The sequence below is a fragment of the Pseudoxanthomonas koreensis genome (assembly GCF_041890415.1).
Classification (GTDB): domain Bacteria; phylum Pseudomonadota; class Gammaproteobacteria; order Xanthomonadales; family Xanthomonadaceae; genus Pseudoxanthomonas; species Pseudoxanthomonas koreensis_A.
The window spans coordinates 1964046-2019423 of record NZ_CP169056.1; the positions used below are offsets into that span (position 1 = coordinate 1964046).

General features: G+C 69.0%; 55 protein-coding genes, 1 pseudogene and 1 riboswitch (2 of these 57 only partly in view). Of the genes and pseudogenes, 28 read left to right on the forward strand and 28 right to left on the reverse strand.

Features of this window, described 5'->3' with window-relative positions; all coding sequences use genetic code 11:
* Positions 1-556 carry the 3' portion of an RIP metalloprotease RseP gene (gene rseP / locus ACEJ41_RS09030; RefSeq protein WP_374011949.1) on the forward strand. It extends 803 nt beyond the left edge of the window, so only the last 556 of its 1359 coding nucleotides appear in the window; its start codon lies beyond the left edge, outside the window; it ends in the stop codon at positions 554-556.
* Positions 557-618: 62 nt separating this feature from the next.
* On the forward strand, positions 619-3039 hold the full coding sequence (bamA, locus tag ACEJ41_RS09035; RefSeq protein ID WP_374011950.1) for an outer membrane protein assembly factor BamA: 2421 nt from the start codon (positions 619-621) through the stop codon (positions 3037-3039).
* A gap of 121 nt (positions 3040-3160) precedes the next feature.
* On the opposite strand, the gene truD is transcribed toward bamA, so the two are convergent.
* The 4 genes from truD to ACEJ41_RS09055 form a co-directional block, all read right to left on the reverse strand.
* On the reverse strand, positions 3161-4210 hold the full coding sequence (truD, locus tag ACEJ41_RS09040) for a tRNA pseudouridine(13) synthase TruD (protein ID WP_374011951.1): 1050 nt from the start codon (positions 4208-4210) through the stop codon (positions 3161-3163).
* On the reverse strand, positions 4207-4698 hold the full coding sequence (gene ispF / locus ACEJ41_RS09045) for a 2-C-methyl-D-erythritol 2,4-cyclodiphosphate synthase (RefSeq protein WP_374011952.1): 492 nt from the start codon (positions 4696-4698) through the stop codon (positions 4207-4209). The genes truD and ispF overlap by 4 nt, the downstream gene beginning before the upstream one ends.
* A gap of 149 nt (positions 4699-4847) precedes the next feature.
* Positions 4848-7052, reverse strand: coding sequence for a bifunctional 23S rRNA (guanine(2069)-N(7))-methyltransferase RlmK/23S rRNA (guanine(2445)-N(2))-methyltransferase RlmL (gene rlmKL / locus ACEJ41_RS09050; RefSeq protein ID WP_374011953.1), 2205 nt, complete (start codon positions 7050-7052; stop codon positions 4848-4850).
* Entirely contained in the window at positions 7049-7600 is a 552-nt protein-coding gene (locus tag ACEJ41_RS09055) for a hypothetical protein (protein ID WP_374011954.1), read from the reverse strand. Before ACEJ41_RS09055 ends, rlmKL begins: the two co-directional genes overlap by 4 nt.
* 98 nt (positions 7601-7698) lie before the next feature.
* Between ACEJ41_RS09055 and ACEJ41_RS09060 the strand changes: the two genes are divergently transcribed.
* The 3 genes from ACEJ41_RS09060 to ACEJ41_RS09070 all read left to right on the forward strand — a co-directional run bounded on the left by ACEJ41_RS09060 (position 7699) and on the right by ACEJ41_RS09070 (position 9785).
* Positions 7699-8265, forward strand: coding sequence for an N-acetylmuramoyl-L-alanine amidase (locus ACEJ41_RS09060; protein WP_374011955.1), 567 nt, complete (start codon positions 7699-7701; stop codon positions 8263-8265).
* A gap of 81 nt (positions 8266-8346) precedes the next feature.
* Positions 8347-9255 (forward strand): acyl-CoA thioesterase II, encoded by a 909-nt coding sequence (tesB, locus tag ACEJ41_RS09065; RefSeq protein ID WP_374011956.1) that lies wholly within the window; start codon positions 8347-8349, stop codon positions 9253-9255.
* A gap of 2 nt (positions 9256-9257) precedes the next feature.
* A complete protein-coding gene (locus tag ACEJ41_RS09070; protein ID WP_374011957.1) occupies positions 9258-9785 on the forward strand; it encodes a hypothetical protein in 528 nt (175 codons plus the stop codon).
* 15 nt (positions 9786-9800) lie between these two features.
* Here ACEJ41_RS09070 and ACEJ41_RS09075 read toward each other — a convergent pair whose 3' ends face one another.
* Positions 9801-10406 carry a hypothetical protein gene (locus ACEJ41_RS09075; protein WP_374011958.1) on the reverse strand — a complete coding sequence of 202 codons (606 nt, stop codon included), beginning with the start codon at positions 10404-10406 and terminating at the stop codon, positions 9801-9803.
* 127 nt (positions 10407-10533) lie between these two features.
* On the opposite strand from ACEJ41_RS09075, the gene ACEJ41_RS09080 reads away from it, so the two are divergent.
* The 8 genes from ACEJ41_RS09080 to ACEJ41_RS09115 all read left to right on the forward strand — a co-directional run bounded on the left by ACEJ41_RS09080 (position 10534) and on the right by ACEJ41_RS09115 (position 15270).
* Complete coding sequence (locus ACEJ41_RS09080) at positions 10534-11346, forward strand: arginyltransferase (protein ID WP_374011959.1); 813 nt, start codon at positions 10534-10536, stop codon at positions 11344-11346.
* A gap of 110 nt (positions 11347-11456) precedes the next feature.
* Entirely contained in the window at positions 11457-12338 is an 882-nt protein-coding gene (locus tag ACEJ41_RS09085) for an SPFH domain-containing protein (protein ID WP_374011960.1), read from the forward strand.
* Positions 12339-12347: 9 nt separating this feature from the next.
* On the forward strand, positions 12348-12632 hold the full coding sequence (locus tag ACEJ41_RS09090) for a hypothetical protein (RefSeq protein WP_374011961.1): 285 nt from the start codon (positions 12348-12350) through the stop codon (positions 12630-12632).
* On the forward strand, positions 12629-12808 hold the full coding sequence (locus tag ACEJ41_RS09095; RefSeq protein ID WP_374011962.1) for an Arc family DNA binding domain-containing protein: 180 nt from the start codon (positions 12629-12631) through the stop codon (positions 12806-12808). The genes ACEJ41_RS09090 and ACEJ41_RS09095 overlap by 4 nt, the downstream gene beginning before the upstream one ends.
* Complete coding sequence (locus ACEJ41_RS09100) at positions 12805-12984, forward strand: DUF4177 domain-containing protein (protein ID WP_374011963.1); 180 nt, start codon at positions 12805-12807, stop codon at positions 12982-12984. Before ACEJ41_RS09095 ends, ACEJ41_RS09100 begins: the two co-directional genes overlap by 4 nt.
* 10 nt (positions 12985-12994) lie before the next feature.
* Entirely contained in the window at positions 12995-13849 is an 855-nt protein-coding gene (locus tag ACEJ41_RS09105; protein ID WP_374011964.1) for a type II CAAX prenyl endopeptidase Rce1 family protein, read from the forward strand.
* On the forward strand, positions 13846-14442 hold the full coding sequence (locus ACEJ41_RS09110; protein ID WP_374011965.1) for a hypothetical protein: 597 nt from the start codon (positions 13846-13848) through the stop codon (positions 14440-14442). The genes ACEJ41_RS09105 and ACEJ41_RS09110 overlap by 4 nt, the downstream gene beginning before the upstream one ends.
* 9 nt (positions 14443-14451) lie before the next feature.
* On the forward strand, positions 14452-15270 hold the full coding sequence (locus tag ACEJ41_RS09115) for a M15 family metallopeptidase (RefSeq protein ID WP_374011966.1): 819 nt from the start codon (positions 14452-14454) through the stop codon (positions 15268-15270).
* A gap of 21 nt (positions 15271-15291) precedes the next feature.
* On the opposite strand, the gene ACEJ41_RS09120 is transcribed toward ACEJ41_RS09115, so the two are convergent.
* The 5 genes from ACEJ41_RS09120 to ACEJ41_RS09140 all read right to left on the reverse strand — a co-directional run bounded on the left by ACEJ41_RS09120 (position 15292) and on the right by ACEJ41_RS09140 (position 20260).
* The gene (locus ACEJ41_RS09120; protein WP_374011967.1) at positions 15292-15966 is read right to left on the reverse strand and encodes a DNA-3-methyladenine glycosylase; all 675 of its coding nucleotides are present in this window, start codon (positions 15964-15966) and stop codon (positions 15292-15294) included.
* A 4-nt stretch (positions 15967-15970) separates the two neighbouring features.
* Positions 15971-16339 (reverse strand): DUF423 domain-containing protein, encoded by a 369-nt coding sequence (locus ACEJ41_RS09125; RefSeq protein WP_374011968.1) that lies wholly within the window; start codon positions 16337-16339, stop codon positions 15971-15973.
* Positions 16340-17102: 763 nt separating this feature from the next.
* Positions 17103-18257, reverse strand: coding sequence for a polyketide cyclase (locus ACEJ41_RS09130; RefSeq protein WP_374011969.1), 1155 nt, complete (start codon positions 18255-18257; stop codon positions 17103-17105).
* A 162-nt stretch (positions 18258-18419) separates the two neighbouring features.
* A complete protein-coding gene (locus tag ACEJ41_RS09135) occupies positions 18420-19061 on the reverse strand; it encodes a response regulator (protein WP_374011970.1) in 642 nt (213 codons plus the stop codon).
* Positions 19058-20260, reverse strand: coding sequence for a sensor histidine kinase (locus ACEJ41_RS09140; RefSeq protein WP_374011971.1), 1203 nt, complete (start codon positions 20258-20260; stop codon positions 19058-19060). The genes ACEJ41_RS09135 and ACEJ41_RS09140 overlap by 4 nt, the downstream gene beginning before the upstream one ends.
* 128 nt (positions 20261-20388) lie before the next feature.
* Between ACEJ41_RS09140 and ACEJ41_RS09145 the strand changes: the two genes are divergently transcribed.
* The 6 genes from ACEJ41_RS09145 to ACEJ41_RS09170 all read left to right on the forward strand — a co-directional run bounded on the left by ACEJ41_RS09145 (position 20389) and on the right by ACEJ41_RS09170 (position 25885).
* Positions 20389-20985 (forward strand): GNAT family N-acetyltransferase, encoded by a 597-nt coding sequence (locus ACEJ41_RS09145; RefSeq protein ID WP_374011972.1) that lies wholly within the window; start codon positions 20389-20391, stop codon positions 20983-20985.
* Position 20986: 1 nt separating this feature from the next.
* Positions 20987-21757 (forward strand): septum site-determining protein MinC, encoded by a 771-nt coding sequence (gene minC, locus ACEJ41_RS09150; protein WP_374011973.1) that lies wholly within the window; start codon positions 20987-20989, stop codon positions 21755-21757.
* Positions 21758-21817: 60 nt separating this feature from the next.
* Complete coding sequence (gene minD / locus ACEJ41_RS09155; RefSeq protein WP_374011974.1) at positions 21818-22627, forward strand: septum site-determining protein MinD; 810 nt, start codon at positions 21818-21820, stop codon at positions 22625-22627.
* A gap of 3 nt (positions 22628-22630) precedes the next feature.
* Positions 22631-22885: a cell division topological specificity factor MinE gene (minE, locus tag ACEJ41_RS09160; protein WP_374011975.1), complete on the forward strand. Its 255-nt coding sequence runs from the start codon at positions 22631-22633 to the stop codon at positions 22883-22885.
* A 147-nt stretch (positions 22886-23032) separates the two neighbouring features.
* Positions 23033-23509, forward strand: a complete 477-nt coding sequence (locus ACEJ41_RS09165) for a hypothetical protein (RefSeq protein ID WP_374011976.1) — start codon at positions 23033-23035, stop codon at positions 23507-23509.
* 327 nt (positions 23510-23836) lie between these two features.
* Entirely contained in the window at positions 23837-25885 is a 2049-nt protein-coding gene (locus ACEJ41_RS09170) for a M2 family metallopeptidase (RefSeq protein ID WP_374011977.1), read from the forward strand.
* A 35-nt stretch (positions 25886-25920) separates the two neighbouring features.
* Here ACEJ41_RS09170 and ACEJ41_RS09175 read toward each other — a convergent pair whose 3' ends face one another.
* Together ACEJ41_RS09175 and ACEJ41_RS09180 are read right to left on the reverse strand one after the other, a co-directional pair.
* Complete coding sequence (locus ACEJ41_RS09175; RefSeq protein WP_374011978.1) at positions 25921-26328, reverse strand: hypothetical protein; 408 nt, start codon at positions 26326-26328, stop codon at positions 25921-25923.
* A 36-nt stretch (positions 26329-26364) separates the two neighbouring features.
* Positions 26365-27603, reverse strand: a complete 1239-nt coding sequence (locus tag ACEJ41_RS09180; RefSeq protein ID WP_374011979.1) for a multidrug effflux MFS transporter — start codon at positions 27601-27603, stop codon at positions 26365-26367.
* 360 nt (positions 27604-27963) lie between these two features.
* Positions 27964-28084, forward strand: a riboswitch (glycine riboswitch).
* A 48-nt stretch (positions 28085-28132) separates the two neighbouring features.
* Between ACEJ41_RS09180 and gcvP the strand changes: the two genes are divergently transcribed.
* Positions 28133-31048, forward strand: coding sequence for an aminomethyl-transferring glycine dehydrogenase (gcvP, locus tag ACEJ41_RS09185; RefSeq protein WP_374011980.1), 2916 nt, complete (start codon positions 28133-28135; stop codon positions 31046-31048).
* Positions 31049-31124: 76 nt separating this feature from the next.
* Here gcvP and ACEJ41_RS09190 read toward each other — a convergent pair whose 3' ends face one another.
* Positions 31125-31379, reverse strand: a complete 255-nt coding sequence (locus tag ACEJ41_RS09190) for a hypothetical protein (protein WP_374011981.1) — start codon at positions 31377-31379, stop codon at positions 31125-31127.
* A 276-nt stretch (positions 31380-31655) separates the two neighbouring features.
* Between ACEJ41_RS09190 and ACEJ41_RS09195 the strand changes: the two genes are divergently transcribed.
* From ACEJ41_RS09195 to ACEJ41_RS09215, 5 genes are all read left to right on the forward strand, one after another.
* Positions 31656-32417: a spermine synthase gene (locus ACEJ41_RS09195; RefSeq protein ID WP_374011982.1), complete on the forward strand. Its 762-nt coding sequence runs from the start codon at positions 31656-31658 to the stop codon at positions 32415-32417.
* 234 nt (positions 32418-32651) lie between these two features.
* The gene (locus ACEJ41_RS09200; protein ID WP_374014106.1) at positions 32652-33479 is read left to right on the forward strand and encodes a hydroxypyruvate isomerase family protein; all 828 of its coding nucleotides are present in this window, start codon (positions 32652-32654) and stop codon (positions 33477-33479) included.
* 29 nt (positions 33480-33508) lie between these two features.
* The gene (locus ACEJ41_RS09205) at positions 33509-35194 is read left to right on the forward strand and encodes a GMC oxidoreductase (RefSeq protein ID WP_374011983.1); all 1686 of its coding nucleotides are present in this window, start codon (positions 33509-33511) and stop codon (positions 35192-35194) included.
* Positions 35194-35769 (forward strand): gluconate 2-dehydrogenase subunit 3 family protein, encoded by a 576-nt coding sequence (locus ACEJ41_RS09210; RefSeq protein ID WP_374011984.1) that lies wholly within the window; start codon positions 35194-35196, stop codon positions 35767-35769. Before ACEJ41_RS09205 ends, ACEJ41_RS09210 begins: the two co-directional genes overlap by 1 nt.
* 65 nt (positions 35770-35834) lie before the next feature.
* Positions 35835-36539, forward strand: a complete 705-nt coding sequence (locus ACEJ41_RS09215) for a DUF1080 domain-containing protein (protein ID WP_374011985.1) — start codon at positions 35835-35837, stop codon at positions 36537-36539.
* Positions 36540-36608: 69 nt separating this feature from the next.
* On the opposite strand, the gene ACEJ41_RS09220 is transcribed toward ACEJ41_RS09215, so the two are convergent.
* The 7 genes and pseudogenes from ACEJ41_RS09220 to ACEJ41_RS09250 form a co-directional block, all read right to left on the reverse strand.
* Complete coding sequence (locus tag ACEJ41_RS09220) at positions 36609-37403, reverse strand: gluconate 2-dehydrogenase subunit 3 family protein (RefSeq protein WP_374011986.1); 795 nt, start codon at positions 37401-37403, stop codon at positions 36609-36611.
* Positions 37403-39082 carry a GMC family oxidoreductase gene (locus ACEJ41_RS09225; RefSeq protein WP_374011988.1) on the reverse strand — a complete coding sequence of 560 codons (1680 nt, stop codon included), beginning with the start codon at positions 39080-39082 and terminating at the stop codon, positions 37403-37405. Before ACEJ41_RS09225 ends, ACEJ41_RS09220 begins: the two co-directional genes overlap by 1 nt.
* Complete coding sequence (locus ACEJ41_RS09230) at positions 39079-39696, reverse strand: DUF1080 domain-containing protein (RefSeq protein WP_374014107.1); 618 nt, start codon at positions 39694-39696, stop codon at positions 39079-39081. The genes ACEJ41_RS09225 and ACEJ41_RS09230 overlap by 4 nt, the downstream gene beginning before the upstream one ends.
* A gap of 12 nt (positions 39697-39708) precedes the next feature.
* Positions 39709-40566 (reverse strand): annotated as a pseudogene (locus tag ACEJ41_RS09235) (sugar phosphate isomerase/epimerase family protein); the annotation flags it as partial.
* A gap of 109 nt (positions 40567-40675) precedes the next feature.
* A complete protein-coding gene (locus tag ACEJ41_RS09240; RefSeq protein ID WP_374011989.1) occupies positions 40676-41800 on the reverse strand; it encodes a Gfo/Idh/MocA family protein in 1125 nt (374 codons plus the stop codon).
* Between the two features lie 10 nt (positions 41801-41810).
* Positions 41811-43031, reverse strand: coding sequence for an MFS transporter (locus ACEJ41_RS09245; RefSeq protein ID WP_374011990.1), 1221 nt, complete (start codon positions 43029-43031; stop codon positions 41811-41813).
* A gap of 42 nt (positions 43032-43073) precedes the next feature.
* Complete coding sequence (locus ACEJ41_RS09250; RefSeq protein WP_374014108.1) at positions 43074-44126, reverse strand: sugar phosphate isomerase/epimerase family protein; 1053 nt, start codon at positions 44124-44126, stop codon at positions 43074-43076.
* Positions 44127-44216: 90 nt separating this feature from the next.
* Between ACEJ41_RS09250 and ACEJ41_RS09255 the strand changes: the two genes are divergently transcribed.
* Complete coding sequence (locus tag ACEJ41_RS09255; protein ID WP_374011991.1) at positions 44217-45221, forward strand: LacI family DNA-binding transcriptional regulator; 1005 nt, start codon at positions 44217-44219, stop codon at positions 45219-45221.
* A gap of 42 nt (positions 45222-45263) precedes the next feature.
* On the opposite strand, the gene ACEJ41_RS09260 is transcribed toward ACEJ41_RS09255, so the two are convergent.
* A complete protein-coding gene (locus ACEJ41_RS09260; protein WP_374011992.1) occupies positions 45264-45515 on the reverse strand; it encodes a hypothetical protein in 252 nt (83 codons plus the stop codon).
* A 149-nt stretch (positions 45516-45664) separates the two neighbouring features.
* Positions 45665-45973 carry a hypothetical protein gene (locus ACEJ41_RS09265; protein ID WP_374011993.1) on the reverse strand — a complete coding sequence of 103 codons (309 nt, stop codon included), beginning with the start codon at positions 45971-45973 and terminating at the stop codon, positions 45665-45667.
* Positions 45974-46100: 127 nt separating this feature from the next.
* Here ACEJ41_RS09265 and ACEJ41_RS09270 point away from each other — a divergent pair, with 127 nt between their 5' ends.
* Positions 46101-47891, forward strand: a complete 1791-nt coding sequence (locus tag ACEJ41_RS09270; RefSeq protein ID WP_374011994.1) for a diguanylate cyclase domain-containing protein — start codon at positions 46101-46103, stop codon at positions 47889-47891.
* Between the two features lie 30 nt (positions 47892-47921).
* Here ACEJ41_RS09270 and ACEJ41_RS09275 read toward each other — a convergent pair whose 3' ends face one another.
* The 3 genes from ACEJ41_RS09275 to ACEJ41_RS09285 all read right to left on the reverse strand — a co-directional run bounded on the left by ACEJ41_RS09275 (position 47922) and on the right by ACEJ41_RS09285 (position 49485).
* The gene (locus tag ACEJ41_RS09275) at positions 47922-48236 is read right to left on the reverse strand and encodes a hypothetical protein (RefSeq protein ID WP_374011995.1); all 315 of its coding nucleotides are present in this window, start codon (positions 48234-48236) and stop codon (positions 47922-47924) included.
* A 351-nt stretch (positions 48237-48587) separates the two neighbouring features.
* Positions 48588-49142 (reverse strand): DUF2058 domain-containing protein, encoded by a 555-nt coding sequence (locus ACEJ41_RS09280; RefSeq protein WP_374011996.1) that lies wholly within the window; start codon positions 49140-49142, stop codon positions 48588-48590.
* A 181-nt stretch (positions 49143-49323) separates the two neighbouring features.
* Positions 49324-49485: a hypothetical protein gene (locus tag ACEJ41_RS09285; RefSeq protein ID WP_374011997.1), complete on the reverse strand. Its 162-nt coding sequence runs from the start codon at positions 49483-49485 to the stop codon at positions 49324-49326.
* A gap of 19 nt (positions 49486-49504) precedes the next feature.
* Here ACEJ41_RS09285 and ACEJ41_RS09290 point away from each other — a divergent pair.
* Positions 49505-50655, forward strand: a protein-coding gene (locus ACEJ41_RS09290) for an IS3 family transposase (protein ID WP_198429481.1) whose coding sequence is annotated in 2 segments (ribosomal slippage) — positions 49505-49760 and positions 49760-50655 — 1152 coding nt in all. Because the reading frame shifts where the segments join, the coding sequence is not laid out codon by codon here.
* 245 nt (positions 50656-50900) lie between these two features.
* Here the strand turns inward: ACEJ41_RS09290 and ACEJ41_RS09295 are convergent.
* From ACEJ41_RS09295 to ACEJ41_RS09305, 3 genes are all read right to left on the reverse strand, one after another.
* Positions 50901-51089: a hypothetical protein gene (locus ACEJ41_RS09295; protein ID WP_374011998.1), complete on the reverse strand. Its 189-nt coding sequence runs from the start codon at positions 51087-51089 to the stop codon at positions 50901-50903.
* Between the two features lie 187 nt (positions 51090-51276).
* Complete coding sequence (locus tag ACEJ41_RS09300) at positions 51277-53460, reverse strand: DUF262 domain-containing protein (RefSeq protein WP_374011999.1); 2184 nt, start codon at positions 53458-53460, stop codon at positions 51277-51279.
* A gap of 152 nt (positions 53461-53612) precedes the next feature.
* Positions 53613-55378 carry the 3' portion of a DEAD/DEAH box helicase family protein gene (locus ACEJ41_RS09305; RefSeq protein ID WP_374012000.1) on the reverse strand. It continues 1693 nt past the right edge of the window, so 1766 of the gene's 3459 nt are visible here — the last part of the coding sequence; the start codon falls outside the window, past its right edge; it ends in the stop codon at positions 53613-53615.

A 55378-nucleotide genomic window follows, 5' to 3' on the forward strand; every position in this document is an offset into this window, starting at 1 on the left:
TGGCCCGGGCATGGTCGAGGTCGAGCGCGACGGCGAGCGCCTGGCGCTCGAACTGCAGCCGCGGCCCAGTACCGACCCGCGGCGCACCGGCAGCTGGGAGCTGGGCATCGCCATGGCCGCCCCGCAGTTGCCCGAATACGACGCGGTGCAGCGCTTTGGCCCGCTGGACGCAGTCCCGGCCGCGCTGCGCGAGACCGGGCGCCTGACCAGCGATTCGCTGGGGATGATGCGGCGGATGCTGACCGGCGATGCGTCGGTGAGGAACCTGTCGGGCCCGGTGACGATTGCGCGTGCGGCCAACGCCTCGGCCTCGCGCGGGGCCGACTGGTTCCTCTACTTCCTGGCCCTGCTGTCGCTGAGCCTGGCGATCATCAACCTGTTGCCGATCCCGATCTTGGACGGCGGTCACCTGCTGTATTACCTTATAGAGTTGGTCAAGGGCAGCCCGCTGAGCGAGCGCGCCATGGCTGCCGGGCAGTACGTCGGCCTGGCATTGCTGGCCGGGCTGATGGGACTGGCCTTCTACAACGACATACTGGGCTTGATGCCGCGATGACAGACACTGCTTCCGGCTCCCAGCCGCGACACCTGCCCCGACGTACCTCCACCGGATGTGACATGACGCGATTTCCCGTTCGCCGCCTGCTGGCCCTCGCCCTCGCTTCGTCCCTGAGCCTGCCGGCGCTGGCGCAGGCGGCAGAGCCATTCACCGTGCGCGACATCCGCATCGACGGCCTGCAACGCATCGCCGCCGGCACCGTGTATACCTACCTGCCGGTCGAGCGGGGCGAGACCCTGGACCAGGCCGGCGCCGGCGACACCATCCGCGCCCTGTACCACACCGGCTTCTTCGAAGACGTGCGCCTGGACCGCCAGGGCGACATCCTGGTGGTCACCGTGGTCGAGCGCCCTGCGATCAACAAGCTCACCCTGGAAGGCAACAAGGACATCAAGAGCGAGGACCTGCTCAAGGGCCTGGAGGACATCGGCCTGTCCGAAGGCGAAACCTTCGACCGCCTTGCGCTGGACCGCGTCACCCAGGAACTGCACCGCCAGTACAACAACCGCGGCAAGTACAACGTCACCATCACCCCCACGGTCAGCCCGCTGAACCGCAACCGGGTCGACGTGACCATCACCGTCAAGGAAGGCAAGGCGGCCAAGATCCGCCACGTCAACCTGATCGGCACCGACAGCTTCGAGAGCGAGGACATCCAGGAAGCCTGGGAATCGCGCGAGAGTTCCTGGCTGTCGTGGTACCGGCGCGACGACCAGTACTCCAAGGAAAAGCTCTCCGGCGACATGGAGAAGCTCAACTCCTGGTACCTGGACCGCGGCTACATCGACTTCAACATCGACTCCACCCAAGTCTCGATCAGCCCCGAGAAGCGGGAGATGTACGTCACCGCCAGCGTCACCGAGGGCGAGATCTACAAGATCTCGGACATCAAGGTCACCGGCGACACCATCCTGCCGCAGGAGCAGGTCGAGCGCATGGTCATCCCCAAGGTCGGCGACACGTTCTCGCGTGCGCTGCTGGAACTGACCTCCGACGGCATCACCAACACCCTGAGCAACATCGGCTACGCCTTCGCCCGGGTAAGCCCGCTGCCCACACCCAACCGCGAAGACCGCACCGTGGCGATCAACCTGCAGGTGATGCCCGGCCCGCGCGTGAACGTGCGCCGGATCCTGTTCAAGGGCAACACCCGCACCTCCGACGAGGTGCTGCGCCGGGAGATGCGCCAGTTCGAGAACAGCTGGTACTCGCAGGCGGCCATCGACCGCTCCAAGGTACGCCTGCAACGCCTGGGCTACTTCGAGACGGTGGAGGTGGAAACGCCCGCCGTGCCCGGCACCGGCGACCAGGTGGACGTGGTCTACAACGTCAAGGAAACCAACTCCGGCAGCTTCATGTTCGGCGTCGGCTACTCGCAGCTTGGCGGCATGACCACCACCGTGCAGCTGTCGCAGGCCAACTTCCTGGGCGGCGGCAACCGGGTGGCGGTGGAGGCCCAGCGCAGCGATTACCTGCAGCGCTACGCGTTCTCCTACATCAACCCGTTCTTCACCGATGAAGGCATGTCGCTGGGCTACAACCTGTGGTGGCGCGAGCTGGACTACTCGGACTTCAACACCGCCCAGTACAACAGCACCAATGCCGCCGCGCAGGCGGTGCTGGGCCTGCCGATCACCGAGAACAGCACCGTCTCGATGCTGTTCGGCATCGACTCCAACCAGATCCAGACCTACTCCGGCTACACCCCGGAGGTGATCGTCAACTATGTGCACGCCATCGGCCGGCGCACCTTCCACGCCTGGCGCACCGAGGTGGGCTGGGCGCGCGACACCCGCAACGACTTCTTCATGCCCACCCGCGGCACGTACCAGCGCGTGGGCCTGGAAACCACCCTGCCCGGCTCGACGGTCGAGTACTTCAAGCTCAACTATGAAGTTTCCAAGTACTGGCGGCTGAGCCCGGCGTTCGTGCTGCGCACCGGCCTGGACCTGGGTTACGGCGACAGCTATGGCAACGACATCGTCCGCAACATCTGCTGGACCCGCCCGACCGTGGAAAACCCCACCCCCGGCGCCAGCGACCCGTGCCTGACCGATTCCCCGGACTACGCGCGCACGCTCACCGCCTCGGGCCTGCCGTTCTTCGAGAACTTCTACGCCGGTGGTACCCGCTCGGTGCGCGGCTTCCGCGACAACACCCTGGGCCCGCGCTCGGAAGTGCTGGGCGGCTACCGTGGTCAGCCGCTGGGTGGTTCGCTCAAGACCGTCGGCCAGATCGAGATGCTGTTCCCGAAGCTGTTCGACACCAGGGCCGCACGGGTGTCGACCTTCATCGATTTCGGCAACGTCTACGACAGCACCGACAACTTCGACGCGGGCGAGTTGCGCGCGTCGGCCGGCGTGGCCCTGCTGTGGCGTGCACCGATGGGCCCGATCTCGATCAGCTACGCCTATCCGTTCAAGAAGAAGGAAGGCGACGAGATCGAGCGCCTGCAGTTCTCGTTCGGCGGCAGCTTCTGACCACCGCTGCTGCACCTGCATGCACGAAGAAGGCGCCCAACCGGGCGCCTTCTTCGTTTAGCCGCACCGTATCGCCCGTGCACCGCCACGCGCGCCCACGCCGGCCGGCGCGTCGTGGGCGCTACGCTGCCCCGGCAGCGGCGTCGACGATCCCGCCCAGTTGCTGCAGCACTGCCGTGGCATAACTGCCCGGGGGCAGGCTGAAGGACAGCACCAGCACATCGGCCGCTTCCCATTGCCAGGTGAACCCGCCTGGCCGGACCCGCAGCGCGCGGCGCTCCTGTTCCAGCCCGGCCCGCTCCAGCCCGTCACGCAGCGCAAGCGACTCGGGCTCGGCCAGTGCCGCCAGTTCCAGCTCGGCGCAGGCGCCCTCGCTGCGCAGGCCGCCGCGCCCCCACAACGGGCCGCTGGGATGGATGTCGCCGGCCTGCAGCCGCGCCTGCAACGCCTCGCTCCACGGCTCGGGCCCGAACACGCTGCGGCTGCCCGACAGCGCCCAGACTTCGCCCTCCATGCCGTGCGCCCAGTTGCCGGCGGCCACGCGCGCGGCCAGCACCCGGTTGAACAGCGCCGAGCGCGCCGCCGACAGCAGCAGCGAGCGCTGCTCGCGGCCGATCCGCCTGCCGCGCCCGGCCTGGGCGAACATCGCCAGCGCCTTGTGCACGTTGCCTCCGCCATGGCCGAAGCGCTGTTCGCCGAAGGCATTGGGCACGCCTTGCGCGGCCATCGCCGCCAGCCGCGCCTCCACCGCATCGTGCGCGCCCTCGACCTGGCGCAGGGTCAGCACGAAGCGGTTGCCGGCCAGGGCCCCGCGCGGCAGCTTGCGGCGGTGCCGGGACTGGGCCAGTACGCGCAGGCCTTCCTGTTCCAGTGTCGCGATCTCCGGCGCTTCGCGGCCCGGCAACTGCACGCTGAACCGCTGCCGGGTCACCGCGTGCCGGTCCTTCATCCCGGCATAGCCCACGGCGTGTTCCGGCACCGCCGCCCAGCGCGCGATCGCGCGTGCGACGAAGGCCGTGTTCATGCCGCGCTTCTCCACGGTGAGCAGCACGTGCTCGCCATCGCCGCTGGGCTCGAAGCCGTCCAGTTCCTCGACCTGGAAATCCTCCACGCCGGTGCGGATCCGCGCCGTCAGCACCGGTGCACCGAACGCCTGCGCAGGCGGGCTCACGCGCGCACCATCAGCGCCACGGCCTGCGCGGCGATGCCTTCGCCGCGACCGGTGAAGCCAAGTTTCTCGCTGGTGGTGGCCTTGACGCTGATCGCATCGACATCCACCCCGCACGCCTGCGCGATGCGCTCGCGCATGGCCAGCACATGCGGGCCGACCCTGGGCTGCTCGCACACCACCGTCGCATCCGCATTGCCGAGCCGCCAGCCCCGCGCGGCCGCCAGGCCGATGCAGTGGCGCAACAGTTCGGCACTGTCGGCGCCCTTCCAGCGCGCATCGCTGGGCGGGAAATGCACGCCGATGTCGCCCAATGCCAGCGCCCCCAGGATCGCGTCGCTCAAGGCGTGCAGGACCACGTCGCCGTCGCTGTGCGCCACCACCCCGCAGCCGTGCGGCACCCGCACGCCGCCCAGCATGATGTGGTCGCCCGGGCCGAACACGTGGACGTCGAATCCCTGGCCGATGCGGAAGGGGGGGATGTCAGCCATGGATGCCTCCGGGTGGAACCGTTGACGGCCTCGTTGGCCGCACCGCTATTGTGCCGCAGGCGACGGCACCGGACCGCCCCGGCGCGGCGCACATCCGGCGCCGGACGCGGTGCCGGGATGCTGCGCCGGTGGTCAACGCCGCCTGCCGGTCAGTCCCGGGTCAGCCGCCACGCCCGATGGATGCGCGCGTTGCGCTCGAAATCCGGCGGGATGGTGGAGGCACTGATCTCCTCGCAATGGGCGAACTGCGAAACCGCATCCTCGTCCAGGCGGAACCGCCGGAAGTTGTTGGAGAAGTACAGCGCACCGCCCTGGGCCAGCCGCGCGACGGCCGCGCGCAGCAGCCGCACCTGCTCGCGCTGGACGTCGAAATCGGCCGCGCGTGCCGAATTGGAGAACGTCGGCGGGTCGCAGAAGATCACGTCGTAGCGGCCGCGCTCGGCTTCCAGCCAGGCCATCGCATCGGCCTGCACCATCCGGTGCGCCGCGCCGCCCAGGCCGTTGAGCGCCAGGTTGTCCGCGCACCACTGCAGGTAGTTGGCAGACAGGTCCACGCTGGTGGTGGATGCCGCGCCCGCCATTGCCGCCTGCACGCTGGCCACGCCGGTGTAGCAGAACAGGTTGAGGAAGCGCCGGCCCTTGGCCTCGACCGCCATGCGCCGGCGCAACGGCCGATGGTCCAGGAACAGACCGGTGTCCAGGTAATCGAACAGGTTCACCCACAGCCGCGTCCCGTGCTCGCTCACCACGAAGCGCTCGCCAGGCGGGCGCAGGCTGCCCTGCCCCGCGCGCGCGTACTTGCTGCCGCCCTTGCCACGTTCACGGGTCTTCATGGCGACCTGCACGGATGGCACCGCGAAGGCCTCGCGTGCCGCCGCCAGCACCTCGTTGCGGCGCCTGCGCACGTCCGCCTCGGGGATCTCCTTCGGCGGCGCGTACTCCTGCACGTGCAGGAAGGTGCGCTGCGCGCCACCGTCCTCGGCATAGACGTCGATCGCCGCCGCATATTCGGGGATGTCGGCGTCATAGGCGCGGTAGCACGTCACCTGTTCGGTGGCGCGCCAGTTGCGCAGCCGGCGCAGGTTGCGCTGGACCCGGTTGGCGACCATGCGCGCGCCCTCGGACAACTCGCGCGGCGCAGGGTCTTCGCGCGCCGGTGCCTGCACCGGGTCGCACACGATCAGCACGCACTCCAGCGCACCGTTGAAAAGCTGGTACTTCCTCGCAGCGCGCAGGCCGGTGGCGTGGGCCAGCTCGGCATCGCCGCACAGCAGGCTGGCGCGCCAGCCCGGCACCGTGCGCTGCAGGGCCTGGCCAAGCCGGCGGTAGAGGCCGCCATCGGCGGCCAGGCGCCGGTCGTAAGGTGGATTGCACACCACCAGGCCGCGCGCGGCCGCGGCCACCGGCAGCGCATCGACATCGCACGCCTGGAAGGTGATGGCGCCGGCCACGCCGGCCGCCTGCGCATTGGCACGGGCAGCGGCGATCGCCTGCGGATCCAGGTCGCTGCCGTGGAAGACCGGCCGCAGCGCGGCCAGGCCGGCGCGGGCGCGCACCCGCGCCTCGTCCAGCATCGCGTCCCATGCGGCCACATCGAAACCGGTCCAGCGGGTGGGTGGCGGCGCGACGTCGACCGGTGCCGGGGCGTCGCCCGGTTCGTCGCAAGCCGGAGCGGTCGCGCCGATCCTGCCCAGCCCGGGCGCGACGTCGGCGGCCATCAGCGCGCCCTCGATCAACAGCGTCCCGGTGCCGCACATCGGGTCGAGCAGCGCGCCTGCGTCCGCACGCATGGCCGGCCAGCCACCGCGCAGCAGCACCGCGGCGGCCAGGTTCTCCTTCAGTGGCGCCTCGTGCCGGGCCGCGCGCCAGCCACGGCGGTGCAGCGGGCCACCACCCAGGTCCACCGACAGCGTGGCCCGGCCCTTGCGCAGCGACAGGTTCAGGCGCAGGTGCGGTGCGTCCACGTCCACCGACGGACGCTCCAGGCCCTGCGCCCGGAAGCCATCGACCACTGCGTCCTTGACCCGTTGCGCGGCAAAGCGCGCATGGGTGAGCGCCTCGCCGGACACGTGCGCGTCCACCGCCAGGGTGTGGCCCTGGCGCAGGTGTTCGTGCCAGGGCACCGTGGCGGCGCCGGCATACAGCGCCTGCTCGTCCGGGCAATCGAAGCTGGCCAGCGGCCACAGCACCCGGCTGGCCAGGCGCGACCACAGCACCGCGCGCTGCGCATCGGCCAGGGTGCCCTCGGCATTGACCCCGGCCACGGTGGCGGTGGCGCGCGCTGCGCCCAGCGCCAGCAGCTCGTCGGCGAGCAGGTATTCCAGGCCCTTGGCGCAGGAGACGAAGAACTTCATTGGCGGTGCGGCTCGCGCGAAAGGGATGTCAGCAACTGGGCGAAGGCGCGCGCGGTGGTTTCCACATGCCGGGCCAGGCGATGGCTGTCGTCCACCAGCAACAGGCGCGCGCCCCGCTGTCGCGCCCATTCCACCACATCGGCCGCCGGGATCAGTTCGTCGCGCCAGGCATGGACGATGGAGATCGGCACCGCGGCTGCATCCAGTTCGGGCAACGGCCCCATGCGCGTCGGCGGCACCATCAGGAACAGCGCACGGGTAGGCACCTGCAGCGAGGCCAGGGCAGAGACATAGGAGCCCAGGCTGGAGCCGGCCAGGACCACCGGCGTGCCGCGCGCGACAGCAGCGCCGGCAATGCCCAGCAGCCGCTGCAGGCGGCCGGGCACGTCGCCCAGGCGGCCCACTTCAAGGCGCGCATCCAGGTCGGTGTAGTCCGGGCGTTCGGTGGTCCAGCCCAGGTCCTCGGCCACCCGCGCCAGCGCGGTCACCTTGGTCGCATCCGGGCCGCTCTCGAACCCGTGCGAAAGAATGCAATGCCCCTGCGTCACGCCGCCTCCATCCGTCCTTATCGCGACCGGCGCGCACGCACCTTCCGCAGTCCTGCGTCGCCGATCCAACGCCCGGCGGCGATGCTAGCATCGGGCGCATGCCACCACTGACCCGCCTGCAGATCATCGACGCGCCGTTGCCTTACGTGGCGCAGCTGGAGGCGCGGTCACCGGCGCAGGTGGACCTGGCCGTGATCCACTGCACCGAGCTGCCCGACCTGGCCAGCGCGCGTGCCTGGGGGGAGCGGGTGCTCTATCCAAGTGGCACCGGCAACAGCGGCCACTACTACATCGACCGCGACGGCACGGTGTTGCGCTACGTGCCCGACGAGCGCATCGCCCACCACGTGCGCGGCCACAATGCACGCGCGATCGGCATCGAGCTGGTCAACACCGGCCGTTATCCGCACTGGCTGGACTCGCGCCAGCAGGCGATGGACGAGGCGTATCCGCATCGGCAGATCGATGCCCTGGTGGCGCTGCTGCACGACCTGTCGGCGCGCTTTCCGGCACTGCGCCACATCGCCGGGCACGAGGACCTGGACCGCGACAGCGTGGCGGCCAGCGACGACCCGACGGTGCAGGTCCGGCGCAAGCTCGACCCGGGCCCGCGCTTTCCCTGGCCCAGGGTACTGGCCGACGTCGCCCTGCAACGCCTGGGCTGAGCACGCTGGCGGCCGCGGACGCGGGGCCACTCCGGCGCCACCGGTATAATCGGCTGTCCACTCCTGCCCGATGGTCAGCCCGTGTCCCCCGCCCTCGGTCCCGTCGTCTCCGAACTGATCGACCTGCTCGCCCTGGAGCGGCTTGAGCAGGACCTGTTCCGCGGCCAGAGCCGCGACATCGGCACCCGCTACGTGTTCGGCGGGCAGGTGCTGGGCCAGGCGCTGGCCGCCGCCCAGGCGACCCTGGACAACGGCCGCCGCGCGCACTCGCTGCATGCGTACTTCCTGCGCGCCGGCGACATCGACCACCCCATCGTCTACCACGTCGATCGCACCCGGGACGGCGGCAGCTTCTCGGTGCGGCGGGTCACGGCGGTCCAGCACGGCAAGGTGATCTTCTTCTGCGCGGCCTCGTTCCAGGAACAGGAGCCGGGCAACGAGCACCAGCCGCCGATGCCGCAGGTGCCGATGCCGGAGGACATCATCGCGCCCGCACCGGCGCAGCCGGAGGTGATGGCCAGCCTGCCGACCAAGGTGCAACGCTGGCTGCAGCGCGGCGGCCCGTTCGAGTTCCGCCACGTGCAACCGCGCGACGAACTCGATCCGGTGCGGCAGCCGCCGTTCCAGCAGGTCTGGTTCCGCCTGCGCGAGCCGGTGGGCGATATCCCCTTCGCACTGCACCAGGCGCTGCTGGCCTACGCCTCGGATTTCCATCTGCTGGGCACGGCCAACCTGCCGCACGGGATCGGTTACTACTCGCCCCGCGTGCAGATGGCCTCGCTGGACCACGCGCTCTGGTTCCACCGCCCGTTCCGCGCCGACGAATGGCTGCTGTACGCGCTCGACAGCCCCAGCAGCCAGGGCTCGCGCGGGCTGGCGCGCGGCCAGGTGTTCGATCGCCAGGGCCGGCTGGTTGCCAGCACCGCGCAGGAAGGCCTGATCCGGGTGGCCCCGGACAGCGACGGCGCCGACGCCGCCAGCGGAGCCTGACCATGCGCCAGATCTTTTCCAGCCAGCGCCTTGAAACCGTGGAAGGCGTGGCCCGGCTGCTGGAGGATGCAGGCATCGCCGTGCACATCAGCCAGCCGCGCTCCTACCACAGCGGCCGCAGCGGCCAGTTCAGCTATTCCGAGCCGGTGCAGGCAAAGCACCAGCCGGCCGTGTGGATCCGCCTGCCCGAAGACCAGCCGCGTGCGCGCGAAATCCTGCGCCAGGCCGGGCTGATGGCCACCACCCGCTCGTACGCCGACCTGCCGGACACGGCCACCGACCTTCCCCAGTCGCGTTTTGCCGGCAACGGCCGGCGCTGGGCGTGGCGCATCCGGCTGGGGTTGCTTGCCGTCATCGCCGCGGTGGCGGTGTTCATCTGGATGGGGACGGGCGACACCCCGGCACCCGCCGAGGCGCCAGCCGTGCAGCGGCCGCAAGCACCCGCGACCACGCCCGCAAACGCCGATGGCGACGAGGATGTGCGCGTACGCATCTCCCCGCCGCCACCGGCAAGCGACGACCGGCGCTGACAGGCGCCTTCCGCTTTACTGCGCCGGCGCATCCTTGAGCCGTGCGGGGCCGCGGCGACCATGGTCCTTGCTGCCACGGTGGCGACTGCGTGCCTCCGCGTGCCTGGCATGCGCGGCGTCGTACTCGGCCTTGCTCAGGCTGCCATCACCATTGCTGTCGGCCGATGCGAACCACGCATCCCGGCGCTGGCTGGCGGCGGCCTGGTGGTCGGCGCGGTCGATGAAGCCATCGGCGTTGACGTCCATGCGCTCGAAGCGCGCGGCAAACTTCGCATCGGTGGCGGCCTCGGCCTTGCTGATGCGGCCATCCTTGTCCGCGTCCAGTTGCATGAACGGATGGCCGCCCGGCCCGCGGCGGCCGTGGTTGCGGTGGCCGCGCCAATGACGACGCATCTCGTCACGCTCCAGGCGGCCGTCCTTGTTTGCGTCCAGTGCATCGAAGCGTTCGGCCAGGCCCGGGTGCGCAGCGGCCTCGCTGCGGTCGATCACGCCGTCGCCGTTGACGTCCAGTGCGTTGCGCAGCTTCGGCGCATCGGCCTTGGCCGGCTCGGCCTGGGCCAGGGCGGCACCGGCGGTGCAGGCCAGCAGTGCGACGGCAAGCAGGGAAGGGATCTTGTTCACGGTGTTCTCCGGAAGGTCGTGGACTCGATGACCACATGAGGGAAAACGCCGCCCGCGCGCATGCGTTGACCGGCGGCCGTTGCCGTTCAGCCGGCAGCCGGTCGCGGCGCCTGCGAACAGCCGCGCTATGCTTGGCCTATCCGTCCACGGCACCACCATGGGCAACGACTCCTTCCCGACCGACGACCTGCGCCTGTTCCATACCGGCGGCCATGCCTGTGGCTACTGGCCGGACCGCGCCGCGCGCGACCTGGTGCTGGACCCGCGCGACCCGCGCCTGGGCACGGTCTATCCGCAGACGCTGGACTGGGGCTTTCGCCGCTCGGGTGACCTGATCTACCGCCCGCACTGCAGCAACTGCCGCGCCTGCGTGGCGGTGCGCATCCCGGTTGCCGCATTCGTGCCCGACCGCAGCCAGCGCCGCTGCATGGCGCGCAACGCCGGGGTGGAGACGCGCATCGCCACCGCGCAACGCACGCCCGAGCACTTCGACCTGTACCAGCGCTACCTGGAAGCGCGCCACCATGGCGGCGGCATGGATGGCCACGGCCCGGCCGAGTTCGACCAGTTCCTGCTCGGCAGCTGGCCGGACACGCGCTTCGTGGAGTTGCGCGAGGCGCCGGCCGGCGACGCACCCGGCCGCCTGCTGGCCGTGGCGGTCACCGACCGCGTGCCCGGCGCGCTGTCCGCGGTCTATACCTTCTTCGACCCGGACCAGGCCACGCGCGGGCTGGGCACGCTGGCGATCCTGCAGCAGATCCAATGGGCACGGCGCGACGGCCTGTCGCACCTGTACCTGGGCTACTGGATCGCCGGCCACGACAAGATGGATTACAAGCGCCGCTTCCATCCGCTGGAAGCCTTCGATGGCCGCGGCTGGCGGCCGATGCAGGGCCGGCCCGGCGCGGTGCCACCGCGTGCGGACGCAACCGGCCCCTGAGCGGAGCGTGGGGGGCAAGCGCAGGGGGGCCAGGACTCGCCGCTGGCAGATTCCTGTTGACACCTGATATCAAATTGATATCTTTTAAACGTCAACTGGAGAGCGATGCCATGAAAGAGCGTCAACTGGGTTCCGTTTCCGGCCTGTCGGTCCTGGCGATAGCGGTGTTGCTGGCGGTTTGCGCCGTCTGGCTGTTCGTATCCGGCGTCCAGGACCTCAACCGCGGCAACGACAGTGGCGGCTGGCTGATGGGCGCCGGCCTGCTGGTCGGCTGCGTGGTCATGGCCCTGCTGGCCGGCCTGTACACCATCCAGCCCAACCAGGCCGCGGTGCTGAGCCTGTTCGGCAAGTACGTGGGCACGGTCAAGGAAGCCGGCCTGCGCTGGAACAACCCCTTCTATTCCAAGCGCAAGGTCAGCCTGCGCGTGCGCAACTTCGAAAGCGGCAGGCTCAAGGTCAACGAGCTCGACGGCAGCCCGATCGAGATCGCGTCGGTGATCGTGTGGGAGGTGGTGGATGCCTCCGAGGCGGTGTTCAACGTCGATGACTACGAGAGCTTCGTCCACATCCAGTCCGAGTCGGCGCTGCGGGCGATGGCCTCCAGCTATCCCTATGACCAGCACGAGGAAGGCCAGATCGCCCTGCGCAGCCATCCGCAGGAGATCTCCGAACACCTGCAGCGGCAGATTGCCGAGCGCCTGGACCGGGCCGGCGTACAGGTCATCGAGGCGCGCATCAGCCACCTGGCCTATGCGCCGGAAATCGCCCACGCCATGCTCCAGCGGCAGCAGGCCAATGCGGTGATCGCCGCGCGCACGCGGATCGTGGCCGGTGCGGTGGGCATGGTCGAGATGGCCCTGGCCGAACTGCAGAAGAACGAGGTGGTGCACCTGGACGAGGAGCGCCGCGCGCAGATGGTCAGCAACCTGCTGGTGGTGCTGTGCGCCGACCGCGGCACCCAGCCGGTGGTCAACGCGGGCTCGCTGTACTGAGGCCTGCAGATGGAAGCGCTGGTGCCACTGCTGGTCGCGTTGTCGGGATTGCCGGCCCTTGGTGTCGCGGCCTGGTATGCGCGCGACGCAGCCGACGCGCACGTGCGCGGCATCGCCCTGCGCTGGGCGCTGATCGCGCTGGCGTTGCTGCTGGGCGCCTGCGGCCTGTACTGGGCCGCAGGCCACCAGCTCCGCACCGGCGCGGTGGTGCTGGCACTGGTGCTGGCGGTCAATGTCCTTGGCGTCTCGCTGGTGATGCACCTGCGGCGCAGGGACCGGGGGCGTCAGGGATGACGGAAAAAAAAGCCTATCCGCTGCGGATCAACGCCGAGGTCCTGGCCGCGGTGCAGCGCTGGGCCGACGACGAACTGCGCAGCGCCAACGCCCAGATCGAATACGTGCTGCGCGACGCACTGCGCAAGGCGGGCCGGCTGCCCAAACCGGACACGGGAACGGAGGAGGACGCATGAGTACGCGCTGGCAGTACCAGGTAGTGGAAATCAAGCCGGGCATGATGGGTGGCCACAAGCAGGAGGTGGTGCAGGAAGCGCTGGTCCGCCCCGGCCAGCAGGGCTGGGAGCTGGTGCAGGTCGTGTCCAACGGGCCGATCGTGCCGCTGCTGGCCGTGTTCAAGCGCCCGGCCTGAGGACGCCGCGATGACCGGTCCGCGTGCCACGTTGCCTGCCGCATCCGCACCGGTGCCTGCCGCATCCGGGGCCACCGCGCGACAGGACCTGAAAATCGCCGTCATGTGGGGCGTACTGGCCGCGCTATCGGTTGCCGCGCTGGTGCCCTACCTGATGCAGACGATGCCGCAGTACTTCGCGCAGTTGCCGCTGCCGCTGGGGGCGCTGGTCGCCGTGCAGTCGGCGCAGGCCCTGGTGCTGATGGGCCTGCTGGCCTGGCTGGGCCTGCGCATGGGCCATCGCGTCGGCCTGGGCAGCCCGGTGCTGCATGCCTGGCTGGTGCGGCGCGCGCAGCCGCACTGGGCGCAGTTGCGGCCGCGCCAGGCCGTGCTGCTGGGCCTGGCGGCCGGCGCGGTGATCCTGGCGCTGGCGGCGCTGGGCGACGGCTTCCTGCCCGAGCCGGTCAATCCTCCGGCCCAGACAGCCGCCGCCGTGTCCGCGTGGAACGGCCTGCTGGCTTCGTTCTACGGCGGCATCGTCGAGGAACTGCAACTGCGCCTGTTCCTGATGACCCTGCTGCTCTGGCTTGTGGCACGACTGCGCGGAAGCGCTCCGCCGCCTGCCGCCTTCTGGGCCGCGATCATCACCGCAGCGTTGCTCTTTGGCGCTGCCCACTTGCCGGCGGCAGCGCATATATGGGGCCTGGATGCGACCGTGGTCGCGCGCACCCTGCTGCTCAACGGGATCGGCGGATTGGTGTTCGGCTGGCTGTACTGGAAGCGTGGGATCGAGATGGCAATGCTGGCCCACTTCGCCACCGACGTGGTGCTGCATGTGGTCGCGCCGCTGCTTTCCCCGCTGCTTGCCACGGGGTCCGCGCCATGACCGCCACCGACGATCCGCGCCTGCGGCTGGCACGGCCGGGACCCGGCACGCACCGGTGGCTGTTCGTGCTGGCCGTGCCCCTGCCGCTGGCGATCGCCACGGCCAGCATTGTCATGGCCGTCCTGCGCGGCAGCCATCTGGCCCTGGCCGGTGACAGCCGCGCGCTGACCATTGCCATGGTCCTGGGCGGCACCCTGGTGGCGGGCACGCTGCTGTGGTGCGTGTGCCGCTGGGCCCTGGGACGCCTGTCGCTGCGCGTGGACGGCGGCATCCTCGACGTGCGCGCAGCGTTCTACCGCTACCGGATCCCGCTGGCCGACCTGGACCTGCAGCGCGCGCGCGTGGTGGACCTGGACGAACGGCCGCAATTGCGCCCCGGCCTGCTGTCCAACAACACCATGACCCTGCCCGGCTTCCGCGCCGGATGGTTCCGCCTGGACAACCGCCGCTTCACCTTCGTGGCCATCGTCGATGGCCGGCGCAAGCTGTGGCTGCCAAGCACAGGCCGGCGCGACCTGCTGATCGAACCACGCGACCCGGCCGCCGCACTGGAACGCCTGCGCGAGTTGGCACCACCACCGCGTCGCGCCTAAGCTGCACGCATGCACCTGCCTCCCGTGCCGCTGAAGACGCGGCTGATCAATACTTCCGAGATCGAACTGTGGCCACCGGTGCTGCTGCACGCCCGCGGCCACACCGACGCGCGCGCACTGGCCCGCGCACGACGGGTCTTGCGGCGCAAGCGCGACGGACGCTACCTGGCCGCCGTGCTGGACAGCGGCCTGCTGGCCCTGGTGCCGCGCCTGGCCCGCGAGCCCGGCATGGACGAGGCGCTGGATGCGCTGGAACTGCTGGAATCACCGGCTGCACGGCGTGCACCGCCCCCCGCGCCGGCACCGCTGCCGCTGGACCGGCTGCACGCGCGCCTGGATGCGCTGGACATCGACGCGCACGCCTATGCGACGCGCACCGGACTATCCGAGATACCCGAGCCGGACTGGCTGGCCTTCGCCGGGTTCGACCGCTGGCGGCGGCCGCTGTGGCTGTCCCTGCCCGCTGCAAGAGCCTGGATGGCGATGCGGCGCGCAGCCGGTGCCGACGGCGTGACGCTGCAGGCGATCTCCGGCTATCGCAGCCACGATTACCAGTCGGGAATCCTCGAGCGCAAGCTCGCCCGGGGCCAGGCACTGCCCGAAATCCTGCGGGTCAACGCCGCTCCCGGTTACAGCGAGCACCATGGCGGACATGCGCTGGACATCGGCACGCCGGGCGAGCCGCCGGCCGAGGAATCGTTCGAGCACACCGCCGCCTTTGCCTGGCTGCGCGCCAATGCCGGGGCGTTCGGGTTCGCCATGAGCTATCCGCGCGACAATCCGCACGGCATCGTCTACGAGCCCTGGCACTGGCGCCTGACGCGCTGAGAAGGCGGCTGCGCGCCCGGATCAATCCTGCGAGCGGTTGACCGGGGCCTTCGCTTCCCCGGCGAAGTCGGCGATCTTCCACAGGTACAAGCTGGCATAGGTGCGGTACGGGCCCCACGTTTCGCCGCGCGCGGCCAGTTGCCTGGGCGTGGGCATCGCCTCGAGCCGGTCGACCCGCTGCGCGCCCTTGCGGATGCCCAGGTCGTCCACCGGCAGCACATCCGGGCGGCCCAGGCGGAACATCAGCATCATCTCCACCGTCCAGCGGCCGATCCCGCGCACCGGCACCAGGGCCGCCACGATCTGGTCCTGGTCCATGACCGACATCCGCCGCAGGTCCGGGATCTGCCCGTCGGCCTCGCGCGCGGCCAGGTCGCGCAGGGCCAGGGCCTTGTTGCCGGACACGCCGCAGGCACGCAGCGCCACGTCGTCGATCCGGCCCAGGGTGTCGTGGTGCAGGCGGGTGCTGCCGATGGCCGCCTCCACCCGCCCGACGATGGTGCTTGCGGCCTTGCCGGACAATTGCTGGAACAGGATCGCCCGGGCCAGCGCATCGACCGGATCGAACGGCCTGCGCCAGCGCGGTTCGGGCGGCAGCGGGCCCAGGCGCCGCATCCAGGTGGCGAGCCTGCGGTCCCGGCGCAGCAGGTAGGCGTGCGCCGCCTCGACGTCGAACCCCCGGGCATGGCGCGGCATGGGATCAGCGCCGCAAGGCGTCGGCTGCCCACAGCAGCCAGCCGAGCATCATCAGGCTGCCGCCGGCCGGAGCCAGGCGGGTGGGCCAGCCCAGCAACGCACCACCGGCGACACTGCCGCAGAACAGCACGGTGCCCAGCAGCAGCACCGCCAGCGCGATCACGCCCAGACGGCGCACCGCTGCGCGCGCGAGGGCCGCCAGCGCCACGCCGTGTCCGAATGCATAGAGACTGGCGGTCTGCACGCCGGCACGCGCCGGCCCAGGGTCCAGGCCGTGGGCGGCCCAGGCCGACAGGCCGATGGACAAGGCAGCCAGTACCGCGCCGGCCGTACCGGCCCAGGATGGTCCGGTCATGTGTTGATCGCGCTGCATGCCCCCTCCAGTGCCGTCGCCCGCGGTGCCCGTCCATCCTAACCCGGGCATGCGCCGGCTCCCTCGGGATGGCCACGACACACCCGCACGTCCACGTCTTCGGCGTGTCTGTGCCTCCTCACTTGTAGGAGCCGGTCTTGCCGGCGACCCGGTACAGGCCGGGTTATTGCTGGACGCCGCACGGCACCGTGTCATGTGACACACGCACGCGCGTCACGCACTCCGCGGTCGCCGGCAAGGCCGGCTCCTACACGAGCAAGTGCAGCGCACTCGCCGGTGATGGGCGCGCGCGGTTCGCGGGAGCCGTTGCCTTCGCAAACGAAGCCGCAGTGCGCACTCGCTACCGCGGCCATCCATGGCCGCTGCCCCGACACACCCGCACGTCCACGTCTTCGGCATGTCGATGTCGCCTCCCCGTTGTAGGAGCCGGCCTTGCCGGCGACCGCGGCGTGGTGTGGTGTGTCGCGATGCCGCAGCCTGCATCGCGGTCGCCGGCAAGGCCGGCTCCTACAAAAAAAGAAGCCGCGCCATCGACATACCGATGGACGTCGTCCGGCCGGGGGGGATGGGGCAAGTGGCACATGGATGTGCCACGGCCCCGAGTGCGCACATGGATGTGCGCCCGAGGGGTGCACCATCCCCGGTCGGGCGGCGGCCCCGTCCGAAGCCAGCAATCAAATCAGCCCCCGCCACGCAGGACACCAAAACAAAAGGCGCCGCTTGCGCGGCGCCTTTCGGGTAACCCGTGGAACCGGCAGGCCGGTTACTTGATTGCCCAGTACACGTCGTACTCGCCTTCGACGGTGAACGCCTTGTCCACGCCTCCTTCCCAGACCTCGTAAGGACGGTCGGTGACCTCGTAGCCGTTGGTCAGCGCCCAGGCACGGATCGAACTGCGCACGTTGTCCAGCCCGGCCATGAAGCCCGTGTAGGAGCCGAAGGCGGCACGATGGGCCGTGGTGCGCTCGTACTTCACCGGGGCGCCGGAGGGGATGGTGACCTTCAGCGGCTCGCCCTGGGCGGCCACCGGCGCGGCGAACGCGGCGGCCTGCTCGGCAGCGGCCTCGTCATCGCCATCGGCCCTGGCGGCCTGCGCCGGACCCGAACCCTTGCGACGCACCGGCTGGGCCACGTCGAAGGCGTACTTCTCGGCGCCGAAGTCGGTGGTGATGATGCGCACCGGGCCAGCCGGCTCCAGGTTGCTGGCTTCGAGCGTGCGCTTGATCCACTCCTGGTTGTTCTTGATCGACTGCTTGATCGCATCGTTGTTGCGATCGATGTTGCCCGCGTTGACCACCAGCAGGTCCTCGGCCGGCACGTCCACCAGCTTCAGGTCGCGCAGGGTGATGCCTTCGCCGCGATAGTCGAAGTTGGGCACCGTGGCCAGCATGTTGGTCAAGCGCGTCAGGCCCAGCTTGACGTCATCGCCGACGTGGCGGCTGACATACAGGCCGGCATAGCGTCCCAGCAGGTTCCAGCCGTACTCCACGTCATAGGTCTGGGTGATCTTGACGTTGCGGCCGTTCTTGCCGGCCGGCTCCAGAAGGAACTGGATGGTCTTGTCCTTGCCGCGACGCGCATCCTCGACGTCGATCACGACCTTCTCGTCGAGAACGCTGTCGGTGATCTCCCAACTGCCATTGCCGACGTACTTGTCGTTGGAGGTGTAGTCCAGGCGCGCGCCAACGCCTTCGGCCGGGCCCGAATGGTTGAGCTTGATGGCCGGGTCGCGCAGCACCAGCGGGTTCCAGTCCTTGAACCTCCGCAGGTTGTTCACCGTGTCGTACACGATGGTCATCTTGCGGTTGGTCTCCACGCTTTCCGAAATATGACGATGCGACGGAAGCGCCGCGCCGACCACCAGGAACAGGACAGCCACGATCCCCAAGGCGATCAGGAACTCGATAATGCGGGTCATTCGAGAGTCTCCGGAGCCGATTCCACGGCACTTTGTCGATGCGAAACGCGAATCCTAGCAGGCTTGGCCGCCCGCGCGCAGCCGGCAAGCATGAGTCAAGGACAGGAAGGCGTGATTCTTACATCCCAGCCGGCTCCTGTCTCGGGGGACAGCAGGGGCGGCTCAGACCAGTTGCAGCTCGAAGGCCTTGAGCACGGCCCGGGTGCGGTCGCGCACCCCCAGCTTGCTCAGGATGTTGGACACATGGTTCTTGATCGTGCCCTCGGCCACGCCCAGCGAGTTGGCGATCTCCTTGTTGGAGAAGCCCGAGGCCATCAGCCGCAGGATCTCGGTCTCGCGGTCGGTCAGCGGGTCGGGGCGATCCAGGCTGACGAAGTCGTTGCGCATGTGCTCAAGCCCCGACAGCAGGCGCTGGGTCACCGCCGGCTGCACCAGCGAGCCGCCGCCGGCCACGGTACGGATGGCGCCCACCAGCTGTTCCAGCGAGACATCCTTGAGCAGGTAGCCCCTGGCCCCGGCCTTGAGCCCGGCCAGCACCAGCTGGTCGTCATCGAAGGTGGTGAGGATGATGGTTGGCGGCAGCAGGCCGTCGCGCGAGAGCATCTGCAGCGCCTCCAGGCCGGACATGGCCGGCATGCGCATGTCCATCAGCACCACGTCGGGCTTGACCTGCGGGATCAGTTCCACCGCCTGGCGGCCGTCGCCGGCTTCGGCCACCACCTCGATGCCATCGTCCAGCGCCAGCAGGGAGCGGATGCCCTGGCGTACCAGGGTCTGGTCGTCGACCAGGCAGACTCGGATCATGGCAGCGTTCCTTCAATGGCCGGTCGCGCCGGGAGGGACAGGGGAACCGACAGGTTCAGGGCAAACCCGGCACCACTCCGGGTCTGGATATCGAGGGTACCGCCGCAGTGCTGCAGGCGCTCGCGCATGCCGCGCAGGCCGTTGCCAGGCACCGGATCGTCCGCGCCCTGGCCGTCGTCGCGGGCCTCCAGCCGGATCGCTCCGCCCTCCCGCCAGACCCGGATCCACAACCGCCGGGCGCCGGCATGGCGCACCGCGTTGGTGATGATCTCCTGGGTGCAGCGCAGGACCACATGGGCCCGCTCCGGATCGTCCACGCCCAGCGGGGACTGGACCTGCAGGTCGATCTCCAGCCCCGGCACGCGCTCGGCCAGCGGGCGCAGGGCCGCCGCCAGGTCGATGCCGCCATGGGCGTCGCGCAACTGGCTCACCGCCTCGCGCACGTCGGTCAGCAGCAGCCGGGCCAGCGCATGGGCCTGGCGCACGTGCTCCTGCGGCCGGCCCTGGGTCATGTGCCCGGCCACCTCCAGATTCAGGCTCAGCGCGGTCAGGTGGTGCCCGAGCAGGTCGTGCAGCTCGCGCGAAATGCGGGTGCGCTCGTTGACCCGGGCGCTGTCGGCCAGCAGGGCGCGGGTCGCGCGCAGCTCGGCGTTGAGCCGGCGCTGCTCGTCGCGGGCCTGGGCCTGCTGGCGCGCCACCAGGCTGGTCACGTAGATGAACATGGAAAAGCCGCCGTACAGCAGCGCCTGCATCAGGGCCTCGAACAGCGGCATCCGGAACACGCTGTAATAGATCGGCAGCACCGCCAACTGGCTCACCAGCAACAACAGCACGCCCGAACCGGCCGGGAGCAGCCACGGGATCGCCCCGGCGGCCACCATCAGCAGGATGCTGCCCAGCCCGGACCCGTTGAAATAGCTCACCGCCAGGGCCAGCACGGTCAGCACCACCAGCAGCAGGCGATCGTGCCAGCGCGGGCGCAGCCGGCCCGGGCCGCGGGTCAGCCACCAGTAGCAGCCACCGAAGCCCAGGTAGCATGCGAACAGCCATACCGCGCGTGCGCCCTCGGCGGAACTCTCCAGCTCCTCGCTGCCGTAGGCCGGCACGTACTGCGAATAGACCAGCGGCACGCCCACCATGGCCCAGGTGAACAGGCCGGCGTAGCGCAGCAGGCGGGTATGGCTGATGGAACCGAACATGGCCGCATCTTACGGTGGCCGCCGCGCGGCCGGCTGCCCCGGAAGTCATGCCCGCCGCGCCGTGGCATGCGATAATCCGCGCGGTCGCGACAGCGGCCGTCCATCCCCCGGAACCGTCATTCACCCCAATGTCCATCGTCATCCGCGACGTGCGCGAACACGAGCTGGACTCGGTCCTGGCGCTCAACAACAACGCCGGCTCGGCGATCCTGCCGCTGGACGCAGCCAAGCTGCGCGACTTCTACGACAACGCCGAGTACTTCCGCGTGGCCGAGCGCGACGGCAACCTGGCCGGCTTCCTGGTCGGTTTCGGCAGCGACAGCGGCCACGACAGCTGCAACTTTGCGTGGTTCAAGCAGCGCTACCCGCATTTCTTCTATATCGACCGCATCGTGGTGGCCAGCCGCCGCCGCGGTGGCGGCGTGGGCCGGGCCTTCTATGCCGACGTGCAGAGCTACGCCGAGCTGCGCTACCCGCACCTGTGCAGCGAGGTGTTCCTGGACCACGGCGCCGACCCGGCGCTGCTGTTCCATGGCAGCTTCGGCTTCCACGAGGTCGGCCAGCACGTGATGCCCGACGTGGAGGTGCGCGCCAGCATGATGATGAAGGAGCTGTGCAGCTATCCGTGGATCCGCCAGACCTATGGCGACAACCTGCCCGACCTGCCCTGGGTCGGCCGCCCGCGCCGCACCGCGCCGCGCGACGACCGCGCCACGGGGACCTGACGTGGCCGTAGCCAACGATTACGAGCAGGCGGGCGAACTGAAGATCGGCCAGGTCGGCATCGCCAACCTGCGGGTGCGTACCCTGGACGTGGAGCAACTGGTCCGCGAGATGCACGAGCGGGTGGAGCGCGCGCCCAAGCTGTTCGGCCGCGCGGCGGTGATCGTGGACTTCAGCGCCCTGGCGCGCACGCCGGACCAGGCCAGCGCCCGCGCCCTGATCGACGGCCTGCGCAAGGCTGGCGTCCTGCCGGTGGCGCTGGCCTATGGCACCAGCGACAACGAGGCCCTGGCCCAGGCGCTCGGCCTGCCGGTGCTGGCCAAGTTCCGCGCCCAGTACGAACGGGCCGAGCCGGCCCCGGCGGCCGCCCCGCCGCCGCGCGAGCCGGCCCCGGCCGCAGCACCGCGCAAGGCCGCCGCCCCGCCCAAGGCCGAGGCCGCGCGTGCGCCGGGCCGGGTGCAGAAGGCCGCGGTCCGTTCCGGCCAGCAGCTCTATGCCGAGGACTGCGACCTGACCGTGCTGTCGGCCGTGGGCGCCGGCGCCGAGGTGATTGCCGACGGCTCGATCCATGTCTACGGCAGCCTGCGCGGCCGGGCCCTGGCCGGTGCCCGCGGCAATGTCCAGGCACGCATCTTCTGCCGTGAATTCCACGCCGAACTGGTGGCCATTGCCGGCCACTACAAGGTGCTGGACGATATCCCCGACCAGTTGCGCGGCAAGGCCGTGCAGGTCTGGCTGGAAAACGACCAGCTGCGGCTGGCCGCCCTCGAATGACCCCCGCGCGCCGGCTCCGCCCTGGCGCCCTTCCCGCATACAGCGTCAAGGAGACATCCATTGGCTGAAATCATCGTAGTCACCTCCGGCAAGGGCGGCGTGGGCAAGACCACCTCCAGCGCCAGCATTGCCATCGGCCTGGCGCGGCGCGGCCACCGCACGGCGGTGATCGACTTCGACGTGGGCCTGCGCAACCTCGACCTGATCATGGGCTGCGAGCGCCGCGTGGTGTACGACTTCGTCAACGTGGTCAATGGCGAGGCCACGCTCAAGCAGGCGCTGATCAAGGACAAGCGCTTCGACAACCTGTACGTGCTGGCCGCATCGCAGACCCGCGACAAGGACGCGCTGACCACCGAGGGCGTGGAGAAGGTCCTGAAGGACCTGGCCGCCGACGGCTTCGAGTACATCGTGGCCGACTCCCCTGCCGGCATCGAGAAGGGCGCCTTCCTGGCCATGTACTTCGCCGACAAGGCGGTGGTGGTGGTCAACCCGGAAGTGTCCTCGGTGCGCGACTCGGACCGCATCATCGGCCTGCTGGATTCCAAGACCCGCCGCGCCGAGAACGGCGAGCCGCTGCCGGCGCACCTGCTGCTCACCCGCTACAGCCCCGCACGCGTGGCCACCGGCGAGATGCTCAGCATCACCGACGTGGAAGAAGTGCTGGGGTTGAAGGCCGTCGGCGTGGTGCCTGAATCCACCGACGTGCTCAACGCATCCAACAAGGGCGAGCCGGTGATCCTGGAAACCGAATCGGAGGCCGGCCAGGCCTACGACGACGCGGTCGCGCGCCTGCTGGGCGAGGAGCGGCCGATGCGTTTCACCACCCTGGAGAAGAAGGGCTTCTTCAGCAAGCTGTTTGGAGGTTGACGCATGGGCCTGTTCGATTTCCTGAAGACCAAGACCAACACCGCGCAGACCGCGAAGAACCGCCTGCAGATCATCATTGCCCAGGAGCGCAGCAGCCGCGGCGCACCGGACTACCTGCCGCTGCTGCGGCGGGAGCTTCTTGAAGTGATCAGGAAGTACGTCAACGTCGACGCCGACGCGGTCAAGGTGGACGTGATCAAGGACGGCCAACACGACATGCTCGACATCTCGGTCGCGCTGCCCGACGGCCAGGGCTGAGTCCTTCCCCGCCGCCGCATGGCCGCGGGCGCACCGACCCGGTACCCGCGGTTGCCCCGCGGGCCCGGCCGGGCAACCCGCACCGGGTGCCGGCCGCCACCGCGCCATGGCCGTGCCGCCTCCACCCGCCCTGCCCGCCTGCCCGCGATGCACGATCCGTCCCCCGACATCCTCCGCGTGCGTGACATCGACCTGGCCGATGCCACCGCCCTCCTGGCCAGCCACGGCCTGGTGCTGGCGAAGGTGGATGAGGGCGCGCCGATCCCGGGCAGCTACTGGGGCGAGCCGGAGGCCGGGATCATCGCCGGCACCGTGTACGTACGCGACGACACTCCCGTGCATTCGATGCTGCACGAGGCCTGCCACCTGATCGTGCTGCCGCCGCAGCGCCGCGCCGCGGTGCACACCGACGCCACCGACTCGGTGGCCGAGGAAGACGCCACCTGCTACCTGCAGATCGTGCTGGCCGACCGCTTGCCCGGAGTGGGCGGCGCGCGGCTGATGGCGGACATGGATGCCTGGGGCTACACCTTCCGCCTCGGTTCCACCCAAGCCTGGTTCACGCGCGATTCGGAGGACGCCCAGGCCTGGCTGCGCGCGCGCGGCCTGCTGCCGGGCGTGTAGGCACACTGCGGCCAGAGGCCAGCCAACGGCCGGGCAACGGCCGGGCAACGGCCAACGGCAATCGCCATCGACCAGAGGTGCGGCGGCGACTTGTAGGAGCCGGTCTTGCCGGCGACCGCGGCACACCCCTCACCCCTGTGCATCCCGCTGCAACCGTGGACGGGACCAGCCGTCCGTCCTGATCTGGCTGGCGGGACCCCTCACCCACGTACACCCCACGCCGCACCCAATCTCTCCGGCCCTGCCAACCGCCCCGAGCAGCGACCGCTTGCGGGCACCGCGCTGCCCCACTAGCCTGCCGGCACCATCCCCACCGGTGCGCGCCCCGTGAACTCCCGTCACCTGCTGCTGTCGTTCGTCCTCGGCGTTGGCGTGCTGAGCCTGCCCGCGTGCAAGAAGCCGGCATCCCCGGACCAGGCCACGGACGCCACCCAAGCCACCGCGCCCGGCGAGGATGCGGACGCCTTCGTCGCCCGGATCAATGCCGAGTACCGGGCGATGTACCCGGAGCTGTCCTCCGCCCAGTGGCTCTCCTCCACCTACATCAATGACGACAGCGAGCGCCTGGCGGCCAAGGCACAGGAGCGCTGGCTGACCACGCTCAACGGCTGGATCGAACAGGCGCGGGCGTTCGAAGGCCAGCCGATGAGCGCGGACAGCGCGCGCGCCCTGGTCCTGCTCAAGCAGATGACCTCGATGCCGGCCCCCCGCGATCCGGCCAGGCTGTCGGAACTGACCCGCATCGCCACGCGCATGGAGGGCACCTACGGCAAGGGCACGTATTGCACCGGCGAGGGCCAGGCGCGGCAGTGCCGCCAGCTCGGGCAGTTGGAGGACGTGCTGCGCGCCAGCCGCGACTACGACACCCAGCTGGATGCCTGGCAGGGCTGGCACTCCATCGCCGGACCGATGCGCCCGGACTACGCACGCTTCGTCGAACTGGTCAACGAGGGCGCGCGCGAGCTGGGCTATGCGGACACCGGCGCCATGTGGCGCAGCGGCTACGACATGCCGGCCGACGCCTTCGCCGCCGAAACCGACCGCCTGTGGCACCAGGTCCAGCCCCTCTACGAGCAACTGCACTGCTACGCGCGCGACAAGCTGCAGCAGGCCTACGGCGTGGAACGGGGCCAGGTTGACGGCGGCCTGCTGCCCGCGCACCTGATGGGCAACATGTGGCAGCAGGACTGGGGCAACCTGTGGGACATGCTGCAGCCGTACCGGGGCGCCGGCAGCCTGGACATCACCGGCGCGCTGGAGCGCCAGTACCAGCGCGACCTGGGCGCAGCGCTGTACCGCCGCGGCCCCGGCGCCAGCGCGAAGGCGCGCTTCGAGGCCGAGCGCGAGGCGCAGGCGCAGGTGGCCCGGCAGATGACCGGGCGCGCGGAGGACTTCTACGTCTCGCTGGGCATGCCCAAGCTGCCTGCCAGCTACTGGCAGCGGACCCAGTTCATCAAGCCGCTGGAGCGCGACGTGGTCTGCCATGCCAGCGCCTGGGACATCGACATGGCCGGCGACGTGCGCACCAAGATGTGCATCAAGCCCAACGAAGAGGACTTCACCACCATCTACCACGAGCTGGGCCACGTGTATTACTACCTGGCCTACAACGGGCAGCCACCGCTGTTCCAGAACGGCGCCAACGACGGTTTCCACGAGGCCATCGGCGACACCATCGTGCTGGCGATGACGCCGCAGTACCTGGAGTCGATCGGCCTGGTGCAGGGACAGGTGCAGAGCCAGCAGGCGCTGATCAACGCGCAGATGCGCATGGCCCTGGCCAAGGTCGCCTTCCTGCCGTTCGGGCTGATGATCGACCGCTGGCGCTGGGGCGTGTTCGACGGCTCCATCGCCCCGGACCGCTACAACCGGGCATGGTGGGAGTTGAAGGCCAGGTACCAGGGCGTGGCCCCGGCCACCCCGCGCGGCGAGGAGTTCTTCGACCCGGGTGCCAAGTACCACGTGCCGGGCAATACCCCTTACACCCGCTACTTCCTCTCGCACGTGCTCCAGTTCCAGTTCTACAAGTCGCTGTGCGAGGCGGCCGGCCACACCGGCCCGCTGTACGAATGCACCTTCTACGGCGATGCCGCCGCCGGGCAGAAGTTCCGCGAGATGCTGGCCAAGGGCGCCAGCCAGCCCTGGCAGGCCACCCTGGAGGAGTTGACCGGCAGCCCGCAGATCGATGGCGGCGCGGTGCTGGAGTATTTCGCGCCATTGCAGGAATGGCTGCAGCAGCAGAACGAAGGCCGCACCTGCGGCTGGCAGGCCGCCGCGGCCGCGCCTGCCGCAGCGGACCCGGCGCCCGGATCGGCCCCGACCCGGGCACCGGCGCCAGCACCATCGGAACCGCCGAAGGCTGCAGCGCAGGGTTAGAGCGACACCGTCTGCCAGCGCGACCCCTGCCGCGGTCAGTTGACCACGGCCGGCGCGGCCGCCGCCGTGGCCATGCCCTGCTCCAGCTGGCGCTCGTAGTCGGCCAGCGACAGGCCGATGGTCCGCGCTTCCAGCTCGGCCGCGTCGCGCAGCGCGTCCGAGTACACCAGCTTGACCGGCACCCCCTTGTCATCGTGCAGGCGCTGGGCGCGGCGGATCAGCATCAGCACCCGCGCGGCACTGTTGCTGCTGCCGGCGATGCGTCCGTCCATGCCCAGCACCCACACCCCGTCCCGGCGGACCACGCCGGCCAGCAGGGTGCCCTCGCGGTCGCGCAGTTCGGCGTGCGGCTCGATCCGCGGGGCGTCGGCGCCCTCCTGGTTGCGCTCGCGTTCGACCTTGCGCTTGCGTGCATCACGCCGGGCCTTGGACTGGATGGACATCGGTACTCCTGTGGGTTCGACGGCAATCGTGATGGGTCAGAGTTGCTCGCCGGGCTCGATCATCGGCGCCGGGCCCGGCGGCGGGAAGCGCCGCGCCACCCGCGCCTCCCAGCGCCAGTACAGCCAGCCGGCCGCCACGAACCCGGCCATGCCCAGCGCCAGGTGCAGGCCGTGGTGGCTCAACAGCGGCGACAGCAGGCCGGCCACGGCGGCATTGAGCAGCAACTGGAAGAAGGCCTGCAGCGACGAGGCCGAACCGCGCTGGCGTGGATACATGTCCAGGATCGCCAGGGTCAGCACCGGGAACACCAGGGCCACGCCGAACGCGGCCAGGCTCATCGGCAACACCGCCCACGGCAGTGCGATGTCCGGCGCCAGCGCGTTGTAGGCCACGTTGGCCAGCGCCGCCAGCCCGGAACAGACGAAGCCGGCTTCCACCTGGCGCATCGGCGGCCAGCGCCCGGCCAGGCGCCCGGACAGGTAGGCACCCAGGGTCATGCCGCCGATGGTGGGGATGAACAGCCAGGCGAAGTCGCGCTCGCCCTTGCCCAGCAGGTCCATCACGAACGCAGGTGCCGATGCGATGTACAGGAACAGCCCGGCGAAGTTCATCGCCCCCGCCACCGCCAGGCGCTGGAAGCGCGGGTTGGTGCCGATGGCCAGGTAATCGCGCAGCAAGGAGCGAGCGCGCAGCGGCAGGCGCATCTCGGGCGGGTGGGTTTCCGGCAGCCAGCGGGCCACGCTGGCCAGCAGCAGCACGCCGAACGCCACCAGGAACCAGAAGATCAGCGGCCAGCGCCCGGCGCCCAGCATCCAGCCGCCGATCACCGGCGCGATCGCCGGGGCGATGCCGAAGATCATCGACACATGGCTCATCAACCGCTGCGCGTCCTCGCCCTGCAGCACGTCGCGGATCACCGCGCGGCCCACGATCAGGCCCACGCCCGCCGACAGGCCCTGCAGCGCGCGGAATCCCAGCAGCGTGCCCAGGTCGCGCGCCAGGGCACAGCCGACCGAGGCCAGGGTGAACACCACCAGGCCGCCCAGGATCACCCGGCGCCGCCCGATCGCATCGGACAGCGGCCCGTGCACGATGCTCATCAGCGCATAGGCGACCAGGTAGACGCTGATGGTCTGCTGCATGGCCACCTTGTCGGCACCGAACTGCGCGGCCATCTGCGGGAAGGCCGGGAAGATGGTGTCGATCGAGAACGGCCCGAACATCGCCAGGCCGGCCAGCAGCACGACCAGCCGGCGCGGACTGCGCATGGTCATGGCGGCGGTACCTGCTCAGTGGGCGGCGTCGCCTCGCCGGTCAGTCCTTGCGGGGCGTGAAGGGTGGCTGCGCCGGGCGGCGCTGCGAGGGGCTGGTCGGAGACGGTAGGCATGGCACGGCCGCTGGGGGAAACCCATGTTAAGCCAAGGCCCCGCCCCCACCCACGGACACGACGCTTCGCTCACGGGCCCACGTTCATGACGCCAGCCGTTGGCGCCCCTGCCAGCGCCCGAAATTCCCCGCGGCAGGACCCGCGGCCGGCTATAATCGGCGCGCTGTACAGGTGGGAGAAGCCGGCCCCGGCCGGCTGCCGAAGGCGCAAACGCCCGTAATCGCTCAGGCCCGATACCACCGCCGCTGCCAAACACTCTGGAGAGACCGGCCACCCCCGCGGGTAGCGCCGGCGCCGAAGGGGCACGAAGTCGCAACCTCACCGGTGCGGCTTCCAAAACTCTCAGGCAAAAGGACAGAGGGGCACCCATCGCGATTGCCACGCGGTGCCTCCCGCCCCTGTCCGGAACCGCCTCCATGCCCCAGACCACGCCTTCCCTGCGCGACCTCGAGCAGCACGACGCTTTCGTCGGCCGCCACATCGGCCCCAACGATGCCGAGATCGCCAGCATGCTTGCCACCGTCGGCCACCCGTCGCTGGAAGCGCTGACCGATGCCATCGTGCCGGCCAGCATCAGGTCGCCCGCGCCGCTGGCCCTGGCCGACAGCCTCACCGAGCAGGAAGCACTGGCCAGGATCGGCGCCATCGCCGCGAAGAACCAGGTGTTCCGCAGCTTCATCGGCCAGGGCTACTACGGCACCCACACCCCGCCGGTGATCCTGCGCAACATCCTCGAGAACCCGGCCTGGTACACCGCCTATACGCCGTACCAGGCGGAAATCTCGCAAGGCCGGATGGAAGCGCTGATCAACTTCCAGCAGATGTGCGCCGACCTGACCGGCATGGAGATCGCCAACGCGTCACTGCTGGACGAAGCCACCGCCGCGGCCGAAGCCATGACCCTGGCCAGGCGCTCGGCCAAGTCGAAGTCCAACACCTTCCTGGTGGCCGGCGACACCCATCCGCAGACCCTTGAGGTGTTGCGCACCCGCGCCGAGCCGCTGGGCCTGGCGCTGGAAGTCGTGCGTTCCACCGATGCATTCCACCAGAAGCTGGCCGCCGGCGACTACTTCGGCGTGCTGGTGCAATACCCCGCCTCCAGCGGCTGGATCGAGGACTGGAGCGCGGACGCGCAGGTCATCCACGACCACCAGGCGCTGTTCGTGGTGGCCACCGACCTGCTGGCCCTGGCCCTGCTCAAGCCGCCGGGCGAGATGGGCGCCGACATCGTGGTCGGCAGCTCGCAGCGCTTCGGCGTGCCGCTGGGCTTCGGCGGCCCGCACGCGGCCTTCATGGCCTGCCGCGATGCCTACAAGCGTTCGATGCCCGGGCGCCTGATCGGCGTGTCGGTGGACAGCGAGGGCAACCCCGCCTACCGCCTCACCCTGCAGACCCGCGAGCAGCACATCCGCCGCGAGAAGGCCACCTCCAACATCTGCACCGCGCAGGTGCTGCTGGCGGTGATGGCCGCGATGTACGCGGTCTACCACGGCCCCGACGGGCTCACCCGCATCGCCGGCCGGGTTGCGCGGCTGACCGCGATCCTCGCCGCCGGCCTGCGCCAGCTCGGCCACGCGGTGGTGCATGCCAGCGCCTTCGACACGCTGTGCATCGACCCGGGCGATGCCGGCGCACGCATCCTCGAGCGCGCGCGGCAGGCGCAGATCAACCTGCGCGTGCGTGGCAACGGCTCGATCTGCATCTCGCTGGACGAAACCACCACCCGCGCCGACGTGGAAGCGCTGTGGGCCGTGTTCGCCGCCGACGGCGCAGCGCTGCCCTCGGTGGACGCGATCGATGCCCACGCCCCGTCGCTGATCCCCGAGCGGCTGCGCCGCACCAGCGCCTTCCTGCAGCACCCGGTGTTCAACACCCACCACAGCGAGCACGAGCTGCTGCGCTACATGCGCGCCCTGGCCGACAAGGACCTGGCCATGGACCGCACCATGATCCCGCTGGGTTCGTGCACCATGAAGCTCAATGCCACGGCCGAGATGATGCCCATCACCTGGCCGCAGTTCGCCGACATCCACCCGCTGGCGCCGGCCGACCAGGTGGAAGGCTACCGCCAGCTGGTGGGCGAGCTGGAAGCGATGCTGGCCGAATGCACCGGCTACGACGCAGTGAGCCTGCAGCCCAACTCCGGTGCCCAGGGCGAGTACGCCGGCCTGCTGGCGATCCGCGCGTACCACGCCTCGCGCGGCGAAGGCCACCGCAACATCTGCCTGATCCCCGAATCGGCGCACGGCACCAACCCGGCCTCGGCGCAGATGTGCGGGATGAAGGTGGTGGTGACCCGATGCGATGCCAACGGCAACGTGGACATGGAAGACATCCGCCGCGCGGCCGAAAAGCATTCGGCCAACCTGGCCGCGATCATGCTGACCTACCCGTCCACCCACGGCGTGTTCGAGGAGGACGTGGTGGAAATCTGCCGCATCGTCCACGACCACGGCGGCCAGGTGTACACCGACGGCGCCAACATGAACGCGCTGGTGGGCGTGGCCAAGCCCGGCCACTGGGGTTCGGATGTTTCACACCTGAACCTGCACAAGACCTTCTGCATCCCGCACGGCGGCGGCGGCCCGGGCGTGGGCCCGTGCGCGGTGAAATCGCACCTGGCGCCGTTCCTGCCCAGGGCACTGGCCACCGATGGCATGCGCACCGACGGCACCGGCGATGGCCCGATGGTCAGCGCCGCCACCCACGGCAGCGCGTCGATCCTGCCGATCAGCTGGATGTACATCACCCTGATGGGCGCCGCCGGCCTGCGCAAGGCCACCCAGGTCGCCCTGCTCAACGCCAACTACATCTCCAGCAAGCTCGCCCCGCACTACCGCACGCTGTACACCGGCCGCAACGGCCTGGTCGCCCACGAGTGCATCCTCGACATCCGCCCGCTTGAGAAAGCCACCGGCATCGGCGCCGAGGACGTGGCCAAGCGCCTGGTCGATTTCGGCTTCCACGCCCCGACCCTGAGCTTCCCGGTGCCCGGCACGCTGATGGTCGAGCCGACCGAAAGCGAATCGCTGCATGAACTCGATCGCTTCATCGACGCGATGATCCAGATCCGCGAGGAGATCCGCGCGGTCGAGGACGGGCGCCTGGACCGCGAGGACAACCCGCTGCGGCACGCTCCGCACACCGCGCTGCAGGTGTCGGCCAGCCAATGGCCGCACGCCTATCCGCGCGAGCTGGCCGCGTTCCCGCTGCCGTCACTGAAGCAGCAGAAATACTGGCCGCCCGTCTCCCGGGTGGACAACGTGCATGGCGACAAGAACGTGTTCTGCGCGTGCATTCCGGTGGATGCCTATCGCGAGCAGGAGGCCTGAGCCACGCCGGGGGTTGGCCGCGCCGCGCGATCGGGCGCGGCCGCCGGATCGGACACGGCTGCTGGTCCTCCCGGGGTCAGGGCCGCAGGCGCAAGCTCGGGTTGTGGTTGATGGTGCCGTCTTCTTCCACCACCACGTAGCGCTCGCCGCCTGGTTCGAACAGCACCGGCACCGGCGCCTGGAACATCGGCCGGCGCACGAAGCGCAGTTCCCACTTGAACTGCTCCATGGTGTTCACGGTGGCCAGCTGCGCGGGCAACAGGCCGTCGCGCAGTGCCGCGGCTTCGGCCGTCGGGGGCTGCTGCCGGCGCCGCTCCTTTCGTTCACTCACGCATTCGGCTCCCGGGGTAGCGGCCGTGCCCGGTGCGCGGACATGGCCCTGGCAGGCAATCGACATCGCATCCTGGCGCGTGCGCCGCGCCATGCCCCTCCTGGCAGGACCCAGGCCGGCGCACAGCGCGCTACGGCCGGGTCATGGTACAGCGCGGCGTGTTTTCGCCACGTGTTTTCGCAGGTGTTCGCGCCGCATGCATCGTGGCGCGAACTTGCAACCGGCAGCCAGTTTGCCGAGGATGGCTTGTCCTGCCCTGCATGAACCGGATACCCGATGCAACCACTCCACGGCCATCGCGCCGGCCTCCAATCCCGTGTTCCGCCACTGCTCCACCCTGTTGCTCCAACCATCCTGGCCGAGGAGCACACCGGCCTGCAGCAGGTCCGCATCGCCCGCCACCCCGTGTTCGGCGGCCAGTTGTTCCTCGATGACGACCTGCAGATTTCCGAATCCGATTGCGCCTATGGCATCGCCATGGTCAGCCCGCTGCTGGGCCTGTCGCAGCTGTCGCGCGTGGCCATCCTCGGCGGCGGCGACGGCGGCGTGCTGAACGAACTGCTGCGCAGCGTTGAACCGTTGCCGCATGCACCGCGCATCACCATGATCGAGATCGACGCGCGCGTGGTCGAGCTCTGTCGCCAGCACCTGCCGGCCCTGTGTGGTGATGCCTACGCCCATCCGCAGGTGGAACTCGTGACCGGCGATGCATTGGCCTGGATCGCGCAGGCGCGCGACCTGGATGCGGTGATCTACGACCTGACCATGCAACCGGTGCACGAGGGCCAGTCGCTCCCCGGCTTCGTGGCCGGGATCGTCTCGCTGGCGGCGCGTGCATTGCGGCCAGGCGGCGTGTTCAGCATGCAGTGCTGCGGACACGGGCGCGAGGATGCGCACGACCGCGCGCAGCGGCGCGCGCTGCTGCCACTGATCCGCGAGGCGGTGGACAGCCACCTGGAGGACCGCTGCGAGCAGGACGTGCTGGTGCCGTCCTACCGCGACCTGTGGACCTTCCTGAGCGCGCGCAAGCCCGGTTGAGTTGCGCTCCACGCCGGTTCCTCCGGCGTGATGGCACCGTGCATGCCCGTGCGCCACGGGCATGCAGCAGACCCACGTCACACTTCGTCCCCACGCTGCAGTGCGGCATGCGTGGCGTCCCGCGTTCGGGTTATCGTGCAATCGATTGCATTGCAGTGAAACCAGCCCGGGAGGCCCACGATGAACCCTGGATTCACCAGGCGCGATGCACTGCGCACCGCCCTGCTTGCCGGCATGGGCCTGGCCGCGCCGGCACTTGCCACCGCCGCGCCATCGCCGACCGACGCCCCGCTGGCGCTGAAGGGCGTGCTGAAGCATTCAGTGGCGCGCTGGACCTTCCACCAGCTTTCCATCGCGCAGCTGTGCACACTGGTCAGGCAGATCGGATTTTCCGCCATCGACCTGGCCGGCCCGGAGGATTGGCCGACCCTGAAGGCGCATGGCGTGCACAGCTCGATGTGCAACGGCGCCGAACTCGGGCTGGAGAAAGGTTTTGCCGACCCCCGCTTCCACGACGAACTGGTCGCGCGCTACACCCGCCACATCGACCTGGTCGCGGACGCCGGCTATCGCAACCTCATCTGCTTTTCCGGCAACCGCAACGGCATGGACCCGGATGACGGCCTGGCCAATTGCGCCGCCGGCCTCAAGCGCATCCTCGGCCACGCCGAGCGCCGCGGCGTGCGCCTGGTGATGGAACTGCTCAATTCGCGGGTGGACCACCCGGACTACCTGTGCGACCGCTCGGCATGGGGCGTGGAACTGTGCGAACGCCTCGGTTCGGGGAACTTCGGCCTGCTTTACGACATCTATCACATGCAGATCATGGAGGGTGACCTCATCGCCACTATCCGCAGGCACCACCAGCATTTCGTCCACTACCACACCGCCGGGGTGCCCGGCAGGCGCGAGATCGGGCAGGACCAGGAACTCAACTACCCAGCCATCTGCCGCGCCATCCGCGACACCGGCTTTGACGGGTACATCGCCCAGGAGTTCATGCCCTCGGCACCGGACCCGGCCGCCTCGCTGCGCGAGGCCATCCGCATCTGCGACGTGTGACCCACGGCATCATCCAGGAAGCAGCATCCATGGCGAACAATCATTACGACGCAATCGTCGTCGGCTCGGGCATCAGCGGCGGCTGGGCTGCGAAGGAACTGGCCGAAAAGGGCCTCAAGGTGCTGATGCTCGAGCGCGGGCGCAACATCGAGCACGTCAAGGACTACGTCAACGCGGCCACTGAAGCGTGGGACTTCCCGCATCGCAACGTGCCCACCCAGGCGATGAAGGAAGCACATCCGGTACTGAAGCGCGACTACCCGCTGGCCGAGAACACCGCGGGCATGTGGGCCGACGAGAAGGACTGCCCGTATACCGAGACCAAGCGGTTCGACTGGTTCCGCGGCTATCACGTGGGCGGACGCTCGCTGCTGTGGGGCCGGCAGAGCTACCGCCTGTCGGAACTGGATTTCGAGGCCAACGCGCGCGAAGGCATCGCCGTGGACTGGCCGATCCGCTACGCCGACATCGCGCCCTGGTACGACCACGTGGAAACCTTCGCCGGCATCGCCGGCACCGTGGAAGGCCTGGACGTGTTGCCCGACGGCAAGTTCCTGCCACCGATCCCGCTCAACGTGGTCGAGAAGGACGTGGCCGCACGCGTGCGCAAGGCCTTCGGCGGCACCCGGCGGATCATCCATTCGCGCACCGCCAACCTCACCGAGGCCAGGCCCGAGCATGGCCGGGTCAACTGCCAGTACCGCAACAAGTGCATCCTGGGCTGCCCGTACGGCGCCTACTTCTCCACCCAGTCGGCCACGCTTCCGGCGGCGATGCAGACCGGCAACCTCACCCTGCGTCCGTTCTCCATCGTCAAGGAAGTGCTGTACGACAAGGACCGCAAGCGCGCACGCGGCGTGGAGATCATCGATGCCGAGAATGGCCAGACCTACGAGTACACGGCCAACGTCATCTTCCTCAACGCATCGAGCTTCAACTCGACCTGGGTGCTGATGAACTCGGCCACCGACGTGTGGGAAGGCGGGTTGGGCTCCTCGTCCGGCGAGCTGGGCCACAACGTCATGGACCACCACTTCGAGGTCGGCGCCCAGGGCATCGTCGATGGCTACGAGGACAAGTACTACTCCGGACGCCGCCCCTGTGGCTTCTACATCCCGCGCTTCCGCAACGTGGGCAACGACCGGCGCGACTACCTGCGCGGCTTCGGTTACCAGGGCGGTGCCGGCCGGCAGGGCTGGTCGCGCAGCGTTGCCGAACTGGGCATCGGCGCCGGCCTGAAGGAAGCACTGAGCACACCGGGCGACTGGACCATCGGCATGACCGCCTTCGGCGAGATGCTGCCCTACCACGACAACACCATCCGCCTGGACCACGACAAGCGGGACAAGTGGGGCCTGCCGGTGCTGGCGATGGACGTGTCGCTCCGCGACAACGAACGGGCGATGCGCAAGGACATGGCCACCGATGCCGCCGAGATGCTGGAGGCGGCAGGCGTGCGCAACGTGCAGACCTACGGTGGCGACTCTGCCCCCGGCAGGGCCATCCACGAGATGGGCACCGCGCGCATGGGCCGCGACCCGAAGACTTCTGTGCTCAACGCACACAACCAGGTCTGGGACGCGCCCAACGTGTATGTCACCGACGGCGCCTGCATGACCTCGGCCAGCTGCGTGAACCCGTCGCTGACCTACATGGCGCTCACCGCGCGCGCCGCCGACCATGCGGTGCGCGAACTCAAGGCGGGGAACCTGTGATGCAACGTCGTGAACTGCTCAAACTGATTGCATCGGCCACCGGGGTGGCGATGATCGGCATGCCCGCGTTCGTCTACGGGCAGGCGCCCGTCGCGCACTCAACCAGCAGCTTTTCCAGCGACGACGTGGCGCTCATGGACGAGATCGCCGAGACCATCATTCCGCGCACCGACACGCCCGGGGCCAAGGACGCCGAAGTGGGCGCGTTCATGGCCGTGTTCGTCGCCGACTGCTACACCGCCGAGGACCAGGCAAGGTTCCGCGCGGGCCTGGCCGACCTGGAAAAGCGCGCCGGTGGCCGCTTCCTCGCCCTGGCGCCGGCCGAGCGCGCCAGGCTGCTCGGCAAGCTGGATGCGCAGGCCAGCGCGCAGTCGCGCGGCGCCTGGGTTTCGCCGCAAGGCGCCAGCAGCGGCGGCAACCTGCATTACTTCACCATGATCAAGCAACTGGTCCTGTTCAGCTTCTTCACCTCACGGGTGGGAGCGACCGAAGTGCTGCGCTACGAGCCGGTGCCCGGTCACTACGACGGCGACCTGCCCTACGAGCCAGGCACGCCGGCCTGGGGGACGAGCTGATGTCGCGCCGCCCGCGCCGGCTGCCGGCGCATGCACCCCCGTCCGCCTGCATCGTGGCGGCGTGCATGCTGGCTGCCTGCCCCGCCTTTGCCCAGGACCCACTGCCCGACCCGGCCAGCACCGAGGCCTGGACGCCCGTGCCTGCCGCGGTGGCAACGCCTCGCGGCGCGGCGCCCTCGGATGCGGTGGTGCTGTTCGATGGCCGCAACCTCTCGGCCTGGGAATCGGAGCTGGGCGGCAAGGCGCCCTGGAAGGTGGCCGATGGCGCCTTCACCGTGGTGCCGGGCAGCAAGGGCATCCGCACCCGCCAGCACTTCTGCGACATCCAGCTCCATGTGGAATGGCGCACGCCGGCACAGACCCGCGGCCTGGACGGCCAGAACCGCGGCAACAGCGGCATCTTCCTGCAGGAGCTGTACGAGTTGCAGGTGCTCGACAGCCATGACAACGCCACCTACCCCAACGGCCAGGCGGCCTCGATCTACAAGCAGGCGATCCCGCTGGTGAACGCCTCGCGCGCGCCCGGCCAGTGGCAGGCCTACGACATCATCTGGAAGGCGCCGCGGTTTTCCGATGGCGGCGGCCTGCTCGCGCCCGCGCGCATCACCGTGCTGCACAACGGGGTGCTGGTGCAGGACGACACCGTCATCGCCGGCCGCACCGAGTATCGCGGCGCGCCCTCCTATGCACCGCACGGCTGCGCACCGATCTACCTGCAGGATCACGACTCGAAGGTCAGCTTCCGCAACCTCTGGGTGCGCGAGCTGTAGGGACGCGCAGCGCCCTGCACTCCCCCTACAGCGTGTGATGAAGCAGGCGCGTGTGGCCGGGGAGGATGGTCAGGCCACCGGATAGGCGAACTTGCTCAGCCCGAGTTCGGCCAGCACCGTCTCCAGATGGCGGTAGGCCTCCGGCGTCGGGCCGGGGTAATCGCCGGCAATGGCCACGTTGCCCAGATAGCCGATGTCTTGCATGCCTTCCGGCGTGCAGAAATAGGCCGCCAGCACCAGATCGCGCAGGCGGGCGAAGGCCCTGGCGATGCGCTGGAACTGCCGTGGGGTCTGTGCGTTGTCGTAGGCGATGTCGTCGATGATCGCCAGCTGCTGCGGTGTGCCAAGCGCCGAGAACGGCTGCGAAAAACGCAGGGCGGCTTCGTCGTCGAGCCAGGCAAGGGCCGACAGGATGGTCAGCCGATCCTGCTGCTGGCTGGCGTATGGCGCGCTCACCCATTCATCGAGCACCGTGGGCACCTGCACGGCGGATGCCGACGGCGATTGGCCTTCCGCCGGCACGATGATGTCCGACAGCAAGGCCAGCAGCGACAGCTGGGCGGGCGTCAACGTGAGCGGCCAGGGCACTTGCGGCGGGCTCATCAGGTCCGGATCCTTGCCGTAACCCGTGCCGGTCACGGGCTGCAGGTCGAGCTCCGGCCAGTGCCCGTCATCCGCTGCGCCTCGGGCTGCTCCTGCCGTTGGCGCAGGCTCGCAGCCGGACAACGCAGGCAGCATGGCGCTCGCGGCCATCGCGGCCAGCAGCTTCAGCGACTCGCGCCGGCTCATCCGGCTTGCGTAGGCGGGCGCAGGGCTGTCGATGTGCGTGGAAGAAGTGCCCTGGCCCTGTGGCGGTTCCTGCATCACAGCCTCCTCGCCTTGAGCTGGTCGGCCAGCCAGGCGCTGTTGCGCATCGCCAGCGTCATGATGGTGAGGGTGCAGTTCTTGTGCGGGCTGGAGGCGAACACGCCGCCGTCCATCACGAACAGGTTGGGGCAGTCCCAGGTCTGGCCCCACTGGTTGGTCACCGAATCCCTGCTCGAATCGCCCATCCGGGTGGTTCCCACCTCGTGGATGATCTCGCCGCCCTTCTTGATCGCTTCTTCCGGAGTGGGCAACTCATCGACGGTCGCGCCCATGGTTTCCAGGATGGCCTTGGCGGTTTTCAGGCCATGGGCGACCTGCCTGAGTTCGTGCTGCGACCATTTCCAATGGAAGCGCGGCACCGGAATGCCCCACTTGTCGGTGACGCTTGGATCGATATCCATGTAGCAATGCTCGTTCGGCAGCATCTCGCCGCGCAGCGAGAACGAAACGTAGGCGCCGTAATGCGCGCGCACCTGCCGCTTCAGGGCGGTGCCATACCCCTGCAGGTTGCCGCTGACATGGGCGCCGGGTTCGGAAAAGCGTCCGCCGAGTTCGAAGTGGTATCCGCGCGGGAAATCCAGTTCCCCGTTGGCGTGGGCCTCGTGTCCCCACCAGGGAATGAACAGGTGGTTGGCGGTGTGGCCGTCCTCGTTGTAGCGCGGCCGGTTCATCAGTGCCGGCACCAGCGCCGACAGGCCCGCACCGGTGGAGTCCATCAGGTTGCGGCCGACCTGGCCGCTGGAATTGGCCAGTCCGTCCGGGTGGCTGTGGCTTTTCGAATTGAGCAGGATGCGCGCCGTCTCGCAGGCGCTGGCGGCCAGCACCACCACCTTCGCGCCCTGTTCCCGTTCGGTGCCGGTCTTCTTGTCGACATAGACGACGCCTGTGACCTTGCCCTGATCATCGGTGGCCACGGTCTTGACCATGGCATCGGTGACGATCCGCAGATTACCGGTGGCCTGCGCCATCGGCAGCAGCGAGGTGGTGGTCTGGAACGCGGCGCCGATCGAGCACCCGTGGCCGCAGGGCGTAGCCCAGAAGCAGGGAGCACGCTCGTCCAGCGGCCTGGTCAGCACGGCGCGGTGCATCGGCACTGCGGTAATGCCGTGCTTCTTCGCCGCCGCGGCAATCAGCAGCTCCGGTACCCGCGGCACGGGCGGTGGTTGCAGGACCCCGTCCGACGACGGCGGCATGTCATCCAGGCCGGTATTGGTGCCACAAACGCCAATCAGGGCTTCGGTTTTGTCGTACCAGGGGGCGATGTCGTCGTAGTCGAACGGCCAGTCGGCGCCAAGGCCATCGCGGCTTTTTCCCTTGAAATCATGCTCGCTGAAGCGCAGCGAATAGCGGCCCCAGTGGTTGGTGCGGCCGCCCAGCATGCGCGACCGCCACCACAGGAACTCGGAGCCTTCGGCGGTGGTATAGGGCTCGTCCGGCACCTGCCAGCCGCCGTCGACGGTGGAATCGTAGAAGCCGAAGTCCTTGTCGGGCGTGGACGCGCCCATCAGCGGCGCAGCCGAGTTGGGCCTGAACATCGGCGTTTCCGTTCTCGGGTCGTAGTTGCGGCCCGCTTCCAGCATCAGCACCTTGTGGCCCTGACGGGTCAACTCGTATGCAGCCATGGCGCCACCGGCGCCGGAGCCGACCACCAGCACGTCATGGGCGAAACCGCTCATCGCTTCAGTTCTTTGATCTTCAGATTCTTGAACCACACCACGTCGCCGTGATCCTGCAGGCCGACATGGCCGCTGCTGTTGGCGGCGAATCCCGGCCAGTCGGCAAACTTGCTGGCGGCCACCAGTTGCTGCCACTCCGGGCCGTCGATCTTCACCGACACCGTCTGCACCCCGTTCTGCCAGACGGTCAGCTGGCCCTGGTCATGCAGGATGCGCACCCGGTTCCACTCGCCTGCGCTCCTGTGCGAGGCCGCGGGCGAGGCGATCATGTCGTACAGGGAGCCGGCCAGACGGGTATCGCGCTTGTTGTCGGGGTGGCGCTCGTTGTCCAGGATCTGGATTTCCGGCGCGTGCGAGTAGATGTGTTCGCCGGTTTCATCGGCCAGGATGAAGATGCCGCTGTTGCCGCCTTCGGCAATCTTCCAGTCCAGCCTGAGGTCGAAATCCTGGTACCTGGCCTTGGTGAGGATGTCGCCGCCGCCTCCGCTGGCGAGCTTGATGGCGCCATCCTCGATGACCCACTTGTCGCTCAGCCCGTCGTGCTTGAAATTGCGCCACTGCGACAGGTCCTTGCCGTCGAACAGCAGCTGCCAGCCGTCGGCCTGCTCCTGCACGCTCAGCCGGTTGTCGGTGGCGAGGTGTTCGCCGAGGAAGGCCGCGCCCGTGGTGACGACGGCGGCAGGGTCGCGTGGAAGGTCGTGCTCGATGATGTACCACTCCACGCCCGCATCCGCGGCGGCGGGAAGGATCGCATTCCAGTCGAGCACGCCCTTGCCCAGGGCAGCGAAGCCCTGTTCGTCCCTGGCCTCGCCATCGGGCGCGTTGTCCTTGGCGTGGACCGAGTACACGCGCCCAGGAAACTTGCCCAGGAACGCCGCCGGATCGTGGCCGGCGCGCGCAACCCAGGCCAGGTCCAGCTCGACGGCGAGCGCCGGGCCGGCAGCTTCGAACAGCAGTTCCAGTCCCGTCGTGCCGTCGAATTCGACCAGTTCGAACTCGTGGTTGTGGTACGCCAGCTGCATGCCCATCGGCTGCAGGCGTCCGGCCAGGGCACCCAGCTCGCGGCCCAGCGCGCGCCAGCCTTCGGCGTCGGTGGGCCGCTCGGATTCCTGCAGGTACGGCACCACCAGAACGCTGTTGCCGATGGCGCGATGGAACGCCGCCACCTCGTCCAGGTCGCCGCGCAGGTCGTGCAGCCCCACGTGGGCCGCGATCGGCCTGATCGAATACTTGTCCAGAAGCTGCTTCAGCTCCGCGGCCGTGACATTCTGCGTGCCGACCGTCTCCACGGCGCGGATGCCCGCGTCGTGGACGATCTTCAGCTGGTCCTCGAGCGAGCCTGCGTTGCGCAGCGTGTACATCTGCACGGCGACGGGGCGGGTGGCGGGGCTTGCGTCGGCATCGCCCTGCTGCGCGCAGGCGGGCACGGCGAGGCACAGCAGGAGTGCGGCGGCCGCGATCCTGCGCAGGGTACGGATGGTCATGATGTCCTCCGGAATCGGGGTGACGGAGCGGGAGTCCACCCACGCATGATGCGCGGCAGGCGGAAGGCGGCGGTGCGGCCGGGGCTGGGCCCGGCCACGCCGCGGGACGTCAGGCGATGGGCGTCCATGCACGCGACCTGGCCGATGCGATGACGCGATCGACGATGAGCGCCGAGCGCAGGCCGTCCTCGAACGTGGGCAGGCCTTCGGGGCGTTCGCGCGCGATGGCCTGGTAGGTGTCGGCCACGAAGGCCTCGAAGCAGTTGGCATAGCCCTGCGCATGGCCGGCAGGCAGCACCGACAGCCGCCGCTGCTCGGCGCTGCCGGCGCCGGGCCCGCGCACGAACACTTCCTCGCGCTGGTCCGGGTAGCCCATCCACAGCCGCTCGCAGTCCTCCTGGTCGAAGGCCACGCTGGAGCGGGCGCCGTCGATCTCGAACCACAGGCGGTTGCGTCGTCCCGCCGACACCTGGCTCACGGTCACCGTCGCCAGGGTGCCGTGGGTGGTCTTGAACATGGCCGCGGCCACGTCCTCGCTGGACACCGCCTGGGTGTCGCCGCCGGCCGCAGGCGTGGTGAAGCTCTTGGCGGTGGCCACGCCACGTTGCGCGATCACGGTCTCGAACGCCGCGCTGACCTCGGCAAAACGCTCGCCGCCGACCCACTCCACCAGGTCGCACCAGTGCGAGCCGATGTCGGCGAACACGCGCGAAGCACCACCCAGGGCCGGGTCCACGCGCCAGTTGTTGCTGGCCGGATCCAGCAGCCAGTCCTGCAGGTAGCTGCCGTGGATCAGCCGCAGCGGGCCGAGGTCGCCATTGGCGATGCGCGCACGCGCCTCGCGCACGACAGGGTGATAGCGGTAGACGAAGGGCACCGTGGCCACCAGCCCGGTGGACGCGGCCAGTGCGGCCAGCGCATGGGCGTCTTCAAGCGTGGTGGCCAGCGGCTTTTCGCAGACCACGTGCTTGCCGGCCTGAAGCGCAGCTTCGGCCATCGCCCGGTGCAGGTGGTTGGGCGTGCACACATGCACCACCTGCACCTGCGGATCGGCGATCACCTCGTCGATGCCGGCATAGCCGCGGGCCACGCCCCAGTCCTGCGCCACCTCGCGCGCGCGCTGCGGCGAAGACGCGGCCACGCCGCGCACCACCGCCCCGCCCAGCAGTGCCGCGCGGCGATGCACCGCGCCGATCATCCCGGTGCCGACGATGGCCACTCCAAGCGTGTTCATCGTGCAGGCCTCAGTGCTGCGACGTGGCGGAGGGCGCCGGCCGCTGCTCGCGGAACAGCAGCAGGAACGCCACCAGCACCACGAAGGCGACCCCGGCCGGGAACAGCCAGATCCGCTCCCAGTCCGGGCCCGCGTCGGTGGTGTAGTACTCCACGACCGCGCCGGACAGGAAGGTGCCGATCAGCATGCCCACGCCATAGGTGGCCAGGGTGATGAAGCCCTGTGCGCTGCTGCGGAATTTCTGCCCGGCATGCGCGTCGGTATAGATCTGGCCGGTGACGAAGAAGAAGTCGTAGCAGATGCCGTGCAGCACGATGCCGATCACCAGCAGGCTGAAGCCCGCGTCCGCGTCACCGAAAGCGAACATCACGTAGCGCAGCACCCACGCGCCCATGCCCACCGCCAGCATCACCTTCACCCCGAGGCGCACGAACAGGAACGGCATGGCCAGCATCAGCAGCACTTCGGACACCTGTCCCAGCGACTGCAGCCCGGCCGCGCCGCGCACGCCCACGTCGTTGAGGAAGGGGTTGGTGAAGTTGTAGTAGAACGACAGCGGGATGCAGATCGCGATCGAGGCCAGGAAGAACACCAGGTAGGCGCGCGACTTGAGCAGGTGCATGGCCGCATCCAGCCCGAGGATCTCGCCCAGCTTCGCGTTGCCGTCGCGCGCCAGCGGCGGTGTATGCGGCAGGGTCAGCGCGTACAGGCCCAGCACGGCCGAGGCGATGGCGGCCATCTTGAAGGTCAGTTCCAGGCGCTGGGTCTGCTCCCAGCCCAGCCAGCCGATCAGCACGCCGGCCACGATCCAGCCGATGCTGCCGGCCACCCGCACCGGCGGGAACTGCTTCTCCGGCGAACGCATGTGGCGCATCGCGATGCTGGTGGCCAGCGCCAGGGTCGGCATGAACAGCAGCATGTAGCCGAACACGAACCCGGAGAAGGCGTTGAAGCTGGTGGCGGTCGATGCGCCCCACATCAGCGCCGCGCCGGCCAGGTGCAGCAGGGCCAGGATGCGCTGCGCGGCGAAGTAGCGGTCGGCGATCAGCCCGACCAGGAACGGCGCGACGATCGCACCGACCGACTGGCTGAGGAAGGCCGTCGCTACCTGGCTTGCGCTGGCCTGCAGCGGCCCGTTGACCAGGTACGTGCCCAGGGTCACGAACCACGCGCCCCAGATGAAGAACTGCAGGAACATCATCGCGCCAAGGCGCGACATCGTGGACTTCATCACTTCCCCTCCCAGGTCCGTGTCTCGATCAGCAGTGTGGAATCAAAGCCCCAGCATGCCGCGCAGCGCCTGTGGATCGGCCCCGCTGCCGGCAAAATCGTCGAACGCGTGTTCGGTCACGCGGATCAGGTGCTCGCGGATGAAGGCCGCGCCCTCGCGCGCGCCATCCTCCGGATGCTTCAGGCAGCACTCCCACTCCACGACCGCCCAGCCCGGGAAGTCGTACTGGGCCAATTTGGAGAAGATCGCCTTGAAGTCGATCTGGCCGTCGCCCAGCGAGCGGAACCTGCCGGGGCGGTCGATCCAGTCCTGGTAGCCGCCATACGCGCCGCTGCGCGCATCGACGCGGTACTCGGCGTCCTTGGCGTGGAACATGCCGATGCGCGCGTGGTAGCGGTCGATGAAGCCCAGGTAGTCCATCTGCTGCAGCAGCAGGTGGCTGGGATCGTAGAGGATCTTCGCGCGCGGGTGGTGGTCGACCGCCTCGAGGAAACGCTCGAAGGTCGCGCCGTCGTGCAGGTCCTCGCCCGGATGGATCTCGTAGCACAGGTCCACGCCGCAGTCGTCGAAGACATCGAGGATCGGGCGCCAGCGGCGGCCGAGTTCGGCAAAGGCTTCCTCCACCAGGCCGGGCGGGCGCTGCGGCCACGGGTAGAAGTACGGCCAGGCCAGTGCGCCGGAGAAGGTGGCGTGCGCGGTCAGCCCCAGGCGCTGGCTGGCCTTTGCCGCCAGCATCAGCTGCTCGACCGCCCAGGCCTGGCGGGCGGCGGGGTCGCCGCGCTTGTCCTGCGGCGCAAACCCGTCGAACAGCGCGTCGTAAGCCGGATGCACGGCCACCAGCTGCCCCTGCAGGTGGGTGGACAGCTCGGTGATGCGGATGCCGTGCGTGGCCAGCATGCCGGCCACCTCGTCGCAGTAGGCCTGGCTCTGCGCCGCCTGCTGCAGATCGAATATATGGGCAGCGCTGGTCGGCACCTGCACGCCACGATAGCCAAGTCCCGCGGCCCATTCGGCCAGGGTGTCGAGGCGGTCGAAAGGCGGCTTGTCACCGATGAACTGCGCCAGGAACAGCGCCGGACCCTTGAGCGTCTTCACGGCCACCCGCTTGATGCAATCGATTGCATCACTCTAGCATGGGATGCTCCGAACACTTGTTGTGCACCGCATCGGAGCGCGGGCTGGCCCATGGCAACCATCTACGACATCGCCAGACACGTGGGAGTCTCGGCCGGCACCGTGTCGCGCGCGCTCTCGCGGCCGGAAAAAGTGCTGCCGGCCACCCGCCAGCGGATCGAGGCCGCCGCCGCCGCCCTGGGCTATGTGCCCAACACCGTGGCGCGCACGCTCAAGACCCAGCGCAGCGGCAAGATCCTGGTGACGGTGCCGGACATCGGCAATCCGTTCTTCGCGCAGATCCTCAAGGGTGCCGAAGAGGCGGCGCAGACCGCCGGCTACGCCGTGCTGCTGGGCGACACCCAGCACCAGCCGGAACGGGAGGAGCGCTACGCGCAGATGCTGCCGCGCAACGAGGCCGATGGCCTGATCGTGCTCGGACACCGGCTGCCGCCCACGGCGCGCGAGATCGTCCGCCAGCTCGGCGCCACCGCGCCGGTGGTCAACGGCTGCGAGTTCGACCCGGCGCTGGGCATCCCCAGCGTGCACATCGACAATGCCGCCGCCGCGCGCACCGCCATGGAGCACCTGTACGGGCTGGGCCACACCCGGATCGCGGTGGTGGGCGGCCCGCCCGACAACCCCCTGCACCGGCAGCGGCTGGAAGGCGCGCGGGCCGCGGCCAGGACGCGCGGGCTGCTGCGCCAGTTGAGCATCGTGCCGGGTGACTTCTCGGTCGAGTCCGGCCACGCGGCCGGGACCGCCCTGCTGGGTAGCGCCCCGGCACCCACCGCCGCGTTCTGTTTCAGCGACCAGATGGCCCTGGGCGTGCTGGCCGCCTGCCGCGACCTGGGCGTGCGCGTGCCGCAGGATTTCTCGATCGTCGGCTTCGACGACCTGGCCTCGTCGCGCTACCTCAGCCCGCCGCTGACCACCATCGCCCAGCCCATGTGCGAGATCGGCGCGCGCGCGGTGAACCTGCTGCTGGCGATCATCGGGGAGGTTGATGTCCCGCACCAGCAGACCCTGGAATTCCAGCTGATGCTGCGCGCCTCCACGGCTGCGCCTGCCGCTTAGGCGCGGCGCAGGCGCCACGTCATCCGGGCCTTGGCCTTGGCCCTAGGCGCGCCCGTCGCGCGGTACCGCCTGCGGGCGCCGGTGCGGCACGTGGTCGTCGCCGACCGGACGGTCGTGGCCACCCTGCCGGCGGCGCACCTGGCGTTCCTCGTCCGACGGCCGCCGGCGGTGCTGCTCCAGATCCTCGTCCTGCTGCTGCTCGGTACTGCCCTGCTCCACTTCCTGCTGCTGGCGGCCACTGTCGGCGGGCCCGGCATCGTGCCGGTCGGTACGCTTGCTGCGGTTGCTGCCCATGACGGCTCCTCCTGGCGTGACGTTTGTGTGTGACGCTTGTGTGGCGTGGAAGCTGATGCGGCCACAACGGTCGCAGCGCTGGCGTTACCACGCCGCGTGATTGCCGTGAAATGCCGCTTTACACGCCCGATCCACCCTGGCCGCCGCGGCTACAGCCGCTCCACCGCGCTGGCGCGGATCAGGATTTCGTCCTGGCGGAACCGGCGCTGCAGCTGGCGGCGATAGGCTGCCCACCAGCCGTGGTCGATGTTCTGGGCCATGACCTCCAGCAGCACCACGTCGTCGCGTTGCACGGCCCCGTCATCGTCTTCCCACAGCCCCACCGCGGGTGCGCGCACGAACGCGGTCACCCCGCCGAACCGGTCGGCCAGTTCGGCCCGCACCGCATCGAAACCGGCCCTGGGGAAGGCATTGCCGGCGTTGTCGTACAGCGGCAGGAACAGTTGGACCAGGTGCATCGCAGGATCCCGGGGCACGGGGCACGATTGCACGGGCCGCGTCGAGCCGGCGTGGCGATGCACCTGCCGGCATGACAGCCGCGCCCGGCGTGCCTACAGTAGTTGCGTGGCCCACCGTCAAGATGCCATGCCCCGCCGCCTGACCCTGCCGCGCACCTACTGGGCCGATCGCGCCATCCTGGCGGTGCTGATCGCCGGCAGCGCCTGGTTGTCGCTCACCCTGGCACGCGGCCCGGGCGAACTGGCGGCGATCTGGGTGGGCAACGGCATCCTCACCGGCTGGCTGCTGTCACGACGCACCTCGAGCTGGCCGGGCTACGTGATCACCGCGGTCCTGGCCGAAATGCCGGCCCGCATCCTGGCCGGAGACGAGCCGGCCTACGCTGCCGCCATCGCCGCCTGCAACGTGGTCGAAGTGCTGGGCGTGGCGGGCGTCGTGCGCCGTGCCGTGCCCGACATCCGCAACCCGCGCGACTGGATGCAGCTGGGCGGCATCGCCACCACCGCCACCCTCCTCGCCTGCGCCGCAGCCGGCCTGCTGGCCGCAACCGTGGCGCACGCATTGCACGAGCAATCATTCCTGCCGGCACTGACACGCTGGTACACCGCGCACGTGGTGGGCATGGTAGTCGTGGCGACCATGACCGTGGTCGCCTTGCGCGAGCGCCTGGGGCTGTTCATCGCAACCGGGCGGGGCTGGAGCCTGGCGATGACGCTCACGCTGCTGGCCGCCGTGACCACCGCCGTGTTCACCACCAGCCAGGCAGTGCTGTTCCTTGCATACCCGCCGCTGCTGCTGGTCGCGGTGCGCCACAACTTCGTCGGCGTGGGCCTGGGCGTGATCGTGCTGGCGCTGGTCGCGGCCATCGCCACCACCCTGGGCTACGGGCCGTTTGCAGACAGTGGCGCCGGCCCGGACATGCGGATCGCACAGATCCAGTTGTTCATCGCCGGCGCCTGCGTCATGACCATCCCGGTGTGCCTGGCCATTGCCGAGCGCGACCGCCTCTCGGCCAGCCTGCGCGAAAGCGAACGCCACTACCGGATGCTTGCCGACCATTCCCACGACATGATCGCGCGCATCAATGCCGACGAAGAGCGCACCTACGTCTCGCCCTCGGCCACCGACATGCTGGGCTGGTCGTCGGCCGAACTGCTGGGCAAGCGCTGGGACATCCTCCATCCCGACGACAGGAAGCACCAGCGCCAGGCCATGCAGGAGGTGCTCGCCACCGGCCAGCCGCGCACCGACGTGTACCGGCTGCGCCACAAGGACGGCCACTATGTCTGGATCGAGGCGGTCTCGCGCTGCATCCCGGCCGACGACGGCAGCGACCGCAACGACGTGATGTTCGCCGCGCGCAACATCGACGAGCGGGTTGCGGCCGAACAGGCGCTGGAGGAAAGCCGGCGCGAGCTGGAACGGCAGTCGCGGGTGGACGCGCTCACCCGGGTGGCCAACCGCCGCCAGCTCGACGAACGCTTCGACCTGGCGCTGCGGCGGATGCAGCGCCACCCTGCCTCGCTTGCCCTGCTGTGCCTGGACATCGACCGCTTCAAGGCGATCAACGACGGCCACGGCCACGCCGCCGGCGATGCGGTGCTGCAGGCCTTCGCCGCGCGCCTGCTTGCATGCGTGCGCGATACCGACCTGGTTGCGCGGCTGGGCGGCGACGAGTTCGTGATCCTGCTGGAGGACGTGGAGGCGTCCGGCGCCGAAGCGCTGGCGCGCAAGGTGGTCGCCACCATGGCCAAGCCGTTCGACGTGGGCGCGGGTGTGCTGGAGGTCACCACCAGCATCGGCATCGCCTGCACCACCCGGCAGGTGGATGCGGCGGCCCTGATGGCGCAAGCCGATGCCGCGCTGTACGCGGCCAAGCACGCGGGGCGCAACCGGTATCACATCGCCACGCCGTGAGGATCGGCGCCGTTGCGGCGCCTGCCGGCGTCAGTTGCGGAGCTTGAGCGTGGGGTGCTCGTCGAGCGAGCCGTCGTCCTGGATCACCACGAAGCGGGTGTTGTCCGCATCGAACAGCACCGGGATCGGCGCCATGAACATCGGCCGGCGCACGAACGCCAGGCGCCAGCGGAAGATCTCCATCGCCTCGAGGGTGGTCTGCTGGGCCGGGGTGAGCGTGGTGCGCAGCTCCGCCAGGTCGGCCGGGGTCTGCGCGCGGCGCTCGGGCTTGCCCTTCGGCGGCTCGGCACCGGCCGGCGGCCAGGGTCCTGGAACAACGGTGGAACGGGCTGAATTTCGGGACATAGCGGGTACTCCGTCGGCCAACAGGGCCTGCGCCGCCTCCCGCTTGGGGTTGGGCATGGACGCACGGGTATTCACGCAGGATTCGTGCCAAGTTCCGATCATAACCCGGAAATCACCGCGATACCGGGCCTTCACTTTCGGAATCGGCCACAACTGCCCAATCTTTAAGGCTTTCCCCGTCGCGCGCCAGTGACGGAGATACCGACGCCGCCGGCATGGCCGGCCGCGGAACAGCCGACCAACCGCCACCGTATTGACGGATGCCCGTCCCGTACAGATGCGCCGCAGCTGCGGCTGGCCTGCCGGGGTGCGGGGTGCGGTACCCCGCTCACTCCGCTGGATGCCGCGGAACTACCAGACCAGGTCGTCCGGCACCTTGAACTGGGCGTAGTAGGCCGCGTCCTCGTCGGTGGGGGCCTCGGCCTGCGCGTCGGCGCGGCCGTGGTCCAGCACGACCATCGCCGCGTCGCGCTCACGCACCTGGTCGGCCGCCGCCCGCGGCAGCAGCTCGAAGCCATCACCCTCGCCGCGCACGATCACCAGTGCACCGGCGGCCAGCTTCTGGCGCAGCTCGTCGTTCACCAGCAGCGTGCGGATCACCCCGTCGGCAGTGAAGCGGTATTCGCTCTCGCCACTGCGCGGCACCCGCCGGTCGCGGATGATCTGCCGCGCCTGCGCCTGCAGCTCGCGCTGGCGCAGGCCGGCGCGACGCTCGGCCTCCAGCGCGCGGTCACGCTCGGCCTTCTCGGCCCGCGCACGCTGCGCCTCCCGCTCGATCTCGCCCGCCGTCGGCGGCGCCTTGCCCACGCGCGCCTTGGCCTGCTCGCGCGCGACCTGCGCCACCTTGGACTTCTTGACCAGCCCGGCCTTGAGCAGTTGTTCCTGGAGGGGGTTGGCCTTGGCCATGGGGGCGGCGCCATGCACGAGGGAGGGGCCATGATAGCGGCCGGCGGGGGCTGGGGTGAGCGGCTGCAGACGCCCCCCCCCAGGACCTGACCCCAGGCTCCCGGCGCCATGACATATCAACCAGGCGGTGCCCACCCGGCCCTACTCAATGACGGCCGAACTCCGAGTGTCTAGCGGGCACTCAAATCCCACTCCCCGGCAGCGCAGTCTGGATCAGACGTTCCATATACGTTTCGTCTTCGTCGAAGAGGATGTTCCGCTCGGCCATCTTCTGGCGGGTCACCTTCCAGTGCATCTCCTGGACCGACCAGCCTTTCGTAGACATCCGGACGCCATAATTCATGGCAATGACCGAGGTGTTTATGGGCAACAGCAAGCAGTACACGGATGAGTTCCGGGCCGAGGCGGTGAAGCAGGTGATCGAGCGCGGCTTCACGGTGGTGGACGTCGCCGCCCGGATCGGGATCCCCAAGCACACCCTGTATGGCTGGGTGCAGGTGGCGAGGAAAATGGCGCCGGCATCGGGCGCTTCAGCAGCGCCGAGCGACTCGGCCGAGATCCGCCGGCTCAAGGCCGAGCTGCGGCGTGTGACCGAGGAGCGCGACATCCTAAAGAAAGCCGCCGCGTACTTTGCCAAGGGGTAAGGGCGAAGTACGCGTTCATGCGCGCGCACATCCGCGAGTTCCGCCTGGTCGCGATGTGCCGGGTGCTGGGCGTGCACCGCAGCGGCTACTACGCCTGGTTGCGCCAAGGCACCAGTGCCCGCGAGCGGGACGATCAGCGCCTGCTGGGGCTGATCAGGCACCACTGGCTGGCCAGCGGCGCGGTGTATGGCTATCGCAAGATCACCTTGGACCTGCGGGAAGCCGGCGAGCATTGCAGCCGGCACCGCGTCCGGCGGCTGATGAAGGCCGAGGGCCTGCGGGCGCAGGTGGGCTATGGCGGCAAGCCGCGCCACCGCGGCGGCCCGGTCGGTGCCGTGGCGAACGTGCTCAACCGGGACTTCACGCCGCACGCCCCGAACAAGGTCTGGGTCACGGACATCACCTACATCCGCACCTACGAGGGCTGGCTGTTCCTGGCTGCAGTGATGGACTTGTACTCGCGCCAGATCGTCGGGTGGGCAACGGCGTCCACGATGACCAGCGACCTGGTGCTGCAGGCGCTGATGGCGGCGGCATGGCGACGCAAGCCCGGCCCGGGCGTGCTGGTCCACTCCGACCAGGGCTGCCAGTTCACCAGCAACGACTGGCAGTCGTTCCTGAAGGCGCACCGGATGGTGCCGAGCATGAGCCGTCGCGGGAACTGCCACGACAACGCCGTGGCCGAGAGTTTCTTCAGCGTCCTGAAGAAGGAGCGGATCAAGCGGCGGATCTACCCGACGCGAGCCACTGCTGCTTCGGACGTGTTCGACTACATCGAGATGTTCTACAACCCGATTCGCCGGCATGGTTCCGCTGGCGGCATGTCACCGGTAGAGTTCGAAAAGCGCTACGCGCAGAGCGGCGACTGAGTGTCTATGGAACTCTGGCCGGTCCACTTCTTCATGGAACCTCCTCGGGAAAGGGTACGAGAAAATTCCACTTCTGGCGTCAGCTAACCCGCGGGGGGATTACCATGGGGCCTGCCCTGGTTGGGGCGGGCCAGTGTTGTGGGGGCCAGTCTCACAGGGTGAGTCTGGGCGGGAGGTCTGCGCACCCCGAGAACAGAAAGCCCCGCAGGAGCGGGGCCTTCGCCGGCCAACCTGACGCGCGAAAATCAGACCGCCGGCACCGGCTCGGGGTCCGGCTGCGCCACCGGGCTGCGGGTGGCGCGACTGAAGCGCTGCGACAGCAGCCGCTTCAGCGCCTCCATGCCCTCGTCGCGGCCCCACACCTTGAGCACCGCATAACCTTCCAGCGCCACGTGCATCAGGTCGCTGCCTAGCGCCACCTCCGCGCCCGCCATGCGCTCCTGCAGGCGAACCTGACCCGAGGTCAACAACCGCGTCCCAGGCGCGGCAGCCAGGCGCTGACGTTAGGCCCCATCGTGGCGCCTCCCGTAAACGCGGAGCTCCATCAACTGGGATGTCGACACCGCCGGTAAGCAGAAGAGCGCGTCTGACCCGGCGCCGGTCTCTGCGGCTCACTATCACTCAGTCTGCGTCGTCGCCGTCGGATTCACCTGCTTCCGCGTCTTCAGGAGAAGCCATCCGCAGATACTCGGCGCGCACCGCCCGGAGTGGTTGTCCCCCATTGGGTTCCAGCCGCCAGAAGTTCCAACCATTCGTGCTCTTCTTGCGAACGAAGATGCCTGCTTGGGAGGGGCTATTGAAGACCTCGCCTTCCACTTCGATGCGGCCGTCCGACAGCACGCGTGCCTTATGTCCGCCGTACTTGCCTGGGCGTGAGTAAAGAACTTGGCCTGACTCCAGCAACCCGGCGCCCACGAGGTCGACAATTTCGACGTTTACAGAGCTGTCCGCCTGCTCCCGGTCGATCGCGACCTTGTGCCCGGCGGGCACCGGCCAGATCTCCAGGATGGCGTCGATGGCTTCCGAGGTTCGGCGATCGATCGCATCCTCGTCCCACTGCCGGGAGACATGCGTCTTCAGAACCCTGCTGTTCAGCAGCACCACGTCCTTCTCCTGAAGATGTGCCGCCTTTCCTTTCTCCCCAAGCCATGGCCCGTTGGATACCGTGCTATTGAGCCGCTTGGTCAACAGGGTCAGATTGCCGAGGCGATGCAACCGGGCATCGCGCTCGGCCTCCGGCAACCCGCCCGGCAGCGGCCAGTGTTTGGACCAGGATTGCGGCATCAGGTGCTCAATGGCGTAACTGCTTCGGCGAATGCGCATTCCCGCAGCAGACTCCTTGCCGCCGACCCACCCCCGCAGATGATCTTCAATCGATTCCAGCACCATGCGCACGCGGCCACGGCTCAGGCGCCTGTAGATCGGCAGGTACTCGAGTTCGGTGCGGACCTCGTCGTCATCTGGCCAATATGCGATCTCGGAGCGCTGCGAGGCGAAGTACGCCCGGACCGCCGCCGCGACTTGACCTGCAGGCGTGTTGCTGACCAGTGAAGCGACTTCCACCATCACCTTGTTGTACGACTTCGCGGTGGCGCGCACGAGCATGCGGCGAGCGAGCCAGCTTTCGAGCACATCGAGGGTAGCGTCTAGATCCGCCTTGGGAATCGGGTCGGTTGGGCGATCGAGCAGAGCCAGGAGCACCGGCTTGATGACCTCGCTCTCCAGCGTCCGCACCCGGTAGGCGAAGAGCCCGACGCGGTCCAATGGGCCATCGAGTTGCTCGCCCTTCTCCGTAAATTCCCGATAGATGGCGGCAGCGCGATTGATGTCACGCAGCAGTTCAAGCATCGGCCGCTTGGCCTGATAGTCGACGAACGACTTGAAGCGGGAGAACACCTCTCGCGCGAGCACCTCTTCGCCGGTCTGGGTCACCAGCCAATGGTTCAAGAACACCGACGACCGTTGGTACTTCACGCGACCGACGTTCACTTCCGCTTCCCAGAACGCGGTTTCGAACTGGGCCCAGTGCTTCGCATACGCATCTTCAACGTTCGCGCCTTGCTCCAGCAGACGCTGGAAGACGAAATTCTTTATGAGGTCCGCAGCGGTGAGCACCGCGCCACGCGCGTTTAGCGTCTCGAAGATCTCCTGTGCGTTCTCGGTGGGAGTCAGGTCGATGACCACAATCTGCAACAACTCACGGGCACTGCGCTCGAGCGCCTCCGCGCGCGCGTCCACACTGCCTTCCCCTTCCACCAACAGCCAGTCGCGGCAGCGCTGCGCGAAAAAGCGATGCGCCTTGACCATGCGCGAGGCACGGTGCTCCAGCTTGTCGTACTCCACCGGATGCGGGGCCGCCATGACCTCGTTGAAGGCGTCCCGGTCACGATTTGTCGGCCAGACCTTGAATCGGTCTGCAGGCTGCCTGCGGAACGGCTCGCCGTTGGCCACCAGCGGTTCCAGTCGGGCGGCCGGCATGGTCGCCCCGGCCTGAGCGATCTCGGAGTGAATCGCGTCGAGCAGAAGCTGCAGCGTGGTCAACCGCTGTTGGCCGTCGATCACGGTCCGCTGCTGCAGGTCGGCAGTCTGGGTGGCCAGCTGCTGGAGGACCACCGCGCCAAGAAAGTGCGGGGCCTGGGGCGCACCCGGCGCGTGCAACAGCCGCGTCGCCACACGCTCTAGGTCGCTCCAAAGCGGCTCCCATTGGAGTTCCTCGTTCCAGACATAGGGCCGCTGGAACAACGGCACCAGCAGCCGCTGCGGCTGCATGAAGATGGCCTGCGGCGTTCGCACCTGTGTATCCATCAACGTCCCCCCTGGCTAAGGTCTACAACAGAAGCTGGCGTCAACAGTTCGGCCGTGCTGCGCGAACCCCTTGGCGACACGAATCGCGCGTCGACCCGCAAACCGGCGGATGCCGTCGTGCTCGCGGCGTGACACCACATCCGCGCCATCCCCTACGCTGCTGCCCGACTATTGATCTCCGCGACAATCCTGACAATCTCGTCCGAGTCGGCCGTCCCAAACGCGCCATCCACACCCTCGTAATGGATCCCCGTAAACGGTGGCTCGTACAGTTGGCCAGGGTCGATGAGTCCGCTGTGGGTCAGCCGGTCGATAACCATCTCGACGAATCGGACCTGCTGCGCGCTGTAGCGTTTCTCGTCAAGAAAGCGGGCGAACGCTTCCTTGGCTGCGTTTCGATCCATTCCCACCAGGGAACGGATGAATAGCGTCAGCGGGCGTTCGGTGCCGTAGTGCTTCTCAAACGTCGCGCGCCCGCCCACCACCTCGGCGCCATAGACGAACCGTTCAAGCTCCTCCAGGTCCGTTGGGGTCAACGGACGGTTGTAGCGCAGCTTGGCGATGGAAACATGATTCTCATTGGCGCGGATATAGGCCTCGACCTTGCGCCGGTACTGGGCCAGGTTGATGCCGGTGCTGAAGTCGGTCAGCGTCACTTCCGCCGGTTCACCGATCTCATCAGTCAGCACGGTGTAGACGGGCTTGAATCCCTTGCGCTGGATCAGCTGGATCAGGCCCCGCATCCGCCGCCGCACCCGCTCCAGCAGGACGACGGTGATGTCCTTCCAGAACTCCTCGGTCTGCACTTCCTGGATCAGCGCCAGCTGGTCTCGCACTGTGGGGATGGCCTGCATCGCCTCCAGTTCGCTGGCGATCTCGATCAGGCGGTCGCGATGGGCAACGAAGTCGGAGGTGGAGCGCAGCAACGCCAGCTGCAGGTTGACGCAAAGCAGATCGAACATGCGCGCGGTGATATGGCCGGCATCCAGCTCACTCGGCAGCCCCGCCACGTGCTCACGCAGATCGCCCACCGCACCGGCACCAAGCTGATCCCAGGCTTCACGCTTGGCGAACCGGCTCACATGCTCGCGCTCGGGCCGCACGATGAAGTTGTCCAGGTTCATCGCGGCCACTTCGCCGTGCAGCACGTCGACCAGGCCGCCCTGCACATCGTGCCCGTCGTACTGCGCATCCTCGCCATCGGCGATGCCAAGCTGCTTCTCGCGCAGCAACGTCAGCAGGTCCACGCGCTGCTTGAACAGGCGTTTGCCCAGCGGCTCGGCCAGCTTTCCCTCCGCGCCCTTGGGATGCTCGTTGAAGTACTCGAAGTTGCCGCAGAAATCGAAGATGTGGAACTCCGTCTTGTCCTGCCCCGGACCGAACAGGTCCGGGCACAGCCGGGTGCCGCGCCCGATCATCTGCAGGAACTTGACCTTCGACCGCACCGCCTTGAAGAACACCAGGTTCAGCACTTCGGGCACGTCGATGCCAGTGTCGAGCATGTCCACCGAGATGGCGATCTGCGGGCGCTTCGCCGGCTGGCTGAAGTCATCGATCAGGCTCTGCGCATACTTGACCGAATGCGTGATCACCCGGGCGAACTCGCCCCTCAGGTGCGGATAGTGGTGGTCGAAGCGCCGGGCGATGAACTCGGCGTGCTGCTGGTTCACCGCGAAGATGATGGTCTTGCCCAGCAGGTCGCCACCGTCCACCTTCAGCCCGTGCTGCATCAGATGCCTGAGCATCCGGTCGACGGTGTCCTCGTTGAACAGCTTCTTGTTGATGTCCGAAGCCAGCACCTCGTCGGGCGGGTCGCCATCGTCCCGGTCGCCCCAGTCCAGCGACTCCCAGTGTTCCTTCTCCTCCTCGCTCAGCTCGTCGTAGCGGATACCCTCGCGGACGAACTTCAGCGGGACCG

What these genes read in the sequence shown, in the direction of transcription:
- rlmKL (WP_374011953.1), bottom strand. Translation starts at nt 7,052, where the DNA reads ATGAAGTTCTTCGTCTCCTGCGCCAAGGGCCTGGAATACCTGCTCGCC.
- ACEJ41_RS09260 (WP_374011992.1), bottom strand. Translation starts at nt 45,515, where the DNA reads ATGGGCAGCAACCGCAGCAAGCGTACCGACCGGCACGATGCCGGGCCC.
- ACEJ41_RS09130 (WP_374011969.1), bottom strand. Translation starts at nt 18,257, where the DNA reads ATGACCCGCATTATCGAGTTCCTGATCGCCTTGGGGATCGTGGCTGTC.
- minE (WP_374011975.1), top strand. Translation starts at nt 22,631, where the DNA reads ATGGGCCTGTTCGATTTCCTGAAGACCAAGACCAACACCGCGCAGACC.
- ACEJ41_RS09270 (WP_374011994.1), top strand. Translation starts at nt 46,101, where the DNA reads ATGCCCCGCCGCCTGACCCTGCCGCGCACCTACTGGGCCGATCGCGCC.
- ACEJ41_RS09080 (WP_374011959.1), top strand. Translation starts at nt 10,534, where the DNA reads ATGCTTGGCCTATCCGTCCACGGCACCACCATGGGCAACGACTCCTTC.
- ACEJ41_RS09285 (WP_374011997.1), bottom strand. Translation starts at nt 49,485, where the DNA reads ATGAATTATGGCGTCCGGATGTCTACGAAAGGCTGGTCGGTCCAGGAG.
- ACEJ41_RS09195 (WP_374011982.1), top strand. Translation starts at nt 31,656, where the DNA reads ATGCAACCACTCCACGGCCATCGCGCCGGCCTCCAATCCCGTGTTCCG.
- ACEJ41_RS09175 (WP_374011978.1), bottom strand. Translation starts at nt 26,328, where the DNA reads ATGTCCATCCAGTCCAAGGCCCGGCGTGATGCACGCAAGCGCAAGGTC.
- ACEJ41_RS09280 (WP_374011996.1), bottom strand. Translation starts at nt 49,142, where the DNA reads ATGGCCAAGGCCAACCCCCTCCAGGAACAACTGCTCAAGGCCGGGCTG.
- ACEJ41_RS09240 (WP_374011989.1), bottom strand. Translation starts at nt 41,800, where the DNA reads ATGAACACGCTTGGAGTGGCCATCGTCGGCACCGGGATGATCGGCGCG.
- ACEJ41_RS09140 (WP_374011971.1), bottom strand. Translation starts at nt 20,260, where the DNA reads ATGTTCGGTTCCATCAGCCATACCCGCCTGCTGCGCTACGCCGGCCTG.
- ACEJ41_RS09255 (WP_374011991.1), top strand. Translation starts at nt 44,217, where the DNA reads ATGGCAACCATCTACGACATCGCCAGACACGTGGGAGTCTCGGCCGGC.
- ACEJ41_RS09165 (WP_374011976.1), top strand. Translation starts at nt 23,033, where the DNA reads ATGCACGATCCGTCCCCCGACATCCTCCGCGTGCGTGACATCGACCTG.
- ACEJ41_RS09105 (WP_374011964.1), top strand. Translation starts at nt 12,995, where the DNA reads ATGACCGGTCCGCGTGCCACGTTGCCTGCCGCATCCGCACCGGTGCCT.
- ACEJ41_RS09125 (WP_374011968.1), bottom strand. Translation starts at nt 16,339, where the DNA reads ATGCAGCGCGATCAACACATGACCGGACCATCCTGGGCCGGTACGGCC.
- ACEJ41_RS09180 (WP_374011979.1), bottom strand. Translation starts at nt 27,603, where the DNA reads ATGACCATGCGCAGTCCGCGCCGGCTGGTCGTGCTGCTGGCCGGCCTG.
- ACEJ41_RS09070 (WP_374011957.1), top strand. Translation starts at nt 9,258, where the DNA reads ATGCGCCAGATCTTTTCCAGCCAGCGCCTTGAAACCGTGGAAGGCGTG.
- ACEJ41_RS09295 (WP_374011998.1), bottom strand. Translation starts at nt 51,089, where the DNA reads ATGGCGGGCGCGGAGGTGGCGCTAGGCAGCGACCTGATGCACGTGGCG.
- ACEJ41_RS09265 (WP_374011993.1), bottom strand. Translation starts at nt 45,973, where the DNA reads ATGCACCTGGTCCAACTGTTCCTGCCGCTGTACGACAACGCCGGCAAT.
- ACEJ41_RS09060 (WP_374011955.1), top strand. Translation starts at nt 7,699, where the DNA reads ATGCCACCACTGACCCGCCTGCAGATCATCGACGCGCCGTTGCCTTAC.
- gcvP (WP_374011980.1), top strand. Translation starts at nt 28,133, where the DNA reads ATGCCCCAGACCACGCCTTCCCTGCGCGACCTCGAGCAGCACGACGCT.
- ACEJ41_RS09145 (WP_374011972.1), top strand. Translation starts at nt 20,389, where the DNA reads ATGTCCATCGTCATCCGCGACGTGCGCGAACACGAGCTGGACTCGGTC.
- ACEJ41_RS09225 (WP_374011988.1), bottom strand. Translation starts at nt 39,082, where the DNA reads ATGAGCGGTTTCGCCCATGACGTGCTGGTGGTCGGCTCCGGCGCCGGT.
- ACEJ41_RS09215 (WP_374011985.1), top strand. Translation starts at nt 35,835, where the DNA reads ATGCTGGCTGCCTGCCCCGCCTTTGCCCAGGACCCACTGCCCGACCCG.
- ACEJ41_RS09205 (WP_374011983.1), top strand. Translation starts at nt 33,509, where the DNA reads ATGGCGAACAATCATTACGACGCAATCGTCGTCGGCTCGGGCATCAGC.
- ispF (WP_374011952.1), bottom strand. Translation starts at nt 4,698, where the DNA reads ATGGCTGACATCCCCCCCTTCCGCATCGGCCAGGGATTCGACGTCCAC.
- ACEJ41_RS09210 (WP_374011984.1), top strand. Translation starts at nt 35,194, where the DNA reads ATGCAACGTCGTGAACTGCTCAAACTGATTGCATCGGCCACCGGGGTG.
- ACEJ41_RS09115 (WP_374011966.1), top strand. Translation starts at nt 14,452, where the DNA reads ATGCACCTGCCTCCCGTGCCGCTGAAGACGCGGCTGATCAATACTTCC.
- ACEJ41_RS09090 (WP_374011961.1), top strand. Translation starts at nt 12,348, where the DNA reads ATGGAAGCGCTGGTGCCACTGCTGGTCGCGTTGTCGGGATTGCCGGCC.
- ACEJ41_RS09095 (WP_374011962.1), top strand. Translation starts at nt 12,629, where the DNA reads ATGACGGAAAAAAAAGCCTATCCGCTGCGGATCAACGCCGAGGTCCTG.
- ACEJ41_RS09135 (WP_374011970.1), bottom strand. Translation starts at nt 19,061, where the DNA reads ATGATCCGAGTCTGCCTGGTCGACGACCAGACCCTGGTACGCCAGGGC.
- ACEJ41_RS09085 (WP_374011960.1), top strand. Translation starts at nt 11,457, where the DNA reads ATGAAAGAGCGTCAACTGGGTTCCGTTTCCGGCCTGTCGGTCCTGGCG.
- ACEJ41_RS09275 (WP_374011995.1), bottom strand. Translation starts at nt 48,236, where the DNA reads ATGTCCCGAAATTCAGCCCGTTCCACCGTTGTTCCAGGACCCTGGCCG.
- ACEJ41_RS09200 (WP_374014106.1), top strand. Translation starts at nt 32,652, where the DNA reads ATGGGCCTGGCCGCGCCGGCACTTGCCACCGCCGCGCCATCGCCGACC.
- bamA (WP_374011950.1), top strand. Translation starts at nt 619, where the DNA reads ATGACGCGATTTCCCGTTCGCCGCCTGCTGGCCCTCGCCCTCGCTTCG.
- ACEJ41_RS09245 (WP_374011990.1), bottom strand. Translation starts at nt 43,031, where the DNA reads ATGAAGTCCACGATGTCGCGCCTTGGCGCGATGATGTTCCTGCAGTTC.
- ACEJ41_RS09220 (WP_374011986.1), bottom strand. Translation starts at nt 37,403, where the DNA reads ATGCAGGAACCGCCACAGGGCCAGGGCACTTCTTCCACGCACATCGAC.
- ACEJ41_RS09100 (WP_374011963.1), top strand. Translation starts at nt 12,805, where the DNA reads ATGAGTACGCGCTGGCAGTACCAGGTAGTGGAAATCAAGCCGGGCATG.
- ACEJ41_RS09120 (WP_374011967.1), bottom strand. Translation starts at nt 15,966, where the DNA reads ATGCCGCGCCATGCCCGGGGGTTCGACGTCGAGGCGGCGCACGCCTAC.
- ACEJ41_RS09300 (WP_374011999.1), bottom strand. Translation starts at nt 53,460, where the DNA reads ATGGATACACAGGTGCGAACGCCGCAGGCCATCTTCATGCAGCCGCAG.
- ACEJ41_RS09110 (WP_374011965.1), top strand. Translation starts at nt 13,846, where the DNA reads ATGACCGCCACCGACGATCCGCGCCTGCGGCTGGCACGGCCGGGACCC.